This window comes from Hymenobacter nivis (genome assembly GCF_006439025.1).
Classification (GTDB): Bacteria; Bacteroidota; Bacteroidia; order Cytophagales; family Hymenobacteraceae; genus Hymenobacter; species Hymenobacter nivis_A.
This window is the reverse complement of the sequence record NZ_RCYZ01000012.1, coordinates 1-55855: the sequence shown is the minus strand read 5'-3', so window position 1 is coordinate 55855 and position 55855 is coordinate 1. Positions and strand designations below refer to the sequence as shown.

55 protein-coding genes and 1 rRNA gene (1 of these 56 cut by a window edge) are annotated in these 55855 nt (G+C 63.1%); 33 read left to right on the top strand and 23 right to left on the bottom strand.

Annotated features, from left to right (window positions below):
• The 11 genes from iscX to EAH73_RS21060 form a co-directional block, all read right to left on the bottom strand.
• Positions 1–134: the 5' portion of a Fe-S cluster assembly protein IscX gene (gene iscX, locus EAH73_RS21110; RefSeq protein ID WP_070744523.1), read on the bottom strand. It extends 103 nt beyond the left edge of the window; only the first 134 of its 237 coding nucleotides appear in the window; its start codon is at positions 132–134; the stop codon falls past the left edge of the window.
• Between the two features lie 110 nt (positions 135–244).
• Positions 245–574 (bottom strand): 2Fe-2S iron-sulfur cluster-binding protein, encoded by a 330-nt coding sequence (locus EAH73_RS21105; RefSeq protein ID WP_140469418.1) that lies wholly within the window; start codon positions 572–574, stop codon positions 245–247.
• Between the two features lie 157 nt (positions 575–731).
• The gene (locus EAH73_RS21100) at positions 732–1586 is read right to left on the bottom strand and encodes a Rossmann-like and DUF2520 domain-containing protein (protein ID WP_161599631.1); all 855 of its coding nucleotides are present in this window, start codon (positions 1584–1586) and stop codon (positions 732–734) included.
• A gap of 111 nt (positions 1587–1697) precedes the next feature.
• Positions 1698–4292, bottom strand: a complete 2595-nt coding sequence (gene ccsA, locus EAH73_RS21095; RefSeq protein WP_140469416.1) for a cytochrome c biogenesis protein CcsA — start codon at positions 4290–4292, stop codon at positions 1698–1700.
• A 23-nt stretch (positions 4293–4315) separates the two neighbouring features.
• Entirely contained in the window at positions 4316–5482 is a 1167-nt protein-coding gene (locus EAH73_RS21090; protein WP_161599630.1) for a hypothetical protein, read from the bottom strand.
• Between the two features lie 3 nt (positions 5483–5485).
• Positions 5486–5914: a cytochrome c maturation protein CcmE gene (locus EAH73_RS21085; protein WP_140469414.1), complete on the bottom strand. Its 429-nt coding sequence runs from the start codon at positions 5912–5914 to the stop codon at positions 5486–5488.
• A 111-nt stretch (positions 5915–6025) separates the two neighbouring features.
• Positions 6026–6292 carry a CcmD family protein gene (locus EAH73_RS21080; protein ID WP_240047360.1) on the bottom strand — a complete coding sequence of 89 codons (267 nt, stop codon included), beginning with the start codon at positions 6290–6292 and terminating at the stop codon, positions 6026–6028.
• Positions 6282–7040: a cytochrome c biogenesis protein CcsA gene (gene ccsA / locus EAH73_RS21075; protein ID WP_317129405.1), complete on the bottom strand. Its 759-nt coding sequence runs from the start codon at positions 7038–7040 to the stop codon at positions 6282–6284. The genes EAH73_RS21080 and ccsA (EAH73_RS21075) overlap by 11 nt, the downstream gene beginning before the upstream one ends.
• A 12-nt stretch (positions 7041–7052) precedes the next feature.
• Positions 7053–7721 carry a heme exporter protein CcmB gene (locus tag EAH73_RS21070; RefSeq protein ID WP_140469444.1) on the bottom strand — a complete coding sequence of 223 codons (669 nt, stop codon included), beginning with the start codon at positions 7719–7721 and terminating at the stop codon, positions 7053–7055.
• 188 nt (positions 7722–7909) lie between these two features.
• Positions 7910–11152: a PD40 domain-containing protein gene (locus EAH73_RS21065; RefSeq protein WP_140469413.1), complete on the bottom strand. Its 3243-nt coding sequence runs from the start codon at positions 11150–11152 to the stop codon at positions 7910–7912.
• A gap of 43 nt (positions 11153–11195) precedes the next feature.
• Positions 11196–12296 (bottom strand): NAD(P)/FAD-dependent oxidoreductase, encoded by a 1101-nt coding sequence (locus EAH73_RS21060; protein WP_140469412.1) that lies wholly within the window; start codon positions 12294–12296, stop codon positions 11196–11198.
• Between the two features lie 117 nt (positions 12297–12413).
• Between EAH73_RS21060 and EAH73_RS21055 the strand changes: the two genes are divergently transcribed.
• From EAH73_RS21055 to EAH73_RS21035, 5 genes are all read left to right on the top strand, one after another.
• Complete coding sequence (locus tag EAH73_RS21055; protein ID WP_140469411.1) at positions 12414–13055, top strand: MBL fold metallo-hydrolase; 642 nt, start codon at positions 12414–12416, stop codon at positions 13053–13055.
• Between the two features lie 59 nt (positions 13056–13114).
• Positions 13115–13825 carry a CDP-alcohol phosphatidyltransferase family protein gene (locus EAH73_RS21050; protein WP_140469410.1) on the top strand — a complete coding sequence of 237 codons (711 nt, stop codon included), beginning with the start codon at positions 13115–13117 and terminating at the stop codon, positions 13823–13825.
• Between the two features lie 129 nt (positions 13826–13954).
• Positions 13955–17956 (top strand): type IX secretion system sortase PorU, encoded by a 4002-nt coding sequence (porU, locus tag EAH73_RS21045; protein WP_140469409.1) that lies wholly within the window; start codon positions 13955–13957, stop codon positions 17954–17956.
• 55 nt (positions 17957–18011) lie between these two features.
• Positions 18012–19232 carry a type IX secretion system outer membrane channel protein PorV gene (gene porV / locus EAH73_RS21040; protein ID WP_140469408.1) on the top strand — a complete coding sequence of 407 codons (1221 nt, stop codon included), beginning with the start codon at positions 18012–18014 and terminating at the stop codon, positions 19230–19232.
• A gap of 213 nt (positions 19233–19445) precedes the next feature.
• Positions 19446–20714: a M16 family metallopeptidase gene (locus tag EAH73_RS21035; RefSeq protein ID WP_140469407.1), complete on the top strand. Its 1269-nt coding sequence runs from the start codon at positions 19446–19448 to the stop codon at positions 20712–20714.
• A 78-nt stretch (positions 20715–20792) separates the two neighbouring features.
• Here the strand turns inward: EAH73_RS21035 and EAH73_RS21030 are convergent, their stop codons facing one another.
• Together EAH73_RS21030 and EAH73_RS21025 are read right to left on the bottom strand one after the other, a co-directional pair.
• A complete protein-coding gene (locus EAH73_RS21030) occupies positions 20793–22163 on the bottom strand; it encodes an NAD(P)/FAD-dependent oxidoreductase (RefSeq protein WP_140469406.1) in 1371 nt (456 codons plus the stop codon).
• 108 nt (positions 22164–22271) lie between these two features.
• A complete protein-coding gene (locus EAH73_RS21025) occupies positions 22272–22964 on the bottom strand; it encodes a carboxypeptidase-like regulatory domain-containing protein (RefSeq protein WP_140469405.1) in 693 nt (230 codons plus the stop codon).
• Between the two features lie 102 nt (positions 22965–23066).
• Between EAH73_RS21025 and EAH73_RS21020 the strand changes: the two genes are divergently transcribed.
• The 17 genes from EAH73_RS21020 to EAH73_RS20945 all read left to right on the top strand — a co-directional run bounded on the left by EAH73_RS21020 (position 23067) and on the right by EAH73_RS20945 (position 35985).
• Positions 23067–23474, top strand: a complete 408-nt coding sequence (locus EAH73_RS21020; RefSeq protein ID WP_140469404.1) for an ArsR/SmtB family transcription factor — start codon at positions 23067–23069, stop codon at positions 23472–23474.
• 24 nt (positions 23475–23498) lie between these two features.
• The gene (locus tag EAH73_RS21015; protein WP_140469403.1) at positions 23499–23822 is read left to right on the top strand and encodes a (2Fe-2S) ferredoxin domain-containing protein; all 324 of its coding nucleotides are present in this window, start codon (positions 23499–23501) and stop codon (positions 23820–23822) included.
• Positions 23823–23833: 11 nt separating this feature from the next.
• Positions 23834–24523 carry a YjjG family noncanonical pyrimidine nucleotidase gene (locus tag EAH73_RS21010; protein ID WP_140469402.1) on the top strand — a complete coding sequence of 230 codons (690 nt, stop codon included), beginning with the start codon at positions 23834–23836 and terminating at the stop codon, positions 24521–24523.
• Between the two features lie 66 nt (positions 24524–24589).
• Positions 24590–26254, top strand: a complete 1665-nt coding sequence (pruA, locus tag EAH73_RS21005; protein WP_140469401.1) for an L-glutamate gamma-semialdehyde dehydrogenase — start codon at positions 24590–24592, stop codon at positions 26252–26254.
• Between the two features lie 263 nt (positions 26255–26517).
• Positions 26518–26910: an NADH-quinone oxidoreductase subunit A gene (locus EAH73_RS21000; protein WP_140469400.1), complete on the top strand. Its 393-nt coding sequence runs from the start codon at positions 26518–26520 to the stop codon at positions 26908–26910.
• A 77-nt stretch (positions 26911–26987) separates the two neighbouring features.
• A complete protein-coding gene (locus EAH73_RS20995; RefSeq protein WP_140469399.1) occupies positions 26988–27542 on the top strand; it encodes an NADH-quinone oxidoreductase subunit B in 555 nt (184 codons plus the stop codon).
• 8 nt (positions 27543–27550) lie between these two features.
• The gene (locus EAH73_RS20990) at positions 27551–28111 is read left to right on the top strand and encodes an NADH-quinone oxidoreductase subunit C (RefSeq protein WP_140469398.1); all 561 of its coding nucleotides are present in this window, start codon (positions 27551–27553) and stop codon (positions 28109–28111) included.
• Between the two features lie 18 nt (positions 28112–28129).
• Complete coding sequence (locus EAH73_RS20985; protein WP_140469397.1) at positions 28130–29392, top strand: NADH-quinone oxidoreductase subunit D; 1263 nt, start codon at positions 28130–28132, stop codon at positions 29390–29392.
• A gap of 22 nt (positions 29393–29414) precedes the next feature.
• Positions 29415–29984, top strand: coding sequence for a complex I 24 kDa subunit family protein (gene nuoE, locus EAH73_RS20980; RefSeq protein ID WP_140469396.1), 570 nt, complete (start codon positions 29415–29417; stop codon positions 29982–29984).
• A gap of 38 nt (positions 29985–30022) precedes the next feature.
• Entirely contained in the window at positions 30023–31363 is a 1341-nt protein-coding gene (gene nuoF, locus EAH73_RS20975) for an NADH-quinone oxidoreductase subunit NuoF (protein WP_140469395.1), read from the top strand.
• A 60-nt stretch (positions 31364–31423) separates the two neighbouring features.
• Complete coding sequence (locus EAH73_RS20970; protein ID WP_140469394.1) at positions 31424–32440, top strand: 2Fe-2S iron-sulfur cluster-binding protein; 1017 nt, start codon at positions 31424–31426, stop codon at positions 32438–32440.
• 79 nt (positions 32441–32519) lie between these two features.
• Positions 32520–33614, top strand: coding sequence for an NADH-quinone oxidoreductase subunit NuoH (gene nuoH, locus EAH73_RS20965; protein WP_140469393.1), 1095 nt, complete (start codon positions 32520–32522; stop codon positions 33612–33614).
• 32 nt (positions 33615–33646) lie between these two features.
• On the top strand, positions 33647–34213 hold the full coding sequence (locus EAH73_RS20960) for a NuoI/complex I 23 kDa subunit family protein (RefSeq protein ID WP_068228495.1): 567 nt from the start codon (positions 33647–33649) through the stop codon (positions 34211–34213).
• Positions 34214–34258: 45 nt separating this feature from the next.
• Positions 34259–34765: an NADH-quinone oxidoreductase subunit J gene (locus tag EAH73_RS20955; protein ID WP_140469392.1), complete on the top strand. Its 507-nt coding sequence runs from the start codon at positions 34259–34261 to the stop codon at positions 34763–34765.
• A 236-nt stretch (positions 34766–35001) separates the two neighbouring features.
• Entirely contained in the window at positions 35002–35229 is a 228-nt protein-coding gene (locus EAH73_RS20950) for a hypothetical protein (protein ID WP_140469391.1), read from the top strand.
• A 4-nt stretch (positions 35230–35233) separates the two neighbouring features.
• On the top strand, positions 35234–35371 hold the full coding sequence (locus EAH73_RS23230) for a hypothetical protein (protein ID WP_161599629.1): 138 nt from the start codon (positions 35234–35236) through the stop codon (positions 35369–35371).
• An 83-nt stretch (positions 35372–35454) separates the two neighbouring features.
• Positions 35455–35985, top strand: a complete 531-nt coding sequence (locus EAH73_RS20945) for a YegJ family protein (RefSeq protein ID WP_140469390.1) — start codon at positions 35455–35457, stop codon at positions 35983–35985.
• Between the two features lie 73 nt (positions 35986–36058).
• Here EAH73_RS20945 and EAH73_RS20940 read toward each other — a convergent pair whose 3' ends face one another.
• From EAH73_RS20940 to aspS, 3 genes are all read right to left on the bottom strand, one after another.
• A complete protein-coding gene (locus tag EAH73_RS20940; RefSeq protein ID WP_140469389.1) occupies positions 36059–36523 on the bottom strand; it encodes a nucleotidyltransferase in 465 nt (154 codons plus the stop codon).
• Positions 36516–36728 (bottom strand): hypothetical protein, encoded by a 213-nt coding sequence (locus EAH73_RS20935; RefSeq protein ID WP_140469388.1) that lies wholly within the window; start codon positions 36726–36728, stop codon positions 36516–36518. Before EAH73_RS20935 ends, EAH73_RS20940 begins: the two co-directional genes overlap by 8 nt.
• 383 nt (positions 36729–37111) lie before the next feature.
• On the bottom strand, positions 37112–38875 hold the full coding sequence (gene aspS, locus EAH73_RS20930) for an aspartate--tRNA ligase (RefSeq protein ID WP_140469387.1): 1764 nt from the start codon (positions 38873–38875) through the stop codon (positions 37112–37114).
• Positions 38876–39108: 233 nt separating this feature from the next.
• On the opposite strand from aspS, the gene EAH73_RS20925 reads away from it, so the two are divergent.
• The 5 genes from EAH73_RS20925 to EAH73_RS20905 all read left to right on the top strand — a co-directional run bounded on the left by EAH73_RS20925 (position 39109) and on the right by EAH73_RS20905 (position 42805).
• On the top strand, positions 39109–39543 hold the full coding sequence (locus EAH73_RS20925; protein WP_140469386.1) for a hypothetical protein: 435 nt from the start codon (positions 39109–39111) through the stop codon (positions 39541–39543).
• Positions 39544–39567: 24 nt separating this feature from the next.
• Positions 39568–40113, top strand: coding sequence for a hypothetical protein (locus EAH73_RS20920; protein ID WP_140469385.1), 546 nt, complete (start codon positions 39568–39570; stop codon positions 40111–40113).
• A 61-nt stretch (positions 40114–40174) separates the two neighbouring features.
• The gene (locus EAH73_RS20915) at positions 40175–40606 is read left to right on the top strand and encodes a nucleoside deaminase (protein WP_262711100.1); all 432 of its coding nucleotides are present in this window, start codon (positions 40175–40177) and stop codon (positions 40604–40606) included.
• Between the two features lie 90 nt (positions 40607–40696).
• Positions 40697–41305, top strand: a complete 609-nt coding sequence (locus tag EAH73_RS20910; RefSeq protein ID WP_140469384.1) for a superoxide dismutase — start codon at positions 40697–40699, stop codon at positions 41303–41305.
• Between the two features lie 216 nt (positions 41306–41521).
• Positions 41522–42805, top strand: a complete 1284-nt coding sequence (locus EAH73_RS20905; RefSeq protein WP_140469383.1) for a nucleoside permease — start codon at positions 41522–41524, stop codon at positions 42803–42805.
• Between the two features lie 223 nt (positions 42806–43028).
• Here EAH73_RS20905 and EAH73_RS20900 read toward each other — a convergent pair whose 3' ends face one another.
• Positions 43029–43436, bottom strand: coding sequence for a nucleoside-diphosphate kinase (locus EAH73_RS20900; protein WP_070744741.1), 408 nt, complete (start codon positions 43434–43436; stop codon positions 43029–43031).
• A 223-nt stretch (positions 43437–43659) separates the two neighbouring features.
• Here EAH73_RS20900 and EAH73_RS20895 point away from each other — a divergent pair, with 223 nt between their 5' ends.
• The 4 genes from EAH73_RS20895 to EAH73_RS20880 all read left to right on the top strand — a co-directional run bounded on the left by EAH73_RS20895 (position 43660) and on the right by EAH73_RS20880 (position 47465).
• Positions 43660–44706: a DHH family phosphoesterase gene (locus EAH73_RS20895; RefSeq protein ID WP_140469382.1), complete on the top strand. Its 1047-nt coding sequence runs from the start codon at positions 43660–43662 to the stop codon at positions 44704–44706.
• 67 nt (positions 44707–44773) lie between these two features.
• Positions 44774–45772: an FKBP-type peptidyl-prolyl cis-trans isomerase gene (locus EAH73_RS20890; protein ID WP_140469381.1), complete on the top strand. Its 999-nt coding sequence runs from the start codon at positions 44774–44776 to the stop codon at positions 45770–45772.
• Between the two features lie 44 nt (positions 45773–45816).
• Complete coding sequence (locus EAH73_RS20885) at positions 45817–46377, top strand: FKBP-type peptidyl-prolyl cis-trans isomerase (protein ID WP_161599628.1); 561 nt, start codon at positions 45817–45819, stop codon at positions 46375–46377.
• Between the two features lie 125 nt (positions 46378–46502).
• Positions 46503–47465: an FKBP-type peptidyl-prolyl cis-trans isomerase gene (locus EAH73_RS20880; RefSeq protein WP_140469379.1), complete on the top strand. Its 963-nt coding sequence runs from the start codon at positions 46503–46505 to the stop codon at positions 47463–47465.
• Positions 47466–47542: 77 nt separating this feature from the next.
• Here EAH73_RS20880 and recO read toward each other — a convergent pair whose 3' ends face one another.
• From recO to EAH73_RS20860, 4 genes are all read right to left on the bottom strand, one after another.
• Positions 47543–48265, bottom strand: coding sequence for a DNA repair protein RecO (gene recO, locus EAH73_RS20875; RefSeq protein ID WP_140469378.1), 723 nt, complete (start codon positions 48263–48265; stop codon positions 47543–47545).
• A 154-nt stretch (positions 48266–48419) separates the two neighbouring features.
• Positions 48420–50789, bottom strand: a complete 2370-nt coding sequence (locus tag EAH73_RS20870; RefSeq protein WP_140469377.1) for a hypothetical protein — start codon at positions 50787–50789, stop codon at positions 48420–48422.
• A gap of 69 nt (positions 50790–50858) precedes the next feature.
• Positions 50859–51482 (bottom strand): thymidine kinase, encoded by a 624-nt coding sequence (locus EAH73_RS20865; RefSeq protein ID WP_140469376.1) that lies wholly within the window; start codon positions 51480–51482, stop codon positions 50859–50861.
• A gap of 102 nt (positions 51483–51584) precedes the next feature.
• Complete coding sequence (locus EAH73_RS20860) at positions 51585–51908, bottom strand: 2Fe-2S iron-sulfur cluster-binding protein (RefSeq protein ID WP_140469375.1); 324 nt, start codon at positions 51906–51908, stop codon at positions 51585–51587.
• 36 nt (positions 51909–51944) lie between these two features.
• On the opposite strand from EAH73_RS20860, the gene EAH73_RS20855 reads away from it, so the two are divergent.
• Together EAH73_RS20855 and EAH73_RS20850 are read left to right on the top strand one after the other, a co-directional pair.
• Positions 51945–53078 carry a hypothetical protein gene (locus EAH73_RS20855; RefSeq protein ID WP_140469374.1) on the top strand — a complete coding sequence of 378 codons (1134 nt, stop codon included), beginning with the start codon at positions 51945–51947 and terminating at the stop codon, positions 53076–53078.
• 100 nt (positions 53079–53178) lie between these two features.
• Entirely contained in the window at positions 53179–54141 is a 963-nt protein-coding gene (locus EAH73_RS20850; protein ID WP_140469373.1) for a hypothetical protein, read from the top strand.
• Here EAH73_RS20850 and rodA read toward each other — a convergent pair.
• Positions 54138–55433, bottom strand: coding sequence for a rod shape-determining protein RodA (gene rodA / locus EAH73_RS20845; protein WP_140469372.1), 1296 nt, complete (start codon positions 55431–55433; stop codon positions 54138–54140). The two genes, EAH73_RS20850 and rodA, sit on opposite strands and share 4 nt — an antisense overlap.
• Positions 55434–55655: 222 nt before the next feature.
• A 5S ribosomal RNA gene (gene rrf, locus EAH73_RS20840) occupies positions 55656–55767 on the bottom strand.
• Positions 55768–55855: the final 88 nt, after the last annotated feature.

Sequence of the window (55855 nt, the reverse complement as noted above, 5' to 3'; positions counted from 1 at the left end):
ACCCAGTCAATGAGGTCGGTGAAGCGGATGCGGTAGATGCGAGCCTCGGGGTATTCTTCGCCGAATTTCTCGTACAACGCCATGGCCACGTCCTCGTGGTCGGCCCACTGGATGGGGGGTTCGAAGTGGTTCATTTTTTTGTAGGGTATGGGGGTAGGCGGGTGTGGGGGTGCAGGGGAAAGCGGCGGAGGAAGAGATTCCCCTCCTGCCCTATTACCCCCACATCCGCCTACCCTAAAAAAAACTAGTGTCCCAGGAAGTGCTGCGGCGGGATGGTGATGACGAGCTCCATGCCGGCGTTCACCACGCACTGGCAGGCCAGGCGCGAGGTGATGCGCGGGTTCTCGGCGCGGTCAATGAAGTCTTCCTCCTTGTCGCTGATTTCGGGCAGGTCGTCGCCGCCGCGGTCCACGTACACGTGGCAGGTGCTGCACCCGCACACGCCGCCGCAGTTGTGCTGGAGTTGGATGGCGTTGTTCAGGGCCACGTCGAGCACTGACTCGCCGGCGGCCGCCACGTGGGTTTGGGCCGGTTGGCCGTCCTTAAACTGAAACGTAATGGTGGTGGCGGGCACGAATTTTGGGTCTTTGGTAAGGGAAAAGCCGCCGGGGGGCCGGCAAGCCGTTGGGGCTCAACCGCCTGGCCCGGGCCAGGGTTGGGCCGGGGGCCCAAATTTTTATGCAGTACCGGGCCCCAACGGGCCCGCAAAGGTAGCGCGGCCCGGCCCGGCGTCAAAGCTGAGGCCCCGCACCGGCCGGCCCGGGCTCTGGCATTAGCTGCACCTGTATGCTGTTAGTCAGCTGGTTATAGATACCCAGCCAGGCCGGATGCGCGGCCAGCGCCGCCCGGTGGGCCCCCAGCGTGGGCGCGTCGCGGCGGGCGGCGGGCCCGGTTTGCACCGCAAAAGGCGAAGCGGCGGCCAGGGCCTTGTCCACGGTTTCGCGCACCAACGGGGCCAGCAGGGCGGCCGGCAGGCCCGCCTCGGCCAGCAGAGCATCGGCCACGCCCAGCAGGTGGTTGGTGAAGTTATTGGCAAACACGGCCGCCACGTGCAGCCGCAGCCGGTCGGCCGAGGCCAGCGGGCGCACGTCGCGGCTCAGGCTGCGGGCCAGGGCCAGCAGCAGGGTTTGGGCCCCGGGGTCAGCGGCTTCCACGCACAGCGGCACGGCGGCCCAATCCACCGCCCGCCCGGCGCTGAACGTTTGGAGCGGGTACAGCACTCCACCGCGCACGCCCGGCCGCTGTTCAAATACGGCCAGCGGTAGGGCCCCCGCCAAGTGGGCCACCAGGGCCCCGGCTGGCCAGGCCACCGCCGCCAGCACTTCGGCCACGGCCGCGTCGGGCACGGCCAGCAAGTACACATCGGCGGGCGGCAGTGGGGCCCCCAGGCCGGGCAGCACGGCCGCGCCCGGCAGCGCGGCAGCCAGGGCCGCGGCCGGAGCGGCGGAGCGGCTCCACACGAAGGCCACAGTGTGGCCAGCGGCCACCAAGGCGGGCCCCAGCTGCCCGGCTACGCGCCCAGCCCCGAACAGGCCTACGCGGAGCGAGCCGGTTCGGGGCTGGGATGGATCAGTAGGATGTGCCACGGCCATGCCTTGGGTTGGGGATTGGGTTAAAAGTCAAAAGTGAAGAATTAAAAATGCATCGGAGGGGCCCTCCGATGCATTTTTAATTCTTCACTTTTGACTTTTAATTTTTTAAGCCACCGGCGCCAAGCGGGTGCGGGGGGTGGGCTGGGCGTCGGCTTCTGGCGCAGCTTCGGGGTCGGCGTTGCGCTTGCTGTTGCGCTGGCGCAGGCTCAAGGCGAAACCGATGGCCATGAGCAGGGTGCCGCTCCAAAGCAGGTTGATGAAGGGTTTTTCCATCGCCTTCAGGATGATGTAGTCCTTTTGGGCCGTGCTCACGCCGAAGGTGAACTTGCCTTTTTGCGGGTCGATGGTGTTGAGGCTGATGCGAATGCCGAGGTCGTCCACTTCGTCGGGTACGCGGCCCACCAGGCGGTTACGCACCACAAACAGGGGGTGGGCGTGGTACTGCCGCTGCTCACCCGATACAATCATGTCGGCCTGCAGGGCCAAATCGCCCTTTTGCAAGCCCAGGCCCACCGTTTCGTGGGCCGGCTCGATGGCGCGGAACACGGCGAAGTAGTCGTTCAGGAAAATCGTGTCGCCCACGCTCAGCGTGTGCTCCTTGGGCTCGCTCCACTGCTTGTCCTTGCGCGTATCGGGGGCCCCACCGATGTGGGTGTAGATGTCGTGGCCCCAGAAGTGCTTGATGTCGGGCGAGGCCAGGATGCCGCCCATTTCCTCGTTGATCTGGGCCCGGGGGTAGAGCGTGAACTTCTCGCCGGTGGCCTTTTTAGCGTAATCGACGCGGTAGAAGGTGTTCTCCGGCACGATGGTCACCGTGTCGCCGGTGTGGTAGTACAGCTTGTCGCCCACCTTGATGTCGGCGCGAGCCAGGGTTTTGTATTCGTCGTCGGTGCGGAACAGCATCTGCTTGTTCACGTAGCCGGGCACGCCGGGCACCTCAAAATACTGGCCCTCGTAGGTGAGCTGGTAGCCGTGCATGGGCGAGGCCTCGTTGCGGTACAGCAGCACGTTGTCGCGGTTGATGTCTTCCGAAAACTCGCGCGAGTAGAGCAGGCCCGATACGTTGCGCGAGATGATGCTGGAGTAGCCCGACGAGGCCAGCACGCCCAGCAAAATCAGGGCGACGCCCAGGTGCGCCAGGGCCCCACCCGAGAGCTTGATGCCGCGCCGCGCCAGCGTGTAGAGTGTGCCCAGGTTAGCCAGCACCCCAAACAGCCCGGCCAGAAACAGCGTCACGTAGGCCGGCGTGATGGTGAGGCCGTTGTAGCGGATGAGCAGCACCGCCAGGGCCGTGCCCAGCAGGGCCAGCAGCACCGACGGCGTGAGGGCGTTGAGTAGGCTTTCCTTGTCGTTGCGCTGCCACCACATCACCTGGCCCACGCCCGAGAGCAGGCCCACGCCCACGCCCAGCCACAGCTGCAGCTTCGAGTAGTGGGCCACTTGGTCGACGGGCAGGGCCACGTTGGTTTTGATGCCGATAAAGCCCATGAAGGCATTGTACACCGGGATGCTGGTGGTGAACAGCACCTGGAAGGCCCCCAGGCACAGCACCGTGGTGCCCACGAATACCCACAGCTCGGGGCTGTACATCGAAAGCTCTTTGGGCGACACTGGGATTTCCTTCCAGCGCCAGACCAGCAAGCCCACGGCCAGCACGGTGAAGAAGCCCAGGTAAATCAGCAGTTGGCCCGAGAGGCCCAAGTCGGTAAACGAGTGCACCGAGGCATTGCCCAGCACGCCGCTCCGGGTGAGGAACGTGGCGTAGAGCACCAAGATGAACGTGGTGATAACCAGTGCGTAGGCCGTGCGCAGGCCCGTGCGGCGGCGCTGCCACAGCACCAGCCCGTGCAGGGCCGCCACCAGCACCAGCCACGGAATGTACACGGCATTTTCGACCGGGTCCCAGTTCCAGTAGCCGCCGAAGTTCAGGGTTTCATAAGCCCAGTAGGCCCCCATCATCACGCCCACGCCCAGTACGCCGCCGCCCACCAGGCTCCACGGAATAGCCGGTTTCACCCAGGCCGTCAGCTCCTTTTTCCAGAGCGCGGCAATGGCGAAGGCAAACGGCACCAGCGTGAGGGCGAAGCCCAGGAACAGCGTGGGCGGGTGAATCACCATCCAGTAGTTCTGGAGCAGGGCGTTGAGGCCGGTGCCGTCCTTGGGCACGAAGTTGGGGTTGGTCTTCCACACCGGCAGGTCGGTGAGGAAGTCGCGCAACAGCATGAACGGCGAGGAACCGATTTTGAGGCCCCCGGCCACCACGCCCACAATCATGCTCACCAGAAAGGCCTGCACGGCGCTGAACACGGCCAGCACCGGCGCTTCCCACTTCTTATTGAAAAGCATGATGCAGCCGCCCAGCACCACCTGCCAGAAAATCCAGAGCAGGAAGCTTCCCTCCTGCCCGGCCCAAAAGCACGAAATCATGTACTTGAGGGGCAAGTGGTTGGAGCTGTGGCTCCAGGCGTAGTAGTACTCGTAGCGGTGGTGGTAGATGATGTCGAACAAGCAGCCTACCACAGCCAGTACCGCCGCGCCGTGCACGAAAAACGCGCCCCGGCCCAGCCGCTGCCAGCTCGGGTCCACGTCGCCCAGGGCCCGGCCCCGCGCCGCCTGGAAGTAGGCGTAGGCCGCCACCACGGCCGCCACAAACGCCACGATGACGCTCAGGTGGCCAATATCTCCAACGAGTAAGTTCATATGAATCAGAATATCGGACAAATTTACGGCGCGGCCGGCAGCGGCGGCACGTTCAGCAGCAAATGGTCGGTGAAAAACCGGCCGCGCACCGGGTGGCAGGTGATGGCTACGGCTACTTTGCGCAGGCCCGCCGCAGCCCACGGGCCGGTAGCTACCCAACCCATTCTGGGGTCGTTAAGTTGGTTAACGAGCTGTTTATTTAGTAAAATTCGGCCGCTTACCGGGTCCGTTATTAGCACCGACAGCTCAGCCTTGCGCGGATAGTTTTGCAGCGGCAGCACCAGGTGGGGCTCCGCAGCAAGGGGCCCTAGCAGCGGATTCAACTGGCTGTAGGCCACCCAGAACTGCTTCACCACTGTGGGCGCTGGGGCCCCATCAGGCGCCGCATCGGCCACCACTTGGTACAGGTACAGGCCTGGCCCGGGCAGCGTGTCGGCCACGGCGTAGGCGGCGGGGCGGCCTCCGTAGCTGTTGCGAGCCACCGGCACCCGGCGCCGCTCGGTGCTGCGGAAGGCGTGCTGCTCGCGGCGCAGCACCCGGCAGCTGGGGGCCCCGGCCAGCGAATCGGGCAGCGCCCAAGCCACTTGCACCACGCGGCTGGTAACGGGCAGGGCGCCGGCGGGCGCGGGCAGCGGCGGCACCGCGGGCACACCCACCGCCCGGCCGCTCACTTGCAGCGTGAACGTGCAGAAATCCTGCAAGTACCCGTCCACGTCGAGTAAGTACGGCCGGCCCGCTTGCAGGTCCACGGCCACAAATACGTCGTCCTGGGTGCCCAGCGAGGTGCAGCTGAGCACGCGGTAGGTAGCAGGCTGGCAGGGCTGGCCGGTGAGCACCACTAGCTGCACGCCGCGCACGTCGCGGCACCGCTGCCCGCCCACGTTCACAAAATAGGGCCCCGTGGCGGGCGGCGTAAACTCAAACCACTGGTCGTTGTGGTACTGGATGCACTGGCCGGTGAGGCGCTCGTCCACGCAGCCGCGCTGCACGGTGCAGCCCACAGTGCTCGACGTTACGGTCTCATTCAGCGCCAGCCGGCGGCGGTTTTCGATGTTGTCGTTGGCCACCTGCGCGCGGGCCTGGGGGCCCCAGCCGGCCAGCACCAAGCCCCAAAAAATCAGCCGCCCCACTCCCCGCGGCCAGGGGCTGCGGCGGGCGGGGCGGCCATTGCTATTGGAGCGGGCGCGCAAGGGCTACTTACTCGCTACTTCGGTGCCTTTCAAGTCCTTCTTCACGTACTTGCTGGGGCACTTCAGCAGGATGTTGTCGGCCATGAAGGTGCCGTTGTGCATGGCCCCGGTGATAACGACCTGCTCCGAGGTTTCAAAATCCTGCGGCTTGGGGTTATTGTACACCACGCGCTGCGATACGTGCGTCGAGTCCATCAGCGTGAAGGCGAAGTAGTTGGGGTCCACCATCGGGTCGTATTGCAAGCCCACGGGGCGGTTCTGGCCGTCGCGGGGCAGGCGGCCCACCACGTGCACCTTGGTGGCGTTGCCCTCGGCCGCGCGCTGGCGGGCCTCGCCGAAGAGCACGTACACGCTGGCGTCGGCGGTGGTGCTGAGGATGATGCCCGCCGCAACGGCGATGATGGCAATGATGAAAATATGGGTCTTCTTCATAAACCGCAGGTACTAACGAATTTGATGCGTAAAACGGGCAGCCCAGCAGCCACCACTAAAACAAACGAAACACCGCTCCGCAACGCGCGAGGGGCCCTAAAAATTTCGCCCTTAGTTATTAAATCCGCCGTCGGCGGCCCGCTTTTCCAGGCGGCCCACCTTGCGGTCGAGGGCGATGAGGTAGACGAGCAGGCCGGCGATGATGACGACCACGGCGGCCACCACCACGTAAATTTTGCCGCTGGCCCGCAGGTCGTCGGCCATGGCCGGCACGTCGGGGGCCCCGGGGGCCTGGGCCCAGGCGTGGGCGGCGGTGCCCAGCACCAGTTGGCACGCGCCGCAAACGGCCGCGAAGTAGCGCAAAAACTTATTGGTCATCGTGTTGGTGTTGGAGCAGCGTGAGGCGGCTGCTGACCTGGGTAAGCCAAAAGGAAAACAAAATCCAGCCGATAACGGCGGCGTAGAACACCGGCCGCATGGTGCTGTCAAGGTCGTATTTGTTGAAGCCGGGGTTGCCGGTCTGGCCCGGGTGCAGGCTGTTGCCCGAAATGCGGGGCAGGATGAACAGCAGCGGAATGGCGGCCGCAAACGCAAAAATATTGTAGATGGCCGACACGCGCGCCCGCTGCTGGTCGTCGCTAAAGGAGCCGCGCAGCACCAAATAGGCCCCGTAAATGAGCAGGGCCACGGCGGCGGCGTTCAGGCGCGGGTCGGGCGTCCACCAAGCACCCCAGGTATAGCGGGCCCACAGGCTGCCGGTGGCCACGCCCAGCACGCCCAGCAAAATGCCGGTTTTGGCCGCCTCGTGGGCCAGAATATCGAGCCGAGCCGACGGATGCCGCAGGTACTGAATGGAATACACAATGGACACAAACATCACCATGATCATCCCGAACCACATGGGCACGTGGAAAAACAGGTTGCGCACGCTCTCGTTCACGATGGGCAGGCGCGGCACCGGAATGAGCAGCCCGGCAATGGCCGAGCCTACGATGAGTACCACCGCCAGCCACTTCCACACCGAGGGGCCCCGCGACTCAATCAGCCGCTGCCCGCCCCACACGCCGCCCGCCATCACGACGACGCTGACCAGGGAGATGATAATTCCTAAGACTGCTTTGCTCATAACCCACTGGTTTTAACCACGCCACAAAAACGGAAACAACAAGTACGACACTGCTACCACAATCACGTTCAGGGCCAGCAGCGTGATAATGGCCTGCTGGCTCAGGCCGCGGTCGAGGCCATCGAGCGCATTCTTGCTGACTTTGATCAACAACAAAAGCATCGGAATCATTACCGGGAAGCCGAGCACGGCCATCAGCGTGGCGCCGTTGCCGCCCGCCTTGGCCGCAATGCCCGAAACCAACGTGAGGGTGGTGGCAAAGCCCAGGGCCCCCAGCACTAAGTTGGCCACGAACAAGGCCAGGTCCTGAATCGGGTTGCCCAGAAAGATGGTGTAGAGGAACAGCGCCAGCAGCCCCACGCCCAGTAGCAGCAGGGCATTGTAGAGCATTTTGGCCAGGATAATGGCCTGGGGCCCCACCAGCGTGTAGTAGTACAGGCGCTGGCCGGGGCTCTCCTGCATGAAGCCCTTGGCCACGGCGTTGATGGCGGCAAACAGCAAAATCACCCAAAACAGGGCGTTCCAGGCCGGGGCCGGGGGCTGCCCACCGCGCAGGCTAAAGCTGAGAAAGCACACGAACACCGTGCTGCCCACGTACAGCAGCAGCCCGCCCAGCGCCGCCCGCTGCCGCCACTCCAGGCGGAAGTCTTTGGCGAGCAGGGTAGAAATTTCGCGGAGCAGCGGCACGGGCGGCGGGTTGGTTTCGGGCCGCAAAGATACGCCCCCCGCCGGGCGCGGGGGTGCAGAAATTTGCCCCAACGCCAGGGTGCCGCCCGGGGACCCGGGTAGCGCAGTGCCGCTAACAGAAAGGGCCCCACCGAAGAATTGGTGGGGCCCTTTGGCCAAATTGTTCGGTAGCGGGCGGTGCCCTAGAAGTCGTAGCCCAGCGTTAGGTAGAACTTAGGCGGATTGGTGGTGTAGTTTTCGCGGCCCCAGGCCACGTCGCCCTTGCCGTAGAAGCCGAAGAGCGTGGTGCGCACGCCCACCCCGTAGCCCACCAGCAGCGGGTTGCTGAAGTTGGTGACGGTGCCCGAGAACGGGTTGCCGTTGCCGCCGAAGGGCACGGTGTTGTTGGAGTTGTCCACCGTGAGGGGGTTGCCGCCCGAGTAGGCCGTGCCCGCGTCCACGAAGCCCGTGAACTGGAGGTTGCGCAGGAAGGCTGAATAGATGGGCCGCCGCGACAGGTACTGCACAATGGGTACGCGCAACTCACTGTTCAGCAACAAGTAGCGCGAGCCAATGCGGGTGCTGTAGTCGAAGCCCCGCAGGTTGGTCACAAACTGCTGGTTGAAGATTTGGCTGGGGTCGGGCACCGCCACGTTGGGCTGGAACAGCACCCGGTCGTCCTTGTAGTTTGGGAAGAACCAGTTGTCCATGCCGCCCAGGCGGAAGTACTGGGTGTTGGGCCCGAAGAACTGCCCGTAGCTGGCCCGGTTGGCCCAAATGATGGAGCGGTGCACCTTCTGGTAATGGCGCAGGTCCACGGTGAGCTTGCCGAAGTTGAGGGCCGCGTTGTTGATGCCCCGCAGCTGCTGCACGGCCACCTTCATGCGGGTGCCGCGCAGCATGTTCACGCCGGTGGCAATGGAGTTATCAAACACCAGCTCGGCCTTGTAGCCCGCATAGTTCTGGTTGTTGTCCAGGGCATTGGAGAAGCTGTTGGACAGGGTGCGGTTGAGGTTTTCGTAACGCGGCCCGGCGCGCAGGCTCAAGTTGTGGGTGAGCGGGTAGGCAAACGTGATGGCCGCCTCGTGCCGCCCGTAGCGGAAGCGGCTACCGTCTTGCAAGTCAAAGAAATACGCTTGCTTCTGGTAGGCAATCGTCCAGTCGACGCGGTGGGTAAGGTTGGTGTAGGAGGCGTTGATATTACTGGTGCGCAGGTCGAAGAGCCCAAACAGGCCAGCGTCGATGCGCTGGTTTTCCAGCAAGTCGTTCAGGTGGGCCCGGAACTGCAGGCCGATGCCCAGCAGCGGGTCCCACTTTAGCGAGGTTGTGATGTTGTCGGCCATGAACCGCGTGTCGTAGCGGTAGGGCCCCGTCACTTGGGGCACTTCGGGCAGCACCTTGTTCACGGGGCGGCGGGCGGCCGGGCGGGCCACGGGCCGCACCGGCTCGTCTTCCTCAAACACGTAGTTGTCGGTATTTACCGTTTCGCTGCCCTTGCGGCGGGCGCGGCGCGGGCCGGGGGCCCCAGCGGTATCGGCCGCGGCGGCGGTGGCGGGGCGGGCGGCCTTGGGGGCCCCGGCCACGGGAGCCGCCGAGCGGTCTTCGAGGGTTTTCTGGCGGGCGGTTTTGGTGGCGGGCAGGGCCGCGGGCAGCTCAAACGTGGGATAGGCGTAGAGCACGTCGCGGGCCTGCGCGGGGGCCACCATGGCCAGGGCAGTGGTGGTGGGGCTGTAGTCGAAGTCGTTGATGTTGGGCAGGAAGCTCGTCAGCCGGTCGCGCTGCTTGGTCGAGAGCGTGTAGCGGTAGAGGCCGCGCACGCCGCTCTCTTCGCCCAGGTACAGAATCTGGTCGTCGGACAGGGCCCGGGGGCGGGTTTCGTTGGAAATGGTGCTGGCCAGGATTTCCACCGGCCGGGTGCGCCCGTCGAGGTGGTAGAGGAACAGGTCGAAGTTGTTCACCACGTTGGGGAACGTGGCCGGCCGCGACTGGCCCAGCGAATCGAGGTAGCGGTTCGAGCTGAAGGCGATGCTCTTGCCGTCGGGCATGAACACCGGCTGCGCGTCGTCGAACAAGTCGTTGGTGAGCTGCTCGGCCTGGCGGCTGCCGGCCCGTAGCACGTACAAGTCGTTCTGACCGCCGCGCACAGCACTGAACACCAAGGCTTTGCCATCGGCCGAATAGTTCATGCTCAGCACCTGGTCGTAGGCGCTGAACACCGAGGCCGGCCGCCGGAACGTCACCAGCGTGCGCAGGCGGTCGAGCATGTTGTTGCCGGTGGCGTCGCGCAGGTGCAGCGTCATGGTGCCCTGGGCCATTTCGGCCACGGCCACCTGGGTATTGCCGCGCCAGGCCAGCACGGGCAGGCGGTTTTCTACTTGCTGGTCGGGGGTTTTGTAGCCGCCGCGGGCCACGGTGTTGCGGTGGCTGCCGTCGCGGCGGGCCACCACCACGCGGTAGCGGCCCAGCTCGTTCACGGCGTAGGCCAGCTGCTGGCCGTTGGGGCTGAACACCGGCTGCGAATAGATGGTGGCCCGGCGGTTGCGCCCGCCAATCTGAAACTTGGCGTCGGGCAGGGCCAGGGCAGCGGTGGCCGGCTGCGCGTTCAGGGCCCTATAGTAGGCCAGCCAATCGCGCATGAACACTTTATACGGCACGTTCAGCGACGAGCTGATGCCCACCTCCGCGTCGCGCGTGATGCGGGTCAGGTTCAGGATGTTCTGGAGGCTGGTGTAGCCGTAGCGCTCGGCAATGTAGTTCCAGATGCTGTGGCCCGAGAGGCGCGGGTCGCGGATGAAGAACGGGGCCGTGCGGTTGCCGCTGGGGTAGAGCCGCGTCATGTCGCGCATGTAGCCGTCCATGTCCACGCTCCAGCCCTCGGCAGCATAGGCCGCGGCCCCGCTGATGAACCAGTCGGGCAGTTGCAGCAAGTAGCTGCTTTGCAGCACTTCGCGCAGCGAGCCGCCGTACATCATGTCGTTGAGCAGCACCTGCGTGAGCTGGAAGCTGATTTCGCGCTTAAAGTCGGTTTGCAGGCCGGTGAAGGCGATTTGCACCTTGCTCATGCGGGCCAGGGGCGCATCGCCGCCGGCCACGGTCTCGGGGTTGGGGTCGAGGCCCACGTTGCTCTGCCGCAGGTCGCCCACCGAGTTGTAGAGCATGATGGTGGTTTTGGCATAGGGGTAGTACCCGATGAGGGCCGTGACGCGCTGGAGCTCCTTCTCGGCGTAGTCCACGGCGCGGCGGGCGGCGGCTTCGTTGCCGTCGTAAAACATCACCGTGAAGTTCTGGGTGGCGTACTGCTGCCAGTGGAAGTCGCGGTACTGAATCCGCACCCGCCCGAATTGCTCCTGCGCCGTTTGGGCGCGCGCCGGGGCCCCTGCGGCCAACAAAAACAGCAGTGCGCACGCGCCCCGCACCGCCTTCCTCACCAAAGTAATGTTTGTCATAGTCAGCGAACGAACAAAGGCGGAAAATAGTCCGCCGTAGAAGCTAAAATTCCGGGGCCAGCGCGGGTGCCGGCCACAGGGCCCCGTAGCGGGCCAGGCTCACTTCGGGCCAAAGGTCGGCCTGGCCCGCCAGCCAGTCGGCCATCAGCGCCGCCAGCCGCGGGGCCAGCACCACGCCCTTCGAGCCGTAGCCCCCGCAGAAGCTGAGGCCCGGCACCGCGGGGTGGGGCCCCAGCAGCGGCTTGCGGTCGCGCACGGCAGGCCGCACCCCCGCCCGCTGCCCCACCACGGCAAACGGCGCATCGGTGAGGGCCCCCAGGCGGGTTTCCAGCTCGGCGCGGCCGTCGGCCGTGGGGCCCTCGGCAAACGGCGGCCAGCGGTAGGTGGCCCCCACGCGGAAGCGCCCCGCCCCCAGCGGCACCACGTAGGCGCCCCGGTTGAGCACCTGCTGGGGCCCCAGGCCCGCGCATTCCACGTCCAGCACCTCGCCTTGGTTGGGGGTGAGGGGCAGCCAGTTAAAGTACGGATTATTGACGGCTTCGGCTCCTTCGCAGCACACCACGTGGCGCGCCGCTACGGCACCGTTGTAAACAAAAGCCGGCCCCGCGCCGGCCGGGGCGCTAACGAGCCGGGCCCAGTCAAAAGTTTCGCGCCGCAGCCAGCCGGCGGCTTCGCCCGCGGCGGCCAGCGCGGCCAGTAGCTCGGCCACGGCCAGGTAGCCGCCGTGGCGCAGCCAGGCCCCGCCGTGGGGAGCCAGCACGCCGGGCAGGCCCGGGTCGTGGGTGAGGATTTCGGCCACAAAATCACCCCAAGGCTGCTTGGCGCTGCGGGCCACCAGGGCGGCCTGCTCCTCTTCCGAGCCGAACACCTTAAAGATGGGTGCGGCCGTGTAGAACGCCTGCCCCAGCCGGGCCTCCAGGGCCCTGTAATAATCCGTGGCGTAGGGAATCAGCTCGTCGGCGCGCCAGGCCAGGGCGAAGCGCCGGCCGGCCACGGGGTTGACGAGGCCGGCGGCCACGCGCGAGGCCGAATCGGGCCGGCCGGCGTCGTACACCAGCACGCGGTGGCCGCGGCGCAGCAGCTCGTCGGCCAAGGTGGCGCCCGCCAGGCCGTGGCCCACCACCAAAAAGTCGCAGTCCGTCATAGCAGCAAGGTACGGCCGGCGGGGGCAAACGCCGAAGCGCTGCCGTACTTTGCCGGGCCGTTGCGGCCGGGCCCCGGGCGGCGGCCAAGCGGCCCTTTTTTCTTCCTCGCGTTTGCCATGCTTCTCAAGACTTTCACCTTCAACGGCTTTTCCGAAAACACCTACGTCCTTACCGACGAGGCTACCCGAGCCTGCGTCATCGTGGACCCCGGCTGCTACACCGTGGCCGAGCAGGCCGAACTAAAGCAGTACATCGACGACAACCAGCTAACGGTGGCCGCCGTGCTGCTCACCCACGCCCACATCGACCACGTGCTGGGCTGCGCCTACGTGCTGCGCACCTGGCCCGGCACGCCCCTGCTCGTGCACGACCTCGACCGGCCCACGCTGGCCGCCGTGGCCAGCTACGCGGGGCCCTACGGCTTCGGTGCCTACCAAGCCGCCGAGCCCACCGGGGCCCTAACGGCGGGCGAGCCCGTGCGCTTCGGCGAAACCGAGCTGGAGGTGCGCTTCACGCCGGGCCACGCGCCGGGCCACGTGGTGTTTTACCACGCGCCCAGCGGCCAGGTGGTGGGCGGCGACGTGCTGTTTCAAAGCAGCATTGGCCGCACCGACCTGCCCGGCGGCAACCTCAAGACCCTGCTGCGCAGCATCGACACCGAGCTGCTCACGCTGCCCGACGCCACGGTGGTGCACCCCGGCCACGGCCCCAGCACCACCATCGGCGCCGAGCGGCGCGGCAACCCGTACTTAGTGTAGAAAACATTGGGGCCCCAGGCCGTCCCTGCTGAGCATTATATACAACGCGTCGTTTCCCTTTGAAAAAGCACATCCCCAACGCCCTCACCTGCCTGAACCTGCTGTGCGGCTGCGTGGCGCTGACGTTTATTTTCGCCCCGTCCGGCCCCAACCTCGTGGTGGGGGCCTACTTCGTGGGCCTGGCCGCGGTGGCCGATTTCCTGGACGGGCTGGTGGCGCGGGCCCTGCGTGTGTCCTCCCCCATCGGCAAAGACCTGGATTCGCTGGCCGACATGGTGTCGTTTGGGGTGGTGCCGGGGGCCATGCTGTTTCAATTGTTCAGAACGACCCTTGCCCCGGGGGCCCTGGTTTACCTGCCCTACGCGGCGTTCATCGTCACCATCTTCTCGGCCCTGCGGCTGGCCAAGTTCAACAACGACACCCGGCAGACCAACTCCTTCATCGGGCTGCCCACCCCGGCTTGCACGCTGGTGGTGGCCTCGCTCCCACTTATTTTGGCGGCCAATGCCGGGGCCCCTACGGCTATTAATAACTTGATTCTGAACCCCTGGGCCTTGCTGGCCCTCACGGTGCTACTCTCGGGCCTGCTGGTGGCCGAGCTGCCGCTGTTTGCCTTGAAGTTCAAGAGCTTCGGGCTGGTGGGCAACCGGCAGCGGTACTTGTTTTTGGCGCTGGCGGCGGGCCTCACGCTGTGGCTGCACGCGGCCGCCGTGCCGCTGGTGGTGCTGCTCTACGTGGGGCTGTCGGTGGTGGGGCCCCGGCGCATGTGAGGGCCGGCCGCCGCGCCACAATAAAAACAGCCTCTTTCAGTTAGGGCCCCGGCCCCGGGCCGAACCCCGCACCAGCCGCCCGTGTTGGAGCCGCACCCCGGAACCGCCCGGCCCCTTAGCCGTTACTCTATGCCGCGATTTTTTCTCTTGCTGCTGCTCGTGGGATTAGGATGGACGGCGGCGCGGGCGCAGGGCCCCGCCACGACCCACGTGGTGCTGCGCTGGGGCGGCTACGCCGAGGTGCCCAGCCGCACCGGCCGGGCGACGCAGCGGGTGCCCACCTTCGCGGGGGCCTACGCGGCGTTTGACGAGCAAATCGGAATTTTTAGCCAGCGGCTGGCCGGCGACGTGCGCCAGGGAGAGCTGCTGAACCCGGTGTACGAGGCATTTTCGGCGGCCGACGCCAAGCTACTGGACGCGGCCAAGCTGCCAGCCGCGCCGGAGGTGCAGCTCAGCGCGGGCACCGAGGCCAAGCTGCCCGTCACGCGCCTCAGCCTGCGCCCCGCCCGCCGCAACCCCCAGTCCGGCCAGCCCGAGCGGCTGGTGTCGTTCGATTTCAGCTACTCGCTGGCTGAACCCAGCGCCGCGCGCGGCGGCAGCGGCAGCACGGCCCGGGCCCACGCCGCCCACTCGGTGCTGGCCGCCGGCGAGTGGTACAAGCTGGGCGTGCCGGCCAACGGCATCTACAAAATCGACCAGGCCACGCTGAAAACACTGGGCTTCAACCCCGCCACCACCGACCCCAAGGCCCTGCGCCTCTACGGCAACGCGGCGGGCCTGCTGCCCCAGGCCAACCTGGCGTACCGGCCCGACGACCTGGTGGAAAACGCGGTGCGCTTCGTGGGCAACGCCGACAACGCATTCGACGCCGACGAATACCTGCTGTTTTACGCGCCGGGGCCCCACACCTGGTACGCCGAAAACGGCCGGTTCCGGCACCGCAACAACTTCTACTGCGACACGGCCTACTACTTCCTGACCACCCAGGCCACCGCCCGGGCCCCGCAGCGGGTGGCCACGGCGGGGGCCCCGGGCGCGGCGGCCACCCGCACCGTCAGCACGTTCGACGAGCGGGCATTTTACGAGCACGACCTAGTGAACCTGCTGCACTCGGGCCGGCAGTGGCTGGGCGAAAGCTTCTCGCCGCAATCGGTGCTGACGCGCACCATTGAGCTGCCGGCCAGTCTGCCCGACCTCGTACCCGGCTCCACAGCCCAGCTGACGCTGGCCCTAGCGGCTACCGACATCAGCGGCAGCCAGTTCCGGGCCACGCTGAACGGCGCCAACGTGGGCACCGTGGCCGTAAACCCCGTGAACGGCCAGGCCTACTACGCGGTAGCCAACGTGGCCACACCCACGCTGCCCGTGGTGCTGCCCGCTGCGCCAGCCGCCGCGCTCAGCGTGGGCCTCACGTTCAACAGCCAGTCGGGCACGGGCGTGGGCTACCTTGATTACCTGGAAATCAACGCCCAGCGCCGCCTCACGCTCAGCGGACCGGCGCTGGAATTTCGGTCGTTAGCCAGCGTGGGGCCCGGGGCCGTGACGCGCTTTGCGCTGGCCGGCACCAGCGCCGCCACCGCCGTGTGGGACGTGACCAACCCGCGCCGCGCCGTGGCGCAGGCCGTGGACGCAGCTGGCACCTTCGCGGCCACTACTGATACGCTGCGCGAGTACGTGGCTTTCCAGCCCGACGGCGCGTTTGCCAAGCCGCGGGCTTTTGGCAAAGTACCCAATCAGGATTTGCACGCCCTCGACGGCAGCTACGATTTGGTGATTGTGACCTACCCAGCCTTCCGGGCGCAGGCTAACCGGCTGGCCGACCACCGCCGCGCCCACGACGGCCTGAAGGTGGCCGTGGCCACGACCAAGGAAGTGTACAACGAGTTCGGCTCGGGCGGACAGGACGCCACGGCCATCCGCGACTTCATGAAGCAGGTGTACGATAGGGCCCCCGCGGGCAAGCTCCAGTACCTGCTGCTGTTCGGCGATGCCTCGTTCGACTACAAATCGAGCCCCTACAACGACAAAAGCCAGGAACCCACCTGGTGGGCCAGCCGGGCCCCGTTCCGCTCCGACGCCGACTTCGACCGCGCCAACCAGAACTACGTGCCCACCTACGAGTCGCGCGAGTCACTGACGGCCTTTTACGGCAGCACGGTAACCTATTCATCCGAAGACTATTACGCCCTGCTCGACGACAACGAGGGCGAGTGGCCGGAGAATCCCACCGGCACCGAGGTGCAGGACGTGGGGGTGGGCCGCCTGCCGGTGCGGGCCCCCAAAGGCCAGCCCGCCAACGCCGACAACGCCCGCCTGATGGTGGACAAGCTCATTGCCTACGACGCCCCGGCCAGCTTCGGCAAGTGGCGCAACCGCCTGTCGCTGTGGGCCGATGATGGCAACGGCGACCTATTTGTGGGCGGCGGCTCGGAGCCGTTGGCCGCTGGCATCCAGGCCAATTACCCCGCCTACAACGTGCACAAGTTGTACCTCGACCTGTACCCGCAGGTGGCGGGGGCCGCCGGCCTACGCTCGCCCGAGATGAACAAAGCGGTGGACGAGTCGTTTGAGGGCGGCTCGCTGCTGATCAACTACCTCGGCCACGGGGGCCCCACGGGCTTGTCCGACGCCCAGATTTTTACCAACGCCACGGCTTTGGCTTTGCAAAACAATGCCAAGCTGGCCTTTATGGTGACCGGTACCTGCGACCTGAGCACCTACGACAACCCCGATTTCACATCGGCTGGCGAGCAGGTACTCACCGACAACCCGAACGGCGGCGGCGCCATCGGCCTCTTCACCACCACCCGCGTGGTGGAGGCCGGCCAGAACTACGGCCTCAATTCGGCCTTCTACAACAACGTGTTTCAGCCTTTGCCCAGCGGCAAAATGCCCACCATGGGCACCGTGACCATGCTGGCCAAAAACGCCTACCCGGGCCCCGGCCAGGCCGGCGTGCTCAACAACCGCAACTACACCCTGCTCGGCGACCCCAGCATGACGCTGGCCTACCCGCGCCAGACGGTGCAAGTAGACAGCCTCAACAAGCAGTACGTGGGCGGCGGGGCCCCCACGCCCACCCTCCAGGCCCTGAGCCCCGTGCGCCTGCACGGCCGCGTGCTGAACGCCGGGGCCATAAACGCGGGCTTCAACGGCACGGCCCAGGTGACGGTGTACGACAAGCCGAGCACGGTGCTGACGCTGGGCAACAAGGCCGCGAGCAACCCCGCCGACGGTCCAAAGCCCATCCAGGTGCAGGAAAGCGTGATTTACAGCGGCCAGGCCACCGTCACCAACGGCCAGTTCAGCCTGCGCTTTGTGGTGCCGAAGGACATCAGCTACAACGTGGGCCCTGGCAAGGTGAGTCTCTATGCCTCCAGCCCCGGCGCCAACGGCGGCCAGGGCGCTGACGCCGCCGGCCGCCTGGGGGCCCCAGTGGGCGGCGCGGCCACCGGCACGGCCCGCGACACGGTGCCGCCCGCCGTGGCCCTGTTCATGGACAGCGAAACGTTCGCCTTTGGGGGCCTCACCGGGCAGACCACCACGCTGCTGGCCAACCTGAGCGACAACTCGGGCATCAACACCACTGGCGCGGGCATCGGGCACGAGATTACGGCTGTGCTCGACGGCAACGCCGCCGGCCTCACCGTGCTCAACGACGCCTACGTGGGCAAGGTCGATGACTTCCGCTCGGGGCAGGTGAAGTATTTATATAAAGACTTGGCGGTGGGGCCCCACACCCTGAAACTAAAGGCCTGGGATACCTACAACAACTCCACGGAGCGCGAAATCGAGTTTGTGGTGGCCCGCACCGAGCAGCTGGCGTTGTCGCACGTGCTCAACTACCCCAATCCGTTTGCCAGTGCTACTACGTTTCACTTTGACCAGAACCGTGAGGGCGACGACCTCGACGTGCAGGTGCAAATCTTTACCGTGGCGGGCAAGCTCGTGCGCACCCTCACGGCCACCGTCGTCAACAGCGAGCCGCACCAGAAAAGCATCAGCTGGGACGGGCGCGACGAGTTCAACGACCAGCTGGCCCGCGGCGTGTACGTGTACCGGGTGAGCGTGCGGGCCCAGCGCGACCAAGCCACCGCTTCTAAGTTTGAAAAATTGGTCATCCTCAATTAATCCAATTTAAAACGTTTTCTTTGTGGCCGATTTAGTGGCCCATCTTATTCGCTCTATGCAACTCCCTACTCTTGTTACTTCCCAGCGCCTGGCGCTGCTCGCGGCCTTACTAGGCGGTGCCACCGCGGCCCAGGCCCAGAACTACCAAAAAACCATCACCACGGCCGTGCCCATCCTCACCCTCAGCCCCGACTCGCGCTCGGCGGCGCTGGGCGAGGCCGGGGTGGCCCTCTCGCCCGATGCCAACGCGGCGTTTTACAACCCGGGCAAGCTGGGCTTCGTGCCGTACAAATACTCGGTGTCGCCGTCGTATACGCCGTGGCTGCGCAGCATCACCGACGACATGGGCCTGTCGTACCTCTCGGGCTACGCCAAGGTGGGCCAGCGCTCGGCCCTCTCGGCCTCGCTGCTGTACTTCGACCTGGGCCAGATTCAGTACCGCGACGCCAACAACATTGAGGGCGCCACCTTTAACCCCAAGGAGTACGCCCTCACCGTGTCGTACGGCCAGAAGCTGAGCGAAAACTTCGGCCTGGGCGTATCGGCCCGCTACATCCGCTCCAACCTCACCGGCGGCAGCATCCCCGACGCCCGCCCCGGCAACGCTGTGGCCGTGGACGTGGGGGCCTATTACAACAAAGACGCGAGCATCGGCACGGGCCTCTACAACCTCGCGTTTGGGGCCACCATCAGCAACATCGGCAATAAGCTGACTTATACCGACCCAATCAACGCCAGCTTCCTGCCCACCACCCTGAAGCTGGGCACGGCCATCACCCGCCAGATCGACCAGTACAATAAAATCACGCTGGCCGTCGATGTGAGCAAGCTGCTGGTGCCTTCGCCTTACTACGAAGCCAACCCCAACAACGACCCCGCCATCCGGAACCGCATTGCGGCCGAAAACAGCGCCCGCACCCAGAAGTCTATCATCAGCGCCGCGCTGGGCTCGTTCTCCGACGCGCCGGGCGGCTTCAAGGAAGAATTGCAGGAAATCAACCTCTCGGGGGGCCTGGAATACAGCTACAACGACTTGCTGTACGCCCGCGCCGGCTACTTCTACGAGAACCCCGACAAAGGCAACCGCCAGTACGCCAGCTTCGGCCTGGGCGTGCGCTACCAGGTGTTCGGCATCGACGGGGCCTACCTCGTGCCCAACTCGCAGGCCAACCCGCTCGCCCAAACCATTCGCGTGTCGCTGCACTTCAACTTCAACAAGCTGGCCGAAGCCTTCGACGGCGACTCGGGCGGCACCAGCGGCACGCCAAGCAACTAACCCCGTTTTTTTCGCGTTTTCGCGCAGATAAGGGAAGCGCCAAAAAGCCCGCCCACCCGGCCGCGGTTTTTTGGCGCTTCCCTTTTTAGTTGTCGGTTATTCGTTGTCAGTTGTTAGGGCCCCAGGGTGTACCGCCAAGCTGGGGCCCTAACAACTGACAACGAATAACCGACAACTACACGAATACCCATCTATCTCTTTCTTCCTCCCGATATGCTCGACCGTACCGTTGCCCCCCCTTTGCAGCCCCTGGCCCGCGTGGCCCTGCCCACGGCGGAGGTAATGCCCTTGCCCAACGCCGCCCGCCTGCACGTGCTGGCCAACGCGGCCCAGCCCGTGGTACGCCTGCAAGTAGTGCTGCCCGCCGGCAAAATCACCGAGCCCAAGCCCAGCCTGGCCCTGCTCACGGCCCGGATGTTGCTCGAAGGCACGGCCACCCGCACCGCCCGCCAGATTGCCGACGAAGTCGCCTTCTTCGGCGCGTCGCTCGACTGCGAGTCGGGCCCCGACCGCGCTATGCTCACGCTGTATTGCCTCACGCGGCACCTGCCCACGCTGCTGCCGCTGGTGCACGAGGTGCTCACCCAGCCCACCTTTCCGGAGCAGGAGTTGGCCCAGCTGAAAACCCGCACCGTGCAAAACGTGCAGGTGGAGCGCCGCAAGGCCAGCTACCGCGCCTCCGAGCGCTTCAACGAAAACTTGTTTGGCCCCGCCCACCCCTACGGCCAGCTGTTTGACGAAGAGGCTTTTCTGGCCCTCAGCAGCGCCGATGCGCAGGCCTTCCACCGGGCGGCCTACCCGCTGGGCGGGGCAGAAATCTTCCTGAGCGGCGACGTGGCGGAGCACCGCCAGCTGGTGGCCGACGTGCTGGGCCAGGGCCCCGCCGGGGCCCCCGCGCTGGCCCTGCCCGGGGCCCCGGCGGCGTTCCGGCCCGGGCCCGACCACGTGGTGGTGCCCGGCAGCTTGCAGGCCTCGCTGCGCATTGGGCGGCCCTGGCCCAACCCGCGCCACCCCGAAACCCACCAGCTGAACCTGCTGGTGAAGGTACTGGGCGGCTACTTCGGCTCGCGCCTAATGCGCAACATCCGCGAAGACAAGGGCCTGACCTACGGCATTTCGGCCGGCGTTACCAGCCGCGAGCAGGCCACGTCCCTCGTCATCGGCACCGACGTGAAGGGCGACAGCGCCCCGCTGGCCGTGTCCGAAATCCAGCACGAGCTGCGCCGCTTGCAGGAGGAACTGGTTCCGGCCGACGAGCTGGAAACGGTGAAAAACTACACCCTCGGCAAGTTCGCCAACGACCTATCCACGGTGTTCGAACAGGCCGATAAGTACCGCAACATCGTGCTGATGCACCTGCCTGCCGATTACTACACCCAGTTCGTGCAGCAAATCGAAGCCACCGACGCCCCCACCCTCCAGCGCCTGGCCCAGGAATACCTCTCGCCCGACGCCATGCAAGTAGTGGTGGCGGGGGCCTGAAAAGCCAGCTTGCAAACGCAAAAAAGGCCGTCACGCTATTGCAGCGCGACGGCCTTTTCTATGCACTGTGGTTTCGCTCTACGCCTCTTGAATGGCGGGGGGCCCTGGGTTGTAGTCGGCCGTGGCGGTGAGGTGCTCGGCAGTCCGCTTGCCCTGGTCGTCGCGCATGTCGCGGCGCTTGAAGGGACGGATGATGAGGCGCAGGGCCTGATCGGAGCTGAAGTAGCTGAATGCCCAGTCCACGAAGGCCACGACTTTGTTGCGGAAGCCCACCAGCGTCATCAAGTGAACAAAGAGCCAGGTGGCCCAGCCAAAAATACCGTTGAAATGGACGCCCTTAGGCAAATCCACTACCGCTTTGTTGCGGCTCACAATGGCCATCACGCCTTTGTTGGTGTACTCAAAGGGCTGGGGCGCTTCGCCTTTGGTGAGGCGCACCAGGTTTTTGGCCAGCAGCGAGGCTTGCTGCTGGGCCACGGGGGCCAGCATGGGCAGGCCCTTGGGCATGTCGGCGGTGACGAGGTTGGCCACGTCGCCAATGGCGAACACGTTGGCCAGGCCTTCCACCTGGTTCCACGGATTCACGGTCACGCGCTTATTGCGGGTCACCACGGCGTCGGGCAGGCCGGGCAGGGCTGCGCCGTTCACGCCGGCTGCCCAAATCAGGTTCTCGGTCGGGATAAACTCGGTGTCGGAATAATACGCCTTGCTGTCCTCAAACCGCTTCACCGACGTGCCAAGCCGCACTTGTACGCCCAGCTCGTCGAGGTAGCGGCTGGCGTCGGCCTGCGACGCCGGCGACATGGGCCCCAGCAGCGCCGGCCCCGCCTCGACGAGGAAAATCTGCATCTGGCCCAGGTCCAGCTCGGGGTAGTCTTTGGGCAGCACGTGCTTGCGCATCTCAGCCAGCGAGCCGCTGATTTCGACGCCCGTGGGGCCCCCGCCCACCACCACGATGTTCATCAGGGCCTGGCGCTCGACTGGATCGGCGGTGAGCAAAGCCTTCTCAAAATTCTGAAAAATGAAGCTGCGCAGGTTCAGGGCGTTCGGGATGCTCTTGATCTGCATGGCGTTGCGCTCGATGCTCTCAATACCGAAGAAATTGGTGAGCGAGCCGGTGGCCAGCACCAAATAGTCATAGCGGATTTCACCTACGCTGGTGTGCAGCGTGTTGGTAGTCGATTCGACGCCCGTGACGTCGGCCAAGCGGAAGAAGAAATTGCGCTGGCCCGAGAAAATTTTGCGTACCGGGTAGGCAATGCTGTCGGCTTCCAGGGCCCCCGTGGCCACTTGGTACAATAGGGGCTGGAAGTTGTGGTAGTTGTTGCGGTCGACCACCACCACCTGCACCGGCGCGTTGGCCAAGTCCTTGGCCAGTTGGAGGCCCCCAAAGCCGCAGCCTACAATAACGACCCGCGGCTTGTCGGAAAACGGAAGATTAGTATCCATGGCTACGGTTTAGGAATAAGCAATTGCAAATCCTTCCTGTAACCCCTAAAGCCGCCCGGGGGTTGCTGCTCAGCTTAGTAATTGGCCCTGATTCCCCCGCGGTGGCCGTTAATAATCAACGCCTTCCTTCTTCTTGAACTCGCCGCTTTTCACCTGCTTGATGAACTGAAGCCAACTGAAGGGGTTGGTGAGCGGGTTGTTGGCCTGCAGCGACTGGCCCAGGCCCATGCGCGCCTGGTAGTTCTGCTGCTGCAAGCCCATGGTTTGGCGGAAAGCTGCCGACGGGCTCATGGGCAGCGTGTTGAAAATGCGGCGCATGGTCTGCTCATTGAGGGCATCGGCCCCCGGCGTGCGGCTCTCGCTCGGGATGGCCATGGCCAGAAACGCGGCCTTGAACTCGCGCTCGGTGGCGTAGGGGAACACCCGCACTTCGGGCAGCACCGTGGCGTCTTCGCGCATCGACACAACCACCGAGTAGCTCGCCCGCTGGTAATCGGCCGGGATTTTGACTACCTCGTTGGCGTAGCCCAGCGAGCGAATCACGATGCTGTCGCCGGCCAGCACGGCCATCGAAAAGTAACCGTAGATGTTGGTGGCCGTGCCGCGGCCGGCCTTGGGCACGTACACCGTGGCCCCGGGCACGCCGAGCAGGCTGTCGCCGCTGGCCACAATGCCGGTAAACTGAATTACCTTGCGCTTGCCCTGGGCCTGGGCCCCGGGCGCGGCCAGCAGCAGCAGGAACACCGCCAGCACGGCGGCGAGCGGAAAGGAGAAACCCCGGGGGCGGCTGGTAGAGGACATGGGTGGGCGGGCTAGTAAGCAAAGATACAATGCCTAAGGCCGCCGGGGCCGTACCTTAGGATAACAGGAAACCTACGGCAGATGCCGGCTTCCAGACACTAGATGCGCTTGAAACATTTCACGGTTGCGTTCGGCCAGCAAATCTTTAAAGCCTTCGGCGACGAAAGCCGTGTGCGCATCCTGCACCTGCTATGGCGGAACCAGGAAATGGTGGTGGCCGACCTCGAGCAAGTGCTCGATTTCACCCAGACCAAAACCTCGCGCCAGCTGGCCTACCTCAAAAATGCCGGCCTGGTGAGCGTGCGCCGCCTCGACAACTGGATGTTCTACTTCCTCAAGGACGAGGCCCGCGACTTGGTGTTGCAGCTCCTCGAATTCATGGCCCGCGACCCGCAGCTGCTGCACGACCAGCGCATTTACCAAACCCTGTGGTCGAATCGGGAGTTAGCTGCTTATAAACTTCAGAACCGGCAGTGGACAGGCGGGGCCCCGCCGCCGCCGGCCCAGTAGCGGCATCCAACATTCGTTTAGTTAATGATTTACGCGCACCAGATATTCGTTTGCACCCACCAGAAAAGTGGGGTGGGCCACGACGTAGCCAAGGCCCTGAAGCACGCCATCAAGGACCAAGACTTGAAAACCGTGCGCACCGCCGACGGCGACAAACGGCGCAACGCCGTGCAGGAGTGCGACTGCCTCGACCGCTGCAAGCATTGCAAAAAAGGCAACGGCGCGGCCCTGGTGGTGTACCCCGACGGCGTGACCTACGGCGACGTGCAGCCCGCCGACTGCGCCACCATCGTACGCGAGCACTTGGGCGGCGGCCGCATCGTCACGTCGCGGCTCCTCGGCAAGTAATCTTCTTTCGCATGGCCTACCGGCACCTGTTTTTTGACCTCGACCACACGCTGTGGGACTTTGAAACCAACGCCGACGAAACGCTGGCCACGCTCTACGACCGGCATGCGCTGGCCCGCCACGGTGCCGACTTGCCCGCCTTTAAGCGCGTGTACAGCGACGTGAACCAGGCCCTCTGGCGCATGTACCAGGCCAATAAGATAACGCAGAAGCAGCTGCGCGAGGCGCGCTTCGTGCGCACGCTGGCCAAGCTGGGCGTGGCCGCGGCCGACGTGCCCCCCACCCTTTCGGCCGAGTTCACCGACCTGCTGCCCGAGAAGTCGGCCGTGTTTCCGCACACCCACGAAACGCTGGCTTACCTGCACAAAAAGTACACGCTGCACCTGATTACCAACGGCTTCGAGGACGTGCAGCACCGCAAGCTGGCCTCGTCGAACCTGGCGCAGTACTTTGACCAGGTGATTACCTCCGAGCACAGCGGCCACCTCAAGCCCGACCGGCGCATGTTTGCCCATGCCCTGCAAGCAGCCGGCGCCGGGGCCCCGGAGAGCCTGATGATCGGCGACAACCTGGAGTGCGACGTGCTGGGGGCCCACAACGCGGGCATCGACCAGGTGTACTTCAACCCCGCCAAACGCCGCCATTTTGCCCAGGTGACCTACGAAATCAGCAGCCTCGACGAGCTGCGGGCGTTTTTGTAGCCGGCCGCCGGGGCCCCGCTACCTTTGCGGCTCCCCATCCATTCGCCTTCAAACCGCCCCTTACCCATGGCCAACGGCTTTTTTAACGTTCCAACGCCCCTCAATGAGCCCGTGAAGGGCTACGCGCCCAACTCGCCCGAGCGGCTGGAGTTGATCAAGATGCTGAAGGAGCTGAAGCAGCAGGAGCGCGACCTGCCCATGCACATCGGCGGGCAGGAAGTGCGCACCGGCCGCCGCCTGCCCCTGAGCCCACCCCACGACCACCAGCACGTGCTGGCCCACTTCCACGAGGGCGACGCCGGCCACGTGACGCAGGCCATCGACGCGGCGCTGGCCGCCCGCCCGGCCTGGGCCGCCCTGGCCTGGGAGCAGCGCGCCGCCATCTTCCTCAAGGCCGCCGACCTGCTGGCGGGGCCCTACCGCGCCCGCCTCAACGCGGCCACCATGCTGGGCCAGAGCAAGAACGCCTTCCAGGCCGAGATTGACGCGGCCTGCGAGCTGATCGACTTTTTCCGCTTCAACGTGGCCTTTATGCAGGAGCTCTACGGGCAGCAGCCCAGCAGCTCGCCCGGCATGTGGAACCGCCTGGAGCACCGGCCCTTGGAGGGTTTCGTGTTCGCCCTTACGCCGTTCAACTTCACCTCCATCGCCGCCAACCTGCCCGCTTCGGCGGCCATGATGGGCAACGTGGTGGTGTGGAAACCCGCCTACCCGCAAATCTATTCGGCCCAGGTGCTGATGGAACTGTTTAAGGAAGCCGGCGTGCCCGACGGCGTCATCAACCTGATTTACGTAGACGGTCCCGTGGCCGGCGACGTGATTTTCAAGCACCGCGACTTTGCCGGCATCCATTTCACCGGCTCGACCAAGGTGTTCCAAACCATCTGGCAGGAAATTGGGCAGAACATAGCCCGCTACAAGTCTTACCCGCGCATTGTGGGCGAAACCGGCGGCAAGGACTTCATCCTGGCCCACCCCACGGCCCACGCCAAAGCCGTGGCCGTGGCCATCACCCGCGGCGCCTTCGAATACCAAGGCCAGAAGTGCTCGGCCGCCTCGCGGGTGTACCTGCCCTCCAACCTGGCCGACGAGATTTTGGGCTACGTGAAGGAAGACCTGGCCACCATTAAAATGGGTGATGTAGAGGACTTTAGCAACTTCGTGAACGCCGTCATCACCGAGGCATCGTTTGACAAGCTGGCCCGCTACATCGACGGGGCCCACGCCGACCCGGACGCCGAGGTGTTCGCCGGCGGCACCTACGACAAATCGAAGGGCTACTTTGTGGCCCCCACCGTCATCGTGGCCAAGGACCCCAAGTACGTGACGATGTGCGACGAGCTGTTCGGGCCCGTCGTGACGGTGCACGTGTACGACGCCGACCAGTTCGACGCCGCCCTCGACCTCGTGGACGGCACCTCGCCCTACGCCCTTACCGGCGCCATTTTCTCGCAAGACCGCTACGCCATCGACCTGGCCAGCCAGCGCCTGGTGAACGCGGCCGGCAACTTTTACATCAACGACAAGCCCACTGGGGCCGTAGTGGGTCAGCAGCCCTTCGGCGGGGCCCGCGCCTCGGGCACCAACGACAAGGCCGGCTCCATCCTGAACCTGCTGCGCTGGGTATCGCCCCGCACCATCAAGGAAACCTTCGTGCCCGTGACCGACTACCGCTACCCCTTCCTCGGGGCCGCCCCCCACGAAGACCTGAACCGCGACAAAGGCATCTAACCAATTAGGGCCCCGCACCAATAGCTGGTGCGGGGCCCTAATTTTTAAGCTACTCTTCGGAACCGTCCGGCTCGGGCATCAAGTGATTTATTCGGCCACGGTGTAGCGCCGGGCCCCTGATTCTGCCTGTGCCATAGTTCACGGATTTGGCCCTATAGATACTAGCCGGGGCCCCGCGGCGGCGCGCCGTTGCGCCCCAAACCCGCAGGCGCTACCTTTGCCCGCTAGCGCCTGTGCCGCGTTTTCCTTTCTCCCTGACTGTCATGTTTCTAGTTCTGCCCGCCGTCGGCTACCAGCCCTCCGACTACCTGCCCATCGTCATTCAGTTTGGCCTGGCCATTGCGTTCGTGGCCTTTGCCATGACCGCCTCGCACCTAATAGGGCCCCGGCGCAAGTCGAAGGTGAAGGACGAAGCCTTCGAGTGCGGCATCGAGAGCGTGGGCAACGCCCGCACCCCCATTTCGGTGAAGTACTTCCTCACGGCCATCCTGTTCGTGCTCTTCGACGTGGAAGTAATTTTCATGTACCCCTGGGCCGTGAACTTCCGGGCCCTGGGCACGGCCGGCTTCGTCGAGATGCTCGTGTTCATCACCCTGCTGATGGCCGGTTTCGGCTACGTCATCAAAAAGGGCATCTTACGCTGGAACGAAGCTTAATTCCCTCAAACTTTTGCGCGCCGGGCGGTGTTGGAAAAGTAGGCCCCTTGGCCTTTCCACTTGATATTTCGACGATTATGGATACCCGTGTTCCGGAAATAAAAACGGTTGAGGCCCCCGAGGGCGTGGAGGGCGCTGGCTTCTTCGCCACCTCGCTGGAGAAGGTGGTCGGCATTGCCCGCGCCAACTCGCTGTGGCCATTGCCCTTCGCTACCTCGTGCTGCGGCATCGAATTCATGGCCACCATGGGGGCCCACTACGACATTTCGCGCTTCGGGTCGGAGCGGCCCAGCTTCTCGCCCCGCCAAGCCGACCTGCTAATGGTGATGGGCACCATCGCTAAGAAGATGGCCCCCATTGTGAAACAGGTGTACGAGCAAATGGCAGAGCCCCGCTGGGTGCTAGCCATGGGCGCCTGCGCGTGCTCGGGCGGCATTTTCGATTCGTACTCGGTGCTGCAAGGCATCGACCGCATCATCCCAGTCGACGTGTACGTGCCCGGCTGCCCGCCCCGCCCCGAGCAAGTGCTCGACGGCCTGATGCGCGTGCAAGACCTGGCCAAAAACGAATCTCTTCGCCGCCGCAACTCGCCTGAGTACCAGGCCCTGTTGACGTCGTACAACATCAAGTAGGTTTCTGCATGACGCCCCAAGACCCCGCCGCCGCGCCCGAAGTCGCCGTTGCCGAAGACCCCATTAAGGTGCAGAACGCCCGCTTGCTGGCGCGCCTGCACACTTTGTTTGGTGAGGACGCTTTCACCGACGTGTCGGAGCCTTACGGCCTGCTCACGGCCACTACCACGCGGGAGCGCATCCACGGCATCATCGCCGGCTTGCAGCAGGACGAGGAAATTGCCCTGCACTTCCTAACTACCATGTGCGGCATCAACTACCCCGAGAACGTGGGCCAGGAGCTGGGCATGATTTACCACTTGCACAGCCTCACGCAAAATATTCGCTTGCGGCTCAAGATTTTCTTTCCAGTTGCCGACCCCGTGGTGCCCACGCTGAGCGATATTCACTTGTCGGCCAACTGGATGGAGCGCGAGGCCTACGATTTCTACGGCGTCATCTTTACTGGCCACCCCAATTTGATGCGCATTCTGAACGTGGAGGACATGGACTATTTCCCCATGCGTAAGGAATACCCGCTGGAAGACGGGACCCGCGAAGACAAAACCGACCTGTTTTTCGGCCGCTAGGCCCCTGATTTTTATATCATGGCAGTAAACGACACGCTGGAAGGCACCCACCACATCATCGAAGAAGCGCGCGAGCAGCAGGACAAAATCCTGATTCCCCTGCACAACGACTTCAACCAGGAGCTGACGACCCTCAACCTGGGGCCCACGCACCCGGCCACACACGGCATTTTCCAAAACATCCTGCAAATGGATGGCGAGCGGATTGTGTCGGGCGTGCCCACCATCGGCTACATCCACCGGGCGTTCGAGAAGATTGCCGAGCGCCGCCCGTTCTATCAGATTACGACCCTGACCGACCGGATGAATTATTGCTCTAGCCCCATCAACAACCTGGGCTGGCACATGACGGTGGAAAAGATGCTGGGCATCACCGTGCCCAAGCGCGCGCAGTACATGCGCGTGATTATGATGGAGTTGGCACGCATCGCCGACCACCTCATCTGTAACTCCATCCTAGGCGTGGACACGGGGGCCTTCACCGGCTTCCTGTACGTGTTTCAGGAGCGCGAGAAGATTTATGAGATTTACGAAGAGGTGTGTGGGGCCCGCCTCACCACCAACATGGGCCGCGTGGGCGGTATGGAGCGCGACTTCACGCCGGTGGCTATCGACAAGCTGCGCAAGTGGCTGAAGGAATTCCCGGCCGTGATGAAGGAATTCGAATCGATGTTCAACCGCAACCGCATCTTCATGGATCGGGTGGTGAACGTGGGGCCCATCTCGGCCGAAAAGGCGCTGAGCTACGGCTTCACAGGCCCCAACCTGCGCGCGGCGGGCGTCGATTACGACGTGCGGGTGATGAACCCGTACTCGTCGTACGAGGATTTTGAGTTCGACGTACCGGTGGGCACTAACGGCGACACTTACGACCGGTTCATGGTGCGCAACGAAGAGATTTGGCAGAGCCTGCGCATCATCAACCAGGCGCTCGACAAGTTGCCCGAGGGCCCCTACCACGCCGATGCCCCGCACTATTATCTGCCCCCCAAGCAGGAAGTGTACAAGAACATGGAGGCCCTTATTTACCACTTCAAAATCGTGATGGGCGAAATCGACGCCCCCGTGGGTGAGGTGTACCACTCAGTGGAAGGCGGCAACGGCGAGCTGGGCTTTTACTTGGTATCGGACGGTGGGCGCACACCCTATCGGCTGCACTTCCGCCGCCCGTGCTTCATTTATTACCAAGCCTACCCGGAGATGGCCGTGGGCACCACACTCTCCGACGCCATCGTGATTCTGTCGTCGATGAACGTGATTGCCGGTGAGCTGGACGCTTAGTTTCTGATTGATTTTGATTGACATGGCCCCTACCACTGCCCCCTCCAAGCTGCAATTCTCGCCCGCCGGGCAGACGGAAATTAAGCGCCTGCTTACCCACTACCCGGCCGAACGCAGCAAATCGGTGCTGCTACCGGTGCTGCACATTGCGCAGGCCGAGTTTGGCGGCTGGGTGAGCCCCGAAGTGCAGGACTTGGTGGCCGAAACCTTGGGCATCCGCCCCATTGAGGTGTACGAGGTTGCTACTTTCTACACCATGTACAACCTCAAGCCCGTGGGCAAGCACGTGCTGGAAATTTGCCGCACGGGGCCCTGCATGCTGCGCGGCTCCGATGAGCTGACGGCCAACCTGGAGCGCATCACCGGCGCTAAGGTGGGCGAAACATCGCCAGATGGCAACTTCACACTGAAGGAAGTAGAATGCCTCGCCGCCTGCGGTTTTGCTCCCGTGGTGCAAGTGCGTGAGCAGTATTATGAAAGCCTCGACACCCCCGAAGCCGTGGACGCCATGCTCAACGACCTGCGTGCCCAGATCCACCGGCCTATTTTGCCGTGGGAAATGCTGGGCGAGGTACACTCGCAGCAGCAATAATTTACCAGATTCGTCGCCCGCTATCCGCATTTAATCCTATGGGACGCAAGCTCTTAACCGAACACGTTAACGTTGAAGGCATCGAAACCTTTGAGGTGTACCGCAAGCACGGCGGCTACCGCGCCGTGGAAAAGGCCCTGAAAACCATGACCCCAGACGAGGTGGTGGACGAGGTGAAGAAATCCGGCCTGCGCGGCCGCGGTGGCGCCGGCTTCCCCACGGGCCTCAAGTGGAGCTTTCTGGCCAAGCCAGAGGGTGTACCGCGCTACCTCGTCTGCAACGCCGACGAATCGGAACCCGGCACCTTCAAGGACCGATACCTGATGTCGAAGCTACCGCACCTGCTCATCGAGGGCATGATTGCGGGCAGCTACGCCCTGGGGGCCCGGACGAGCTACATCTACATCCGCGGCGAGTTGCTGTACGTGCTACGCATCCTAGAGAAGGCCATTGCCGAGGCATACGCAGCCGGCTTCCTGGGGGAAAATATCCTGGGCTCGGGTTATTCGCTTGATTTGCACGTGCACCCCGGCGCCGGCGCCTACATCTGCGGCGAGGAAACTGCGCTGCTGGAATCGCTGGAAGGCAAACGCGGCAACCCACGCAACAAGCCACCATTTCCGGCCGTGCAGGGCCTCTACGCCCGCCCCACGGTGGTTAACAACGTGGAGAGCATTGCCACGGTGGTTCCGATCCTCAACTTGGGTGGTGATGAATACGCCAAGATTGGCGTGGGCAAAAGCACGGGCACCAAGCTGTTTTCGGCCTGCGGCCACCTCAATAAGCCCGGCATCTATGAGCTGGAATTGGGCGTGCCGGTGGAGGAATTTATTTACTCTGATGAGTACTGCGGCGGTATCTGGAAGGGCCGCGAGCTCAAGGCTGTAGTCGCTGGTGGCTCATCGGTACCCATCCTACCCAAAGAGCTAATCCTGAAAACTGCGGCTGGTGAGAACCGTCTGATGACTTATGAGTCGCTCAGCGATGGTGGCTTTGTGACGGGCACCATGCTGGGCTCGGGCGGCTTTGTTGCGATGGACGAAACAACGTGCATTGTAAAGAATACCTGGAATTTCTCGCGCTTCTACCACCACGAAAGCTGCGGCCAGTGCTCGCCTTGCCGCGAAGGCACCGGCTGGATGGAGAAAGTACTCCACCGCCTCGAGCACGGCCATGGCTCGATGCACGACATCGACCTGGTGGTGAGCGTAGCCAAGCAGATTGAGGGCAACACCATTTGCCCCCTGGGCGAGGCCGCGGCTTGGCCGGTGGCCGCCGCCGTGCGCCACTTCCGCGACGAATTTGAGTGGCACGTGAAGCACCCGCATGAGGCCACCCGTCCGGGGGCCGTGTACCAGGGCGCGGGTGTGCTGGCCTAAAGTAAAACCACTGGGCTGGCCGCAGGGCCCCCAGTAGCTACCGTTTCAACTTGATATCCAATGGCTAAAATTACGTTCGACGGCATTGAAGTGGAAGTGCCCGATGGCACCACCATCCTCAACGCGGCCCGCAAAATTGGGGGCGGGGTGGTGCCGCCCGCCATGTGCTACTACACGCCGCTGAAAGGCAGCGGCGGCAAGTGCCGCGCCTGCTTAGTGCGCGTAGCAGCCGGCTCTACCAAAGACCCGCGCCCCATGCCCAAGCTGGTGGCCTCGTGCATCACGCCAGTGCAAGACGGCATGGTGGTAGAAAATACTACTAGCCAGCAGGTACTCGATGTCCGCAAGGGCATCGTGGAGATGCTACTCATCAACCACCCCCTCGACTGCCCAGTGTGCGACCAGGCCGGCGAGTGTGACTTGCAAAACTTTGCCTTCGAGCACGGCGTGAGCACCACGCGCTACGAAGAAGAGCGCCGCACATTTGAGAAGATTGACATCGGGCCCTATGTGCAGTTGCACATGACGCGCTGCATTCTATGCTACCGCTGCGTGTACACCGCCGACCAGCTCACCGACGGCCGCGTGCACGGCGTACTGGGCCGTGGCGACGCCTCGGAAATCGGCACCTACATCGATAAGGTTATCGATAACGACTTCAGCGGCAACGTCATCGACGTGTGCCCTGTGGGCGCCCTAACTGACAAGACGTTCCGCTTCAAGCAGCGCGTGTGGTTCACCAAGCCCATGAACGCGCACCGCGAATGCAGCCACGAGAAGTGCAACGGCCACGTTACGCTTTGGTACAAAGGCAAAGACGTGATGCGCGTAACGGCCCGCAAGGATGAGTACGGCGAAGTGAAGGAGTGGATTTGCAACGAGTGCCGCTTCGACAAGAAGGAAACGACCGATTGGATTCTGGAGGGTCCCGCACACGTCGACCGCTCGTCGGTTATCTCGCAGGGCCACTACGAGCTGCCCGTGGTCAACCCACAAATCATTGCCGACCTGCCCGAGAGCACCATCCGCGACCTTCAGCAAAACCCACCGCTGAAACTGGGCGGCTTGAATGGCTAAGCCACTGGCTATTGGCTAATGTCTTTTCCTGAAATAAAACGCTAACAGCCAACAGCTATTAGCCAACAGCTAAAACAACATGACTTTCGAAACCCTGGGCTGGCAAGGCCTCGTCATCCTGGTTGTCTTCGGCCTCTCGCTGCTGATTGCCACGTACTGCACCTACGCCGAGCGCGTGATTGCCGCCTTCATGCAAGACCGGGTGGGCCCCGACCGCGCGGGCCCCTACGGCCTGGCCCAGCCCTTGGCCGACGCCGTAAAAATGTTCACGAAGGAAGAATTCTTCCCCGGTGGGGCTAGCAAAACATTGTTCACTTTGGGGCCCTGCTTGGCGATGACCACGGCCCTGATGTCGTCGGCGGTGATTCCCTTTGGCAATGCCATGAAGTTTGGTGATACATCGGTGCATTTGCAGGGCATCGAAGTCAACGTGGGCATGCTCTATATATTCGGCGTTGTGTCGCTGGGTGTGTACGGCGTCATGATTGGCGGCTGGGCTTCGAACAACAAATTTTCCTTGCTGGGCGCCATCCGCGCTGCTTCGCAAAACATTAGCTACGAGTTAGCGATGGGCTTGGCGCTTATTGCTGTATTGATGATTTCAGGCACGCTGTCGCTGCGCGAAATCACGCTGCAACAAACCAACCCGGGTGCCTGGCACTTCGGCGACATTTTCGCCTGGAATGTGTTCAAGCAACCCATCGGCTTCATCATTTTTCTCGTTTGTGCCTTTGCCGAAACCAACCGCACGCCTTTTGACCTACCCGAGTGCGAAACCGAATTGGTGGGCGGCTACCACACCGAATACAGCTCCATGAAGCTGGGCCTGTACTTATTCTCGGAGTACATCAACATTTTGGTGGTTACGGCCGTGATGAGCGTGTTGTATTTTGGTGGGTTTAACTATCCGTTTCAGTACGAGTTTCTCGATTTTCTGAGCAATAAAGCTGGTCTCTCGGCCGATTGGGCGCACAACATATTTGTGCTCATGGGTGTGGTGGCCATGTTCATGAAGATCTTCATGGGCATCTTCTTTTTCATGTGGGTGCGCTGGACGCTGCCGCGCTTCCGCTACGACCAGCTGATGCGTTTGGGCTGGACGATCCTCATCCCCCTTGCCATCTTCAACATCCTGCTCACGGGTGGCCTGATTACGACCGGCATCATCAAGTAGGGCCCCGTAATTCTCGTTTCTTTCTTCGACCTATGCAATCCCTCAGCAACCGCGCTAAAATTCTGGAAAAGAAGCCGATGACGCTCGCCGAGCGGGCTTACCTGCCGGCTATTTTCCAAGGCCTGAGCATCACGCTGCGCCACTTCTTCACAAAGAAGGCCACCATCCGCTACCCTGAGGAGACGCGGCCGTTCTCGCCCGTATTCCGGGGCCTGCACGTGCTCAAGCGCGACGAGCAGGGCCGCGAGCGGTGCACGGCCTGCGGCCTGTGCGCCGTGGCCTGCCCTGCCGAGGCCATCACGATGGTAGCCGGCGAGCGCAAAAAGGGTGAGCAAAACCTCTACCGCGAGGAGAAATACGCCGTCAGCTACGAAATCAATATGTTGCGCTGCATCTTCTGCGGCCTCTGCGAAGAGGCTTGTCCGAAGGCTGCCGTGTACCTCCAGGCCGATAAGATGGCGCCGCCGCGCTTCGAGCGTGACGAGTTCATTTACGGCAAAGACCGGCTTGTGGAGCCCGTGTCGCCGGATACCCGCTCGAAGCGCGGCATCCAGCTCACGGCCGAGCAGGCCGACAAATTGCGCACCCAACTGGCCTAGGGCCCCCATCCTTCCTTACGCCCTGCGGCCGCTTAGCCTTCCTGTATGTCCCTCTTTCTCTTCCTGACGTTTGTGGCCCTGCTGAGCGCGCTGGGCGTGGTGCTGGCTAAAAACCCGGTGCACAGCGTGTTGTTCCTCATCCTCACGTTCTTCACGCTCTCGGGCCATTATCTGTTGCTGAACGCGCAGTTCCTGGCCGCCGTGAATATCATCGTGTACGCCGGGGCCATCATGGTGCTGTTCCTGTTCGTGATTATGTTCCTGAACCTGAATGAAGCCACGGAGCCCAAGAAGCCGCTGCTGGCCAAGGTAGCCGCCACCATCGCCGGCGGCTCGCTGCTGCTCATCATGGTGGCCGCCATGCGCAACGTAGCGCCTGCGGGCTACGATGCTGCCACGTTCAACTCGCAAGTAGGCATGGTCGATAAGCTGGGCTTGGTGCTCTTCCAGCAATACCAACTGCCATTTGAGTTAGCCTCCATCCTGCTGCTGGCCGCCATGGTGGGTTCTGTGATGCTAGGCAAGCGCGAAACGGGCGAGCGGAACTTCTAGGTTTTTAATTCGACTAAACGAAAACGCCACGTCCTGAGGACGCGGCGTTTTTGCGTTAAAGGCAACGGTCTGGCGCCCTATTTAATCAGCATGGTTCGGCGTGCAAAAGCCCGCTGCTCCAGGGCCCCGCTTTATACTGCAAGAAGCGGTATTAATCAGAACCCGCGGGTTTTGGCCAATGCGCTGGGGGCCCTACTCGTAATTATTTCGCCCGGGAATGCGCCGCTTTTGTAACTGTGGCAACGCTGATATTTACCGACCGTGAAGTGATGGCCCGCTGCTTGTGCACCGGCGACGCGGCAAGCTCCAAACGCATGAGCGAGGTGCTCAGCATAACCCAAAAAACAATGGCGGCAACGATGGAGAATTTAGGCACGGTCGGTAAGCGTTTTAGTGGTGAACTGCCCATACTTACTGCGGATGATTTCCGATGGATTTCAACCCGCAGCCCGTTTTCCCAATAACCCGATGAACCGCCTGTTTGACCAAGTCAGTGGCCTAAAAAAGGGGGCGACCGATGTGCCTGCATTGAGTAAATTCTGCGTTGTGGTGTGGGTGCCGGCGCGTAGCAGAAGCTATCCGATCGAGCTGGGGCGGATTGGCTAAATAGTGGCCAGAAGCATTATTTTTTAGGTAGTGCGCTGGTATATTGGTCCGGAATTTCTTTACAGCACCCCCATTCATTACTTATGGCTCATTTTCGACGCTATTCTACCGGCACATTTGTCTGTGCCCTAGGTCTTTTACTACTCGGCAGTTGCCACTCAGATGAAAAGGCCAACACTACAAAAATTGAACGTACTGGCGAACCAGACATCTACAATGTAAAGTCAGACGACAACGCAATGAATGCCGCGATTCAGGCGAGCAAGGCTACCCTACCCGAGTTTTTGCGTGTACTTGGGCAGCAGGACACGGCTACCAGCGATTTTGCTTTAAAGGTCCATTATGACGACGGCCCCGAGCCAGAACACATATGGTTGAGTGGCTTAACGAGTCGCAATGGCAAGCTATACGGTGTGATAAGTAACACCCCCGAGTTCACCAAAGCCGTAAAAGAAGGCGAAACTGTGGAAGTAGATACCAGCAAGGTTTCCGACTGGAAATATGTGCAAAACCACCGCCTAGTAGGGGGCCGTACAATCAAGGTTCTGCGCGACCAGCTGTCGCCCGAAGAGCGTAAAGAATTGGACGCCAGCGTAGATTACAAGATAGATTAGCAATACTTGAAACGAAAGGCGGCGACTGAAGTATCAGTCGCCGCCTTTCGTTTCAAGTATTGCAGTGCATTTATTAACCCTGCTGTTTACGAAGATTTTCCAAGTCATTTTGGTCCCGCGGGCGACCAGCGGCTATTTTAGCCTGTAGCAAATGCTGGTACTGAATCAACTTAATGATCAGTCCGTCTACTTCATTATCGGTTGCAGCGGCATACGCTTCGGCAAAGAGAAGACCTTTAAGTTGGGTTATGATGTCGATGGCAACGGGGGGACGGCCAAAAGTAAATACATCCATGGCCGGGTTATTCAGAAAATTATGCGCCGTCATATCAAATACCGGCATTCCAAATTCCGCAAAAGCCTTTACCAGCCGGCCATAATTATCTATTGTTTTCTCAACCCACAAATCCAAATCCCCGGTCGTGCGGCTGTAGCCGTGCAGAATAACCGAATAGCCACCTACCAGCACGTACCGCACCTCATGCAGCCGCAGTGCCCGCAGAAAATCCTGAAAATCGGAATTGAATAAATTACCCATTGCGGTGAGGATGTTGGCGCGTAGCAAAAGCTGTCCGGTCGAGCCGGGGCGGATTAGCTAAATCGTAGCCAAACGCAACGCTGTTGAGGTAGGCAGCGGCCCACAAGCGCTCGGTGGGCGTGGCGGGCTGATTTTGGGCGTGGTACGCTGCTGCCTGCTCATGGGTGCCGGCGTGGTGGGCGGTGCGGTCGAGGCGGAAGGACATAGATGATAATCTTGAGGCATTATGACAAGCCCAACAAAAACAACGTTTTTCGTCATGTTTTGGCTATCCGTAGCCATTAACCTTGTAATTCAGTTCGTTTTTCATCCTTTCATTGCCAGAGGAAATGGTCCCGTGTCGCTTGCAAGCGCACTTATTGGCCGAGCTGTTGCCTTTCTACTTTTTCCATTTATCGCCCTTAGGATTACACGCCTGGTAACATTTTTTACAAAGCGTTCCATCAAGCAGGAAACAACTATTGTGTGGCTTACTTGGACTGTTTTTTTTGTGGTTAGCATGCTGAGCTATCTACGCTGAAACGATAGCAACGAAAACGGCGACTGAAGTATCAGTCGCCGTTTTCGTTGCTATCGTTTCAGCAAAGGCTACTTTGCCACCACGTCCGTTTTAATGCTCAGTTCCTTCAATTGGGCCCCGGAGATGGGCGAGGGCGAGTCGATCATCACGTCGCGGCCGGAGTTGTTTTTGGGGAAGGCGATGAAGTCGCGGATGCTGTCGGCGCCCCCGAAGAGCGAACAGAGGCGGTCGAAGCCGAAGGCGATGCCGCCGTGGGGCGGGGCCCCGTACTCGAAGGCGTCGAGCAGGAAGCCGAACTGCGCCTGGGCCTCTTCGGGCGAGAAGCCGAGCAGACCGAACATGCGGGCTTGCACGGCCCGGTCGTGGATGCGGATGGAGCCGCCGCCCACTTCCACGCCGTTGATGACCAAGTCGTAGGCGTTGGCGCGGGCCTGGCCGATGGTGGCGGGGTTATCGAGCAGGGCCAGGTCGTCGGGTTTGGGCGAGGTGAAGGGGTGGTGCATAGCGAAGTAGCGGCCCTCCTCTTCGAGGAATTCGAGAAGCGGGAAATCGACCACCCACAGCGGCGAGAACGTGTCTTTGGCACGCAGGCCCAGGCGCTGGCCCATTTCGAGGCGCAGCTCGCTCAGGGCCTTGCGGGTTTTGGCGTCGGGGCCCGCCAGTAGCAGCAGCAGGTCGCCGGGGTTGGCGCCGAAGGCAGCGCTCCACTTGCGCAGCTCGTCCTGCGAATAGAACTTATCGACCGACGATTTCACCTGGCCGTCGGCTTCCACGCGGGCGTAGATGAGGCCGGTGGCGCCGATTTGCGGGCGCTTCACGAAGTCGGTCAGCTCGTCGAGCTGCTTGCGGGTGTAGGCGGCGCAGGTGATGGCGTTGATGCCCAGCACCACTTCGGCGCTGTCGAATACCGGGAAGCCCTGGCCTTTTACCGTGTCGGTCAGGTCCACAAACTTCATTTCGAAGCGCGTGTCGGGCTTGTCGTTGCCGTAGTCGCGCATGGCGTCGGCGTAGGTCATGCGGGGCACGGTGGGGAAATCGAGGTTTTTGATTTCCTTGAACAAGTAGCGCACCAGGCCCTCAAACGTGCTCAGGATGTCTTCCTGCGTCACGAAGGCCATTTCGCAGTCAATCTGCGTGAACTCCGGTTGGCGGTCGGCGCGCAGGTCTTCGTCGCGGAAGCACTTCACAATCTGGAAGTAGCGGTCGAAGCCCGACACCATCAGCAGCTGCTTGAAGGTTTGGGGCGACTGCGGCAGGGCGTAGAATTCGCCGGGGTTCATGCGCGAGGGCACCACAAAGTCGCGGGCCCCTTCGGGCGTGGACTTGATGAGCACCGGCGTTTCGACTTCAATGAAATCCTGGCCATCGAGGTAGCGGCGCACAGCCTGGGCCATGCGGTGGCGCAGCATCAGGTTGTTGCGCACGGGGTTGCGGCGCAGGTCGAGGTAGCGGTACTTCATCCGCAGGTCGTCGCCGCCGTCGGTTTCGTCCTCAATGAGGAAGGGCGGCAGCTTGGCGGGGTTGAGCACGTCGAGCGTCTTGACCCGAATTTCGATTTCGCCGGTGGGCATTTTGTCGTTTTTGGAGTGGCGCTCGGCCACCTGGCCGGTCACCTGCACCACAAACTCGCGGCCCAGGTGGCGGGCTTGGTCGCGCACGGCGTCGGTTTCCACGCCTTCCTCCAGGGCTAGTTGGGTGAGGCCGTAACGGTCGCGCAGGTCCACCCAGGCAATGCCGCCCTTGTCGCGGGTGCGCTGCACCCAGCCGCAGAGCGTGACGGTTTGGCCAATATGTTCGGCGCGCAGTTCGCCGCAGGTGTGGGTTCTTAGCATCTTGGTTATCAGTTAGCAGTGGGAGGTTGGCAATTGCCTGCTTTGGTGGACTGGGGGCCCCAAGCCGGATACATTACCAACCAAACGCGCTGGCACGCAGCGGGGCAAAGTTAGGGCCTAACCCGGCGGGGCAAAACGCGCCACTTTGCTTTCGACCGGGGCCCTACTTTGGCACGTTAGGTGCAAAGAGCCGCGGTATCTGCGTTCTTTTGTTCTTTCAATTACCTACTGTCATGAAATTCCTCTCCGTTTTTGCCCTCGCTGGGGCCCTGCTGGTGGCCGGCGCGGCCCAGGCTCAAACCAAAATCAAGACCAAGGCCAAGGACGATGCTGTGGTTATCAAGACCAAGGGCACCCCCGGCACCGTGACGCTCGACGGCCCGGTGAAGCGCGTGGAAACGCTCTCCGGCATCGACATTTTCCCCAAGCCCAACTCGCCGAGCATCATGCTCAGCTTCACCCAGCAGTTCACCAAGCCGGGCGTGCTCACGATGACGGACTACAAAAACCGCGTCATCTACACCACCCCGCTCGACCCCGCCAACAACACCGGGGCCCCCGTGGAGCTGGGCAAAATTCCAGCCGGCACCTATTTGGTTGAAGCCAAAACCGGCAATTACGTGTACTGGAAGAAGGTGCGCGTGAAGTACCCCACGGTGCGCCAATAGTTTTTGGCCGCTTACTTTCTGTTCATGAGAATTCTTTCCCTGCTGCTGCTCGTGCTGGGCCTGGCCAGCTTTGCGCCGGGCCCCAAGCTCATTACCGCCAAGCTGCCCGGCCTCACGGTGGGCGTGCCCGAAGGCTTTGCGCCCCTGCCCGACGACGGCATTGCCGCCAAGTACCCCGCCGCCCGCAAGCCGCTGGCCGTGTACAGCAGCCCCAACGGCCGCGCCGACTACAGCGTGGCCGTGCGGCCCACCGATTTTCAGACGCCTGATTACAACGTGCTGCTCCAGATCTACAAGGCCAGCATCCAGCGCCTGTACTCGAAGGTGGATTTTATTAAGCAGGAAGTGCGCCAGGTGCACGGCCACGATTTTGTGTCGTTCGAGTTCGTGACAACGGTGGTAGATGCCCGGCGCGGTGACCAACTGGCACCCATCCGCAAGTACCAGGCCGTGCAGTACACGGTGGTGAAGGACCAGATGTACGTCTTCACCTTCGACGCGCCGGCCGCCGAGCAGGCGCAGTGGCAACCCGTGGCCCAGGCCGTGATGGGGGCCATCAACTTGAAATAGGGCCCCGGCTCCGGGGCCCCGCGCCTCCCCCCACTTTCCCTTCGCGTAACTCCGCGTACCCGTGACGGACGACTACTTCATGGCCCAGGCCTTACGCGAGGCCCACGCGGCGCTAGCGGCGGGTGAGATTCCCATCGGGGCGGTGGTGGTGCTGGAAAATAAAATCATCGGCCGGGGCCACAACCAAACCGAGCGCCTGCGCGACGTGACGGCCCACGCCGAAATGCTCGCCCTCACGGCCGCCGCCAACCACGTGGGCAACAAATACCTGGCCGGCTGCACCCTCTACGTCACCGTGGAGCCCTGCGTGATGTGCGCCGGGGCCAGCGCCTGGGCCCAGCTGCGGGCCGTGGTGTACGGGGCCGAGGAGCTCAAAACCGGCTTTCGGCGACACGGGTCCTTGCTGCACCCGCGCACCGAGCTGCGCGGCGGCGTGCGCGCCGCCGAGTGCGGGGCCCTGATGCAGTCATTTTTTCGCGCCAAACGTACATAAGGCTACCTTTGGCCGCTGCGCCGCCGGCAACCCCGCGGGGCGGTTGGCGGTTGCAGCGGTACGTTTTCTTTCACTTTACCCTTTTTAACTATGGCTTTCGAACTGCCCAAGCTGCCTTACGCCTACGACGCGCTGGAGCCCACGTTTGACGCGCAAACGATGGAGATTCACCACACGAAGCACCACCAGGCCTACGTTACCAACCTGAACGCGGCCATTGCCGGCACGGCGATGGAGAGCCAGTCCATCGAGGAAATTCTGCACAACATTGCCGCCGCGCCCCCCGCGGTGCGCAACAACGGCGGCGGCCACTGGAACCACTCCCTGTTCTGGACCATCCTCTCGCCCAACGGCGGCGGGCAGCCCACCGGCGCCGTGGCCGAAGCCATCACCAAGGCCTTCGGGAGCTACGAGAAGTTCAAGGAAGAATTTGCCAAAGCCGCCACCACGCGCTTCGGCTCAGGCTGGGCGTGGCTGTGCAAGCAGGCCGACGGCTCGCTGCAAATCTGCTCGACGCCCAACCAGGACAACCCCCTGATGCCCGACACCGGCTGCAAAGGCATGCCCATCCTGGGCCTCGACGTGTGGGAGCACGCTTATTACCTGAAGTACCAAAACCGCCGGCCCGATTACATCGCCGCCTTCTTCAACCTCATCAACTGGGACGAGGTGAACAAGCGCTTCGCTGACGCCAAGTAGTTCTGGCTGTACCAGATACCACAAAAAAGCCTCTCCGCACGCTGCGGAGAGGCTTTTTTGTGGCCGGCCCGGCCGGCCGGCTATGCAGCCAGGGGCCCCACCAGCCGCCTGCGGCCGGGCCAGGGCCCCGGCTGCAGGCGGCTGGCACCTGTTTTATTTATCATGTAACTTTAGGGGCAAAAGCCCCTTTCCCGAAAACTTTAACGCTGCGCTGGCATGAGCATCAAGCTGCGACTTACTATTCTGAGCTTCCTCCAGTTTTTTATCTGGGGCGCGTGGCTGATAACCATCGGGGCGTACTGGTTTCAAACCAAGCACTGGTCGGGCGCGCAGTTTGGGGCCGTCTTTTCCACGATGGGCATCGCCTCCATCTTCATGCCCTCGCTCATGGGCATCATGGCCGATAAGTGGGTGAACGCCGAAAAGCTCTACGGCGTGCTGCACCTGCTGGGCGGCCTCACGCTCTGCGCCATCCCGTTCGTCACGGACCCCACGGTGTTCTTCTGGGTCATCCTGCTGAACATGATTTTCTACATGCCCACGCTGGCCCTGTCCATCGCCGTGTCGTACTCGGCCCTAAAAAGCCAGGACCTCGACGTGGTGAAGGATTACCCGCCCATCCGGGTCTGGGGCACCATTGGCTTCATCGCGGCCATGTGGACGGTGACGTTCCTGGGCTTCGAGAAGTCGGCCAACCAGTTTTACGTGGCCGCCGCCGCCGCGCTGCTGCTGGGCTTCTACGCCTTCACCCTACCCGCCTGCCCCCCTACTTCCAAAGGGGTATCGAGCCGCTCGCTGGTCGATGCGCTGGGCCTCAAGTCGTTTGCCCTGCTGCGCGACCGTAAGCTGGCCACCTTCTTCGCCTTTGCCTTGCTGCTGGGGGCCGCCTTGCAGCTCACCAATGCCTACGGCGATACGTTCCTCCACGATTTCGACAAGGTGCCCGCTTACCGCGATACGCTCTCGGTGCAGCACCCGGCCTTCATCATGTCAATTTCGCAGATTTCCGAAACCCTGTTCATCCTGGCCATTCCGTTCTTTTTGCGGCGCTTCGGCATCAAGCAGGTCATGCTGTTCAGCATGGTGGCCTGGGTGCTGCGCTTCGGCCTGCTGGCTTACAGCAACCCCGCCGGCGGCCTTTGGATGATCATCATGTCGTGCATTGTGTACGGCATGGCTTTCGACTTCTTCAACATCTCGGGCTCGCTGTTCGTCGAAACCCAAACCCAGCCCAGCATCCGGGCCAGCGCCCAGGGCTTGTTTATGATGATGACCAACGGCTTCGGGGCCGTGCTGGGCAGCTCCATTAGCGGCCTCGTCATCCAGCACTACTTCACCGATGCCGCCGGCAACAAGGACTGGCAGGGCATCTGGCTGGCTTTCGCGGCCTACGCGCTGGTCATTGCGGTGCTGTTCGTATTTATCTTCAAGCACAAGCACGACCCGCAGGTGGCCGAAAACGACTACCCCGAGCCCGTGCTATCGGTGGAGCAAGCGTAGCGAGGGCCCCTGGGTCTGGGGGCCCTATAATCCGCTCTGCAACAGCCAGCGCCTAAGCTCGTCAATACAAGATTGGTACAAAAAAAGTCTGTTTTCGGCACAACAAAAAACCCGCATTGCGCGCTGCAATGCGGGTTTTTTTTGGTCTTGGGGCCCCGGTGGCGAACGAAAGCTACCAGCTAGAGCCTTAAGACAGCAGCCTAACCAGGGGGCCCCAGGAGGCCTATTTGCCGAAGAAGAAGTCGGCTTCGATTTGGGCGTTCTCGTCGGAGTCGGAGCCGTGCACGGCGTTGGCTTCGATGCTCTTGGCGTACTTCTTCCGGATGGTGCCTTCGGCGGCCTGGGCCGGGTTGGTGGCCCCGATGAGGGTGCGGAAGTCGGCTACGGCGTTATCTTTTTCGAGCACGGCGGCCACGATGGGGCCGCTCGACATGTACTTCACCAGGTCCTGGTAGAAGGGGCGCTCCTTGTGCACGGCGTAAAATTCGCCGGCGCGCTCGGCCGTCAGGGCAATTTTCTGGAGCTCCACGACGCGGAAGCCGCCGGCCTCCATCATGCCCAGAATGCCACCGATGTGGTTTTCCAGAACGGCGTCGGGCTTAATCATTGTGAATGTGCGGTTGGTGGCCATGGGGCGGAGGGGGGATGGTAAAAGAGTAAATGAAACGGTTGAGGGCACAAAAGTAGCCACAACTCGGGCGGCGCGCCGGCCCGGCCGGGGCCCCCGCTGGGCGAGCGGCAGCGAACCTTCGGGGGGGCATCGGTTGTTGGGAACGGATTTCTTCCGACTTTTGCCGCCCACTTGGCCCTGAGGGCCCGGCCCTTAGTTGATACCCAGGCTTCTTACGTTGTCGATGACCACCCCCCTTGCCGAACTACAGGCGCTGCTCGCGCAGCCCCGCCAAGTTTTCATCACCACCCACCACAAGCCCGACGCCGATGCCCTTGGCTCGTCGCTGGCCTGGGCGGCCTACCTCAAGCAGCACGGCCACCACGTCACCGTGGTCACGCCCTCCGACTACCCAGCCTTCCTGAACTGGATGGGCGGCAACGACGAGGTTGTGATTTATGACAAGCGCCAGAACGACCACCAGGTGCGTGACCTGGTGCAGCGCGCCGAGGTCATCTTCTGCCTCGATTTTAGCTGCCTGGCCCGCATCAACGAGATCGGGGAGTACGTGCGCAACGCCCCTGGCACCAAGGTGCTCATCGACCACCACCAGCAGCCGGAGGACTTTGCCGACATTAGCTTCTCCAACCCCGGGGCGGCGGCCACGGCCGAGCTGATCTTCGAGATCATTCGCGACCTGGGCCACCAGGCCGAGGTGACGAAGGCCATGGGCGAGGCCCTGTACGCGGGCATCATGACCGATACGGGCTCGTTTCGCCACCCCAGCACCTCGCGCAACGTGCACCTCATCATCGCCGAGCTGCTGAGCGCGGGCATCGACCTCTCGGCCGTGCACCGCCGCATCTACGACTCGCACTCCGAAATCCGGCTGCGCTTCCTGGGCTTCGTGCTTAAGGAAAAACTGGTCGTCAACCGCGAGTTCAACACTGCCTACATCGCCATCACCCGCGACGAGCTGCGCGCCTACGACAGCAAAACCGGCGACACCGAGGGCCTGGTAAACTACGCGCTCAGCATCGAGGGCATCGTATTTGCTGCCATTTTCATCGACCGCGGCGCGGCCGTGAAAATTTCCTTCCGCTCGGTGGGCGATTTTTCGGTGAGCGATTTTTCGCGCCAGCACTTCGAGGGCGGCGGCCACCACAACGCCGCCGGCGGCATCAGCTACCAGCCCCTGGGGCCCACCGTCGAGCGTTTCCTGGGCCTGCTGCCCCAGTACAAGGAGCAGCTAGTGGGCGAGCCCGTGGCCGCCACGCCGCCCGTGGCCTAGCCCGCGCTTACCTTTGCGCTTCCATTGGTTGCCCCAACTTTGTTTTTCCTCACACTTTAGCACGTTCATGCGTTCTTCCTTCCGCTCTGGGCGGCACCTGGCCCTGGGGGCCGGCTTGCTGGGCCTTCTGTTTTCCACCGCGGCCTGCGATAAGGTCGGTGGCGGCGACTTCGCCAAAACGAAATCGGGCATCGAGTACAAAATCTTCAAGAAAGTCGGCAGCAAGTACGAGCGGCGCGACATCAGCGGCGACGCTGACCCGACTTATAAGGACCGGGTGGGCAAGTTCCTGACGGCCTACATCGACACCCGCACCGGCAAAGACTCGGTGCTGGAGAGCACCCGCACCAAGTTCCAGGGGGCCCTGGTGCCGCTGCCGCTGCAAGAGGTGAAGCGCAAGGGCACCCCCGAGGAAGCCTTTGCCCTGCTGATGCCCGGCGATAGCGCCGTGTTCCGCTTCAACGCCGACTCGCTCTTCAAGCCCCAGGGGCCCCAGCCCCCCCGCCCCGTGCCCCCCTTCCTGAAGAAATCGGGCAACGTGGTGGTGCTGCACGTGGCCACCCGCGGCCTCATCGACCAGGCCGCCGCCATGACCATGCAGCAGGATTTGCAGCAGAAAATGATGGCCGAGCAGCAGCGCCAGATGATGGCCTTCGCTGGCGAGCAGCTGAAAAAGGACGACGCCGCCCTGCAAGCCTACGCCAAAAGCAAAAACCTGACGGGCCTGAAAAAGACCCCCTCGGGCATTTACTACACCGTGACGACGCCCGGCGCGGGGCCCCTGGCCAAGCAAGGCCAGACGGTGACCATGAAGTACACCGGCATGCTGCTCGACGGCAAGGTGTTCGACTCGTCGGACAAGCACCCGGGCGAGCCCTTCTCGTTTCCGCTCGGCCAGGGCCGCGTGATTCCGGGCTGGGACGAGGCTGTGGCCCTGCTTAACAAAGGCAGCAAGGCCACGTTCCTGATTCCCTCCACGCTGGCCTACGGGCAGCAGGGCGCCGGGGCCGACATTCCGGCCAACTCGCCGCTGCGCTTCGACGTGGAGCTGGTTGACGTTAAATAAATTTTGAAAATCCCCCTATGCAGGTATCGTCAATAAAATCTTTTTTGCTTCGTTTCCGGGCCCAACTGGGGCTGCTGGGCTTGCTGGTGCTGTGCGCTTCGCCGGCCCTGTGGAGCTGCAACACGTCCATCGACACCAGCGCTTTTGATGCGGCGGTGAAGGCCGACAATGATTCCATAGCGAAGTACAAGGTCGTCGACGATACCATCATCCAGGGCTACCTCAAGCGCCACAGCTACACCGCCGCCGACTACCAGCGCACCGCCTCGGGCCTGTATTTGGTGACGCTGACGAATGGCACGGGCGCACAGGTAGTCGCCGGCAAGCAAATCAGCGTGAAGTACACGGGCAAATACGTGAGCAAGGCGGTGGAAAACAAGGTGTTTGACACCTCCGACAACGCGCCGTCCAAGAGCTTCGACTACACCGTAGGCGCCACCAGCCTGATCCAGGGTTGGGTTGAGGGTGTGTCGCTCATGCGCCAGGGCGACCGCAAGCTATTGCTCATTCCGTCGTATTTGGCTTATGGCACCCGGGGCTACGGGCCCATTCCCCGCAACACGCCCATTCTGTTTGACATGCAAATCGTGACCGTTTCGCCCTAGCGGCGGCGGGCCTGGTTGCCGCGCACCCCGTTCCGCGCTTGTTGCGGGGCGGGGTGCGTTCGTTTGGGCCGGGGCCCTCATTGGGTCGTTTTGCCTTTTCTGTTTCCTTTAATTAATCCCACCCCATGCGTTTTTGGATGAGTTTGACGGCCGCGCTGCTGGCCGGCCACTGGGCAGCGGCCCAAGCCCAGGTACCGAGCGCGCCGAGCGCCGGCCGCACCGCCAGCGGCATTGATTACCAGCTGTTTCGCCAGGGCCCCGACGGGCGCTTCGCCCCCCGGGCCCTGGCCGTGCCCACCGATGCGCCCTACGCCAGCCGCGCCGGCCAGTTCCTCACCGTGTTCTTGGAGTTCCGCACCGGCCGCGACTCGGTGCTGATGAGCAGCCGCCGCCTGCAGCCCAAGCCGCAGCCGTTCCCGCTGCTGCCTACGCCGCCCCGCGGCACCCTGGAGGAGGCCGTGGCCCTGCTGCTGCCCGGCGATAGCGCCGTGTTCCGCCTGCCCGCCGATACGCTGTTTGCCAAAACCTTTCAGGGCCAGCCGGTGCCGCCGTTCATCAAGCAGGCCGGCAACGTGCTGGTAATTTCGGCCCGCGCCTTTGAACTGGTGAGCCGCGAGGAGCTAACCGCCCGCGAGCAGAAGCTACGCGCCGAGCAGGCCAAAAAGGACGCCGCCGCCTCGGCCAAGCAATTGCTGAAGGACAATGCCCAAATCCAGGCCTACCTCAAAAAGAACAAACTAGTGGCCCGCAAAACGCCCGGCGGCACCTCCTACGTCATCACCCGCACCGGCAAGGGGCCCCTGCCCAAAAAAGGGCAGGTCGTGAGCGTGCTCTACAAGGGCAGCCTGCTGGCCACGGGCAAGGTCTTCGACGCCTCGGCCCAGCACGGCAACGTGCCGATTGACTTCCCGCTCGGCCAGGGCCAGGTGATCCCGGGCTGGGACCAAGCCATTGCGGCGCTGCCCAAGGGCAGCAAGGCCGTGCTGCTCATCCCCTCGCCGCTGGGCTACGGCACCCGCGGCGCCGGGGCCGACATTCCGCCCAATGCCGTGCTTCGCTTCGATGTGGAGCTGGTGGGCGTGAAGTAGGACGCTAGCCTTTTGAGCATCGTTAACGCGCGGGGCCCCAAGCAGTTGTTGCTGCGGTGGGGCCCCGCGCGCTGCGTTTATTCGGCCAATACCTGCGAGAGAATATCGAGCGATTTAATCTCGCCCAGCTGCTCGACGTGCAGTTGGTAGTAGCGCAGCAGCACGTTCAGCAGCTCGCGGCGCACGCGGCCGTTGGGGATGGTGCTGGGGCCCTGGTCGTGCAGCAGCTCGTCGAAGTAGCCCGCGAACTCGCGCAGGTGCAGCACGGCGGGGCCCGTGGGGCCGCTGCGGCCGGTGGGCGCGTGCCCAGCCATGGCTACTTGGTCAGTCAGCTCGGCCCCCGAATCGGTGCCGAAGCCCAGGTACGTGGCCAGCTCCAGCAGGAAACGCAGGGCGAAGTTTTCGCTGCCCGCCTTGGCCTGGTCGAAGGCCAGAATGTGGTCGTGCAGAAAGGCGAACAGGGGCGCGTCGGCCTCTTCTTCGCGCAGGGCGCGGCCCAGCACTTCCGACAAGAAAAGCACCACGCTGCTCTTGGCCACGTCGTAGGGCAGGGTTTGGAAGGGCTCGGCGCAGCGGAACTCGGCCAGCCGCGTGAGGCCCCCACGGGCCGACGTGTAGGCCACCAGCTCGAGCAGCGTGAAGGGCTGGAACAGGGCGATGCGCCCCGGCGGCTTGGCCTTGCGCACGCCGTTCACCACGTAGCTCTGCAAGCCCAAGTGCTCGGTGTAAACGCGGGCAATGATGCTGGTTTCGCGGTATTTGAGGAAGCTGAGGACGATGCCGCGGGTTTTGACCAGCATGGGGAAGTAAACTAAAAAGAAGGGGATAACCGGGAAACACGGCCCTGGCGCGGGAAGTGCGGCGGCCAGGCCTAGAACGGCAAACCAAGCAACTGAGGCCCCTGGCCAGGGGGGCCAGTTATCCACATTTAATCCACATTTCCACTTTCGGGGTTCATTTTGACAGCACGGCCACCTTGCTCACGCAGCCGTTCTGGCCGTTGGCGTCGGAGGTGAGCACCAGGTACACGCCCGAGCGCACGCGGCGGCCCTCGGGGTCCGTCAGGTTCCAGGTAACGGTGCCGCCGGTGGCCGTGGTGGCGTACACGAGGTGCCCGGCCACGTCGGTAATTTTCACCAGCGCGTTGTTGGCCAGCCCGGCGATGCCCACTAGGCCCTCAAAATCGGGCCGCACGGGGTTTGGAAACACCTGGGCGCAGCTGGGCGTGCCCTCCGTGACGGTGGCCCCGCCGCGGTAGGCCAGCACGCCCGAATCGGTGGCGACCCACACTTCGCCGGTTTTGTCGTTCACGGCCACGTCGTTGATGCGGTTGGTGGGGAGCGGGCTGTTGGCGGTGGTGAAGTGCAGCAGGGCCTCGCTGCCGTCGGCGCTGAAGAGCCACAGGCCGTTGTCGGTGCCGAACCACTTGCGGTTGGCCCCGTCCACGGCCACCGATTTCACCACTTCGCTGTAGAGCACGGGGAAGCGGCTGCCCTCGCCGCGCTGCACCACCGGCAGCCGGAACGTGCTGGTGCCCGCCAGGGCCCCACTGGGGTCGTCGAGCACGGCCACGCCCGCCGCTGTGGTCACCCAAAGGGCCCCCGCCCGGTCGCTCACCACGTCGTAGATGGCGGGCAGAATCACGTCGCTGCCCGTGGCGGGGTCCGTGGCCAGCGAAAATTTGCGGGTCGCGTTAGTGATCGGGTCCACCACCCAGAGGCCATCGCCGCCCTGACGGGCTTCCGAGGCCCACACCTGGCCGAGGTTGTCGAGGGCCAGGCGGTCGAGGTTTTGCGAACCGTTAAAATACGGGATGGCGCTCCAGGCGGCGGCGGCGGGGTCGAAGCGGAACAGACCCGACACGCCGGCTTGGCGGTGCTGGTTGGCCACCCACACGCCGCCGGTGGCGTCGGGGACCAGGTCCGTCACGCGCACGCTGAGATAGGTGGGGTCGTTGGGGTCGATGGTGCGGCGCAGCGGGCTGCCCGCCGTGCCCTCCGTGAACGTGCGGAACTGGCCGGGACCCTTCCACTCCAGCAAGCCATTGCCGTAGCTGGCCACGTAGAGCGTGCCGTCGGCCGTGCGTGTGCCCCGCGCCACGTCGAACGGGTTGGGGTACGTGGCCACCGGCAGGGCCCCGTTAATGTTGGTCCATTGCCCCGCCGCGTATTCATAAAAGCCCTCGCGGCGCGAAAATGGCAAATACCGGTCGGTGTAACCACCCGTAAAAACGTCGGTAATGCCCGTGCGGGCGTCGGTCAGCAAACTGTAGGCCGAGCCAGTGGCGGGGCCATTGGCGGCGAAAGTTTCTGGGGCCTGGCCCGCGCGCAGCCGCTGCACCCCGGCCAGGTAGTTGGCCACGTAGTAGCTGTCGTCGCGGGCCGAGTACACGGCGTCCGTCACGTAATCGTTGGGCCCGGCGGCGGCAGCTAGCAGCTGAAACGTGCCCGCGGCGTCGCGGCGGTACGCACCGTAATTATCGCCGGCCAGCAGCAGGCCGCGCAGCGAGGGGCGCAGTTGCCGGGCGCGCGTGGTGTAGGGCGCGGCCACCGGCTGCCAGGCGTTGGCCGCCCGTCGAAACACAAACGTGCCGCCGCCGTTGTCCACCGTAGCGTACACGTAGGGCCCCTGGGCGGCCAGTTGGCGGTAGGGCTCGTAGGGGGCCCCGGCCACCACCGGCACCGGCTGGTACACGGCCCAGCTGCGGTAGTCGAGCAGGTTGTCGGCCATGCGCGCCACCTGCAAGCCCGCCGACGTGGCCGCAAACAGCGTGTCGTGGGCCACGGCCGTGGCGTACACCCGCACCGCCGCGCCCGCGGGCCCAATGGCGCTGTACGTGTCGCTCACCTCGGCCCGGTCCAGGTTCAGCACCACCACCCCAAAGGCGGTGGCCAGGTACGCCCGCCGGCCGCTCACCGCCGCTTGGTAAATGGTGCGGTCGCTCTGAATGCTCTTGCGCAGGATATCGGGCAGGTTGCGCACCTGGCCATCGTCGCCCAGCAGGTCCACGTTGTTGTTGCGGTACACCACCACCGTCTGGTGGCCCACCGAATCGTAAGCCAGCGCCGCTACGCCCACGTCGCTCAGGCCGTCGCGGCTGGAGAGCGTCTGGGTGGTATTCAGCGTTTTATCAATAAAATAAAAGGCGTTTTCCGTGCCCACGTACACGCGGTTACCGGCGTCGGCCAGGTGCAGGGGGCGGTTGGTGGGCAGGTGCAGCTGCCAGTCGCCGTAACCGGCCGTGTTTTGGGCCCGCGCCCCCAGGGGCCCCAGCCAAGGGGCCAGCAACCACAACACAACCAGCAAACGAGCGAAACGGGGCATACGGAAAGTCCTCAGGGACGGCGAAGGTAGCGCAGGCCCGCCGCCGTTGCCAACGCCGGGCCCTTTGGTTTAGTGCGGCCGCACAGCGGCGGCCGGGGCCCCCGGCCGCTCCTGCATCCCCGATAGGAAGCACGGGCGGCAGCGGGCTTCGTACGAATCGGTTTCACCCAGCAGCACTTGCTTTTCGCTGGCCGCGATGCGGAACGAATACGCGGCCAACTCGCCGCAGCACACGCACACGGCGTGCACCTTGGTCACAAACTCGGCCGTGGCCAGCAGCGCCGGGATGGGCCCAAAGGGCCGGCCCAGGAAATCCATGTCGAGCCCGGCCACAATCACGCGGGTGCCCTGGTCGGCCAGCTGCTTGCACACGTCCACCAGCGAGGCGTCGAAAAATTGCGCCTCATCGATGCCCACCACGTCGGAGCCCGCCGCCAGCAGCAAAATCTCGTCGGGCAGCGCCACCGGCGTCGAGCGGATGCTGTTGGCGTTGTGGCTTACCACATCTTGGGCGTGGTAGCGCGTGTCGAGCGCCGGCTTAAAAATTTCGACCCGCTGCCGGGCAATCCGGGCGCGGGTGAGCCGGCGAATCAGCTCCTCGGTTTTGCCCGAGAACATGGACCCGCACACCACCTCCACCCAGCCCCGGTGCGGGGCGGTGAACCGGGGGCCAACTCTGGTTTCAATAAACACCAATTCAATTCGTTAAAGCCAATACAACCCATTCCAGCCCCCCCCTGCCCGGGGCCGGCTTTGCAAATTACGGCCCGGGGGCCCCAGCGCCCACCACCGGCCCTAGCCGTCGTAGCGCTGGTGGGGCAGTTGCGTGGCCACCGGCACCCGGCCGCGCACCTCGCCCGCCGGCAGCCGCGCCTGGCAGGTCAGGCGCTCGTCGGGGGCCAGGCGGCCGGCGGCTTGGTAGCGCACCTCAGCCGCCGTTAGGGGCCCGAGGCACGCGCCCCCGGCCCGCACCTGCACCCGGCAGCTGGTGCAGCGTCCCCGCCCTCCGCAGGCGTGCATCCAATCGAAGCCCGCGCCGTGCAGGGCGGCCAGCAGCGTGGCCCCGGCGGGCACTTCCAGCACCGCACCGGGCAGGTTCTCTATCGTCAGCAGGGGCATTTGTGCCTAACTTTCGGCGCTTGAACTTCGCCTGAAATGAACGACAAATATAGCCCCGCCAAGTGTGCGCAGTACGGCCGCCGCCTCGCCGCCCGGCTCTGCGACCAGCACTTCGGTGCCCAGCCCACCGCCACGCTCGACGGCCCCGCCCTGCTGCGCTTCACCCCTGTACGTCAGCTCAACCTACTGGTGCTGCGCCAATTGCTAACGCAGTGGCAAGCCGAAGCCGAACGCCTACGCAGCCCGTATTTTGATTTTGACGCCGCCCCCGTGCAGGCCAGCCTGGCACAGCTGATGAACACGCTCTCGCGCCACATCCGCTTGGGCCGCCCCGCCCTGGAGCCCCTGCTGGCCGAAGCAACGGCGGGGGCCCTAAGCTTGGCCACGGCCCCGGCCGCTGCGGCGCAGCACCTGCTTTTCAGCGGCCCTGCCCCCATTACCACGGCCACCCTGCGCGACAACCTACGCTACATCGACCTCGACAAGGAGTTTTACCAGGGCTTCGTCGACAACCTGCCGGCTACCAGCGAGGGTTTTACGGCGGAGTTTCTGAGCCACCGCTTCGAGCTATACCACGCGGCCAATTACCGCGCCCACGACGCCGTGCAGCGCTTCGTCGAAACGTTGAGCGCCCTGCTGCCCCTCACCACCGCCGACCTACTCGAAGACGGTCCCGTGGCCACCCCGCCGGCTCCAGCCGCCCCGGCCCCGCCCGTTGCCGCGGCGCCAGCACCACTGACGGTACCAGCAGCGGCTTCTAAGCCAATGCCCGCGCCTCCCAGCGCCCAGCCGCCAGCCGAAAGCGCCGCGCCGCCCGCGCCCAACGTACCGCTTTATGCAAAGCTCAAAGCCTCGCAGGGCGATGTCCAACCGCTGGCCGAAACGCTGCGCGCCCACGCCACCCCAGCCCGGCCCGCCGAGCACGCTGCCCCCAAGGTGGAAACGCTGCGCGCCGCTATTTCCATCAATCAGCGCTTCAGCTTCATCAATGAGCTATTCAACGGCGAGAATATGGAGTACCACGCCGCCATCCAGCACCTCGACGCCCTGGCCACCGCTGATGAGGCCCGTGCCTACATGACCGATGAACTGGCTCCACGTTACGACTGGGCCCGCAAGGAGGAACACGTGGGGAAGCTGCTGAAGCTCATCGAGCGCAAGTTTGCTTAGCCCCGCGCAGGGGGTCCTGGGCCGAGGCAAGGCCGTTTTCCGCCGTTGGCTGCTGCCATGGGCCCTAGCCGTAGCTGCCCTGGCCAACCTGGCTTACCCCGTGTACCGGCACTATGATTTTTCCTATTCGCCCGATACCCGCAGCTACCTGCGCATGGCCACTGGGCGGTTCGACAGCGTTAGCATCACGCGGCGCTACCGGGTACTGGTTCCCGCTGCAGCCGCGGCCCTGGCGGCCCCCATTACCCAGGGCTACGGCCACGTCTGGCCGGCGCGCGCCGGGGCCCTGTGGCCCCTGCGCTTTGCCTTTTATCTGCTCAACTGCTTGCTCCTAGGCGCTGCTGGGGCCTGCTGGTTCAATGTAGCGCGCTTGGCGGGAGCCTCGGCAGGAGCAGCCGCGCTGGCCATGGTGGCCCTTCTCACCAGCCGCTGGGCCGCTTACGAAGCCGGCCTGCCGCTCACCGATAGCTTGTACACACTAATTTTCGGGCTCGGGTATTATGCTTTTCGGCGGGGCCCGGGAGCTGGCTGGGCGCTGGCCCTAGCCCTATTGCTGGGGCCCCTGGCCAAGGAATCGTTCATTTTCTTACTGCCTTGGCTGCTGTGGTACGGCCGCCGCGCCCTTCCGCTGTCGCGGCAGCTGCCAGTAGTAGGTGCCGGCCTAGGGGCCCTGTGGGCTGTGCATTGGGCCATCGACTCACACATTGGGGCCCCCGCCACCGAATCGGTCACCAACGCCCTCGCTCACCTCGAAAACATTAGCTACTCCCTGCACCGCGCCTTCAACCTAAAAGGCATGGGCGAACTACTGAGCATCTTCGGCCTGTACGTCTTCATTCTCCCCGTCGCATACTTGCGCGCGCGCACCACGCCGCCTTCGGCCCAGTGGCACGCGCCGCTGGGTCTGGCAGAATTCTTACTATTGGTCGTCGTAGCCATCCACATGCTCCTATCAGGCGATTTGGGGCGCATGGGCTACTTGGCGGCCCCTGTTGCCTGCACTGCCCTAGCCCTGGTCTTCACGCACACACGGCAACTCCTGCGTGCTACCGCACAGGCCTAGCGCACCAAGTCTTGCTTCCGATAAGCATCGATAGCCAGCAAGCTGAATAGCAATACGGTGAACGACCATAAGGAAGACCCGCCGTAACTAAAGAAGGGCAACGGTATCCCCACCACAGGAGCCAAGCCCATGGTCATGCCCATATTTATCGTGATGTGAAAAAACAGGATACTAGCCACGCAGTATCCGTAGGTGCGCCCGAATACCGATTTCTGGCGCTCTGCGACGTATAAAATTCGCCACAGCAACGTCAAGTATAGGCCAATAACTGTCAAGCTTCCGGCCCACCCAAACTCTTCGCCAACGGTGCAGAAGATAAAGTCGGTGCTTTGCTCCGGCACAAAGTCAAACTTGGTTTGAGTACCCTGCAGAAATCCCTTGCCCAGTAATCCTCCTGATCCCAAAGCAATTTTACTCTGCGTCACATTCCAGCCCTTGCCTAAAGGATCAGAGGAAGGGTTCAAAAGTATCTCGATGCGCTGGCGCTGATGCGGCTGCAATACTTGGTTGTAAAAAAAATCAACGCCCACCACCATACCAATAACCAGACCCCACACGCTGATTGCCAAAACCAAGTGGTGACGCAGTACACGCCGATTAATCAGCAATACCGCTATCAACAGCAATGTAAAGCCAACAATTAACCAAACTTTGGGCACTAGCAGCGCCAATAGCAGAATGATACCAGCAGCCGCAAGCAGCAGCAGTATCAGCGGCGACATACCTTCCCGGAAATAGGCCAGCAACAGCGCAGCAAATACCAACGCCTGCCCCGATTCGTTAGATGCAACGATTAGCAAAGGAGGCAGTAGCGTGATTCCAGCCAAGACCAACTGGTCACGCCAATTCTGATAGCGCAGATTAATCCCAGCCATAAACCGAGAAGCAGCCAAGGCAGTCGTGAACTTAGCAAATTCCGCCGGCTGCAATCGCACAGGGCCCAACTCCAACCAAGAGCGGGAACCAGCAATAGGACGCGCTACCAACATGGTGATAATAAGCAGCAAAATCATCCCACCATACAAACTGTACGCAAGAGTATCAAATGCCTTATAATCCACAACTAACAGTACGACAACTAGTACCACCGCTGTCCCTATCCACAAAAGCTGCTTAAACCAGTTGAATGACATCAATTGATCAAAGTTCAGACTAGCCAATGGATTGGCAGGAGCTTCAGACGAATAGCTAGCTGCATAAATGCATAACCAGCCTAATCCTACCAAACTCATGTAAATAATTACAGTTACCCAATCAATACTGCGACTATATCGGGCAGGTGACGAAAGCATTTGTGGTATTTATTCTTTATTAAAGACAGTAAATATAAATCTTGAGCGCTGAAGCGTGTCTGTTTATGCCCGTAGGGGCGTGAGCAGTAGTAATAATTGCCCCATGGAATGCAAAGAGAGTCAGTGTATCCTTGGCTGTGTTGGAGAGGGTGTAAAAGCCAAACGCCTGCCGCTGGTGAAAGCGGCAGGCGTTTGGGAAATTACCCCTAAGGGCGACAATAAATTTGGCGGCGACCGACTCTCCCACCGGTGAAGGCAGTACCATAGGCGCACCGGGGCTTAACGACTCTGTTCGGAATGGGAAGAGGTGAACACCCGGGCTAAAGCCACCATTGCTGGCGGGGGTTGCGGTGTTCTAAAGCCTTGCCCCGTGGGCAAGAACGCAACCCTCAATAACTCGACGTAAAGGGACAAAAACGAAA

Bases quoted from the DNA above. Each gene is read 5' to 3' on its own strand.
- ccsA (WP_140469416.1), bottom strand. From the start codon at position 4,292: ATGAACTTACTCGTTGGAGATATTGGCCACCTGAGCGTCATCGTGGCG.
- EAH73_RS21085 (WP_140469414.1), bottom strand. From the start codon at position 5,914: ATGAAGAAGACCCATATTTTCATCATTGCCATCATCGCCGTTGCGGCG.
- EAH73_RS21080 (WP_240047360.1), bottom strand. From the start codon at position 6,292: ATGACCAATAAGTTTTTGCGCTACTTCGCGGCCGTTTGCGGCGCGTGC.
- ccsA (WP_317129405.1), bottom strand. From the start codon at position 7,040: ATGAGCAAAGCAGTCTTAGGAATTATCATCTCCCTGGTCAGCGTCGTC.
- EAH73_RS21065 (WP_140469413.1), bottom strand. From the start codon at position 11,152: ATGACAAACATTACTTTGGTGAGGAAGGCGGTGCGGGGCGCGTGCGCA.
- EAH73_RS21060 (WP_140469412.1), bottom strand. From the start codon at position 12,296: ATGACGGACTGCGACTTTTTGGTGGTGGGCCACGGCCTGGCGGGCGCC.
- EAH73_RS21055 (WP_140469411.1), top strand. From the start codon at position 12,414: ATGCTTCTCAAGACTTTCACCTTCAACGGCTTTTCCGAAAACACCTAC.
- porU (WP_140469409.1), top strand. From the start codon at position 13,955: ATGCCGCGATTTTTTCTCTTGCTGCTGCTCGTGGGATTAGGATGGACG.
- porV (WP_140469408.1), top strand. From the start codon at position 18,012: ATGCAACTCCCTACTCTTGTTACTTCCCAGCGCCTGGCGCTGCTCGCG.
- EAH73_RS21035 (WP_140469407.1), top strand. From the start codon at position 19,446: ATGCTCGACCGTACCGTTGCCCCCCCTTTGCAGCCCCTGGCCCGCGTG.
- EAH73_RS21030 (WP_140469406.1), bottom strand. From the start codon at position 22,163: ATGGATACTAATCTTCCGTTTTCCGACAAGCCGCGGGTCGTTATTGTA.
- EAH73_RS21025 (WP_140469405.1), bottom strand. From the start codon at position 22,964: ATGTCCTCTACCAGCCGCCCCCGGGGTTTCTCCTTTCCGCTCGCCGCC.
- EAH73_RS21020 (WP_140469404.1), top strand. From the start codon at position 23,067: ATGCGCTTGAAACATTTCACGGTTGCGTTCGGCCAGCAAATCTTTAAA.
- EAH73_RS21015 (WP_140469403.1), top strand. From the start codon at position 23,499: ATGATTTACGCGCACCAGATATTCGTTTGCACCCACCAGAAAAGTGGG.
- EAH73_RS21010 (WP_140469402.1), top strand. From the start codon at position 23,834: ATGGCCTACCGGCACCTGTTTTTTGACCTCGACCACACGCTGTGGGAC.
- pruA (WP_140469401.1), top strand. From the start codon at position 24,590: ATGGCCAACGGCTTTTTTAACGTTCCAACGCCCCTCAATGAGCCCGTG.
- EAH73_RS21000 (WP_140469400.1), top strand. From the start codon at position 26,518: ATGTTTCTAGTTCTGCCCGCCGTCGGCTACCAGCCCTCCGACTACCTG.
- EAH73_RS20995 (WP_140469399.1), top strand. From the start codon at position 26,988: ATGGATACCCGTGTTCCGGAAATAAAAACGGTTGAGGCCCCCGAGGGC.
- EAH73_RS20990 (WP_140469398.1), top strand. From the start codon at position 27,551: ATGACGCCCCAAGACCCCGCCGCCGCGCCCGAAGTCGCCGTTGCCGAA.
- EAH73_RS20985 (WP_140469397.1), top strand. From the start codon at position 28,130: ATGGCAGTAAACGACACGCTGGAAGGCACCCACCACATCATCGAAGAA.
- nuoE (WP_140469396.1), top strand. From the start codon at position 29,415: ATGGCCCCTACCACTGCCCCCTCCAAGCTGCAATTCTCGCCCGCCGGG.
- nuoF (WP_140469395.1), top strand. From the start codon at position 30,023: ATGGGACGCAAGCTCTTAACCGAACACGTTAACGTTGAAGGCATCGAA.
- EAH73_RS20970 (WP_140469394.1), top strand. From the start codon at position 31,424: ATGGCTAAAATTACGTTCGACGGCATTGAAGTGGAAGTGCCCGATGGC.
- nuoH (WP_140469393.1), top strand. From the start codon at position 32,520: ATGACTTTCGAAACCCTGGGCTGGCAAGGCCTCGTCATCCTGGTTGTC.
- EAH73_RS20960 (WP_068228495.1), top strand. From the start codon at position 33,647: ATGCAATCCCTCAGCAACCGCGCTAAAATTCTGGAAAAGAAGCCGATG.
- EAH73_RS20955 (WP_140469392.1), top strand. From the start codon at position 34,259: ATGTCCCTCTTTCTCTTCCTGACGTTTGTGGCCCTGCTGAGCGCGCTG.
- EAH73_RS23230 (WP_161599629.1), top strand. From the start codon at position 35,234: ATGAACCGCCTGTTTGACCAAGTCAGTGGCCTAAAAAAGGGGGCGACC.
- EAH73_RS20945 (WP_140469390.1), top strand. From the start codon at position 35,455: ATGGCTCATTTTCGACGCTATTCTACCGGCACATTTGTCTGTGCCCTA.
- EAH73_RS20940 (WP_140469389.1), bottom strand. From the start codon at position 36,523: ATGGGTAATTTATTCAATTCCGATTTTCAGGATTTTCTGCGGGCACTG.
- EAH73_RS20935 (WP_140469388.1), bottom strand. From the start codon at position 36,728: ATGTCCTTCCGCCTCGACCGCACCGCCCACCACGCCGGCACCCATGAG.
- aspS (WP_140469387.1), bottom strand. From the start codon at position 38,875: ATGCTAAGAACCCACACCTGCGGCGAACTGCGCGCCGAACATATTGGC.
- EAH73_RS20925 (WP_140469386.1), top strand. From the start codon at position 39,109: ATGAAATTCCTCTCCGTTTTTGCCCTCGCTGGGGCCCTGCTGGTGGCC.
- EAH73_RS20920 (WP_140469385.1), top strand. From the start codon at position 39,568: ATGAGAATTCTTTCCCTGCTGCTGCTCGTGCTGGGCCTGGCCAGCTTT.
- EAH73_RS20910 (WP_140469384.1), top strand. From the start codon at position 40,697: ATGGCTTTCGAACTGCCCAAGCTGCCTTACGCCTACGACGCGCTGGAG.
- EAH73_RS20905 (WP_140469383.1), top strand. From the start codon at position 41,522: ATGAGCATCAAGCTGCGACTTACTATTCTGAGCTTCCTCCAGTTTTTT.
- EAH73_RS20900 (WP_070744741.1), bottom strand. From the start codon at position 43,436: ATGGCCACCAACCGCACATTCACAATGATTAAGCCCGACGCCGTTCTG.
- EAH73_RS20895 (WP_140469382.1), top strand. From the start codon at position 43,660: ATGACCACCCCCCTTGCCGAACTACAGGCGCTGCTCGCGCAGCCCCGC.
- EAH73_RS20890 (WP_140469381.1), top strand. From the start codon at position 44,774: ATGCGTTCTTCCTTCCGCTCTGGGCGGCACCTGGCCCTGGGGGCCGGC.
- EAH73_RS20880 (WP_140469379.1), top strand. From the start codon at position 46,503: ATGCGTTTTTGGATGAGTTTGACGGCCGCGCTGCTGGCCGGCCACTGG.
- recO (WP_140469378.1), bottom strand. From the start codon at position 48,265: ATGCTGGTCAAAACCCGCGGCATCGTCCTCAGCTTCCTCAAATACCGC.
- EAH73_RS20870 (WP_140469377.1), bottom strand. From the start codon at position 50,789: ATGCCCCGTTTCGCTCGTTTGCTGGTTGTGTTGTGGTTGCTGGCCCCT.
- EAH73_RS20860 (WP_140469375.1), bottom strand. From the start codon at position 51,908: ATGCCCCTGCTGACGATAGAGAACCTGCCCGGTGCGGTGCTGGAAGTG.
- EAH73_RS20855 (WP_140469374.1), top strand. From the start codon at position 51,945: ATGAACGACAAATATAGCCCCGCCAAGTGTGCGCAGTACGGCCGCCGC.
- rodA (WP_140469372.1), bottom strand. From the start codon at position 55,433: ATGCTTTCGTCACCTGCCCGATATAGTCGCAGTATTGATTGGGTAACT.